At 67.2% G+C, this 51,881-nt stretch carries 49 protein-coding genes and 1 tRNA gene (1 of these 50 only partly in view); 21 read left to right on the forward strand and 29 right to left on the reverse strand.

The features are described 5' to 3' along the window. The 8 genes from ACT53M_RS10340 to ACT53M_RS10375 form a co-directional block, all read right to left on the reverse strand. Window positions 1-539 carry the 5' portion of a dicarboxylate/amino acid:cation symporter gene (locus ACT53M_RS10340; protein ID WP_476233157.1) on the reverse strand. The gene continues 721 nt to the left of window position 1, outside the view, so 539 of the gene's 1,260 nt are visible here — the first part of the coding sequence; its start codon is at window positions 537-539; the stop codon falls past the left edge of the window. A 133-nt stretch (window positions 540-672) separates the two neighbouring features. Next, the gene (locus ACT53M_RS10345; RefSeq protein ID WP_476233158.1) at window positions 673-1,155 is read right to left on the reverse strand and encodes a hypothetical protein; all 483 of its coding nucleotides are present in this window, start codon (window positions 1,153-1,155) and stop codon (window positions 673-675) included. A 26-nt stretch (window positions 1,156-1,181) separates the two neighbouring features. Further along, window positions 1,182-1,901: a site-2 protease family protein gene (locus ACT53M_RS10350; protein ID WP_476233159.1), complete on the reverse strand. Its 720-nt coding sequence runs from the start codon at window positions 1,899-1,901 to the stop codon at window positions 1,182-1,184. Beyond that, window positions 1,901-2,830, reverse strand: coding sequence for a DUF2167 domain-containing protein (locus ACT53M_RS10355; RefSeq protein WP_476233161.1), 930 nt, complete (start codon window positions 2,828-2,830; stop codon window positions 1,901-1,903). Before ACT53M_RS10355 ends, ACT53M_RS10350 begins: the two co-directional genes overlap by 1 nt. Before the next feature lie 114 nt (window positions 2,831-2,944). Beyond that, window positions 2,945-3,967, reverse strand: coding sequence for a DNA polymerase III subunit delta (holA, locus tag ACT53M_RS10360; RefSeq protein ID WP_476233162.1), 1,023 nt, complete (start codon window positions 3,965-3,967; stop codon window positions 2,945-2,947). Continuing rightward, window positions 3,964-4,479: an LPS assembly lipoprotein LptE gene (lptE, locus tag ACT53M_RS10365; protein WP_476233164.1), complete on the reverse strand. Its 516-nt coding sequence runs from the start codon at window positions 4,477-4,479 to the stop codon at window positions 3,964-3,966. The genes holA and lptE overlap by 4 nt, the downstream gene beginning before the upstream one ends. Next, entirely contained in the window at window positions 4,476-7,022 is a 2,547-nt protein-coding gene (gene leuS, locus ACT53M_RS10370) for a leucine--tRNA ligase (RefSeq protein ID WP_476233166.1), read from the reverse strand. The genes lptE and leuS overlap by 4 nt, the downstream gene beginning before the upstream one ends. A 13-nt stretch (window positions 7,023-7,035) precedes the next feature. Further along, on the reverse strand, window positions 7,036-7,473 hold the full coding sequence (locus ACT53M_RS10375) for a DUF3576 domain-containing protein (protein WP_476229294.1): 438 nt from the start codon (window positions 7,471-7,473) through the stop codon (window positions 7,036-7,038). 200 nt (window positions 7,474-7,673) lie between these two features. On the opposite strand from ACT53M_RS10375, the gene ACT53M_RS10380 reads away from it, so the two are divergent. After that, window positions 7,674-8,405 carry a hypothetical protein gene (locus tag ACT53M_RS10380; protein ID WP_476233167.1) on the forward strand — a complete coding sequence of 244 codons (732 nt, stop codon included), beginning with the start codon at window positions 7,674-7,676 and terminating at the stop codon, window positions 8,403-8,405. Here the strand turns inward: ACT53M_RS10380 and ACT53M_RS10385 are convergent. Then, window positions 8,402-8,887: a thiamine phosphate synthase gene (locus tag ACT53M_RS10385; RefSeq protein ID WP_476233169.1), complete on the reverse strand. Its 486-nt coding sequence runs from the start codon at window positions 8,885-8,887 to the stop codon at window positions 8,402-8,404. The two genes, ACT53M_RS10380 and ACT53M_RS10385, sit on opposite strands and share 4 nt — an antisense overlap. A gap of 61 nt (window positions 8,888-8,948) precedes the next feature. Here ACT53M_RS10385 and ACT53M_RS10390 point away from each other — a divergent pair, with 61 nt between their 5' ends. Both ACT53M_RS10390 and ACT53M_RS10395 read left to right on the forward strand, forming a co-directional pair. Beyond that, window positions 8,949-9,617, forward strand: coding sequence for a YggS family pyridoxal phosphate-dependent enzyme (locus ACT53M_RS10390; RefSeq protein ID WP_476233170.1), 669 nt, complete (start codon window positions 8,949-8,951; stop codon window positions 9,615-9,617). Further along, on the forward strand, window positions 9,614-10,282 hold the full coding sequence (locus ACT53M_RS10395) for an HAD family hydrolase (protein ID WP_476233172.1): 669 nt from the start codon (window positions 9,614-9,616) through the stop codon (window positions 10,280-10,282). The genes ACT53M_RS10390 and ACT53M_RS10395 overlap by 4 nt, the downstream gene beginning before the upstream one ends. Before the next feature lie 31 nt (window positions 10,283-10,313). Here ACT53M_RS10395 and ribA read toward each other — a convergent pair whose 3' ends face one another. From ribA to ACT53M_RS10415, 4 genes are all read right to left on the reverse strand, one after another. Next, a complete protein-coding gene (ribA, locus tag ACT53M_RS10400) occupies window positions 10,314-11,369 on the reverse strand; it encodes a GTP cyclohydrolase II (RefSeq protein ID WP_476233173.1) in 1,056 nt (351 codons plus the stop codon). Then, window positions 11,369-12,151, reverse strand: a complete 783-nt coding sequence (locus ACT53M_RS10405; protein WP_476229286.1) for an exodeoxyribonuclease III — start codon at window positions 12,149-12,151, stop codon at window positions 11,369-11,371. The genes ribA and ACT53M_RS10405 overlap by 1 nt, the downstream gene beginning before the upstream one ends. A 237-nt stretch (window positions 12,152-12,388) precedes the next feature. After that, complete coding sequence (locus ACT53M_RS10410) at window positions 12,389-12,952, reverse strand: LolA family protein (protein WP_476233250.1); 564 nt, start codon at window positions 12,950-12,952, stop codon at window positions 12,389-12,391. 133 nt (window positions 12,953-13,085) lie between these two features. Then, window positions 13,086-15,437 (reverse strand): FtsK/SpoIIIE family DNA translocase, encoded by a 2,352-nt coding sequence (locus ACT53M_RS10415; RefSeq protein WP_476233175.1) that lies wholly within the window; start codon window positions 15,435-15,437, stop codon window positions 13,086-13,088. Window positions 15,438-15,578: 141 nt separating this feature from the next. On the opposite strand from ACT53M_RS10415, the gene ACT53M_RS10420 reads away from it, so the two are divergent. Further along, window positions 15,579-16,796 (forward strand): UbiH/UbiF/VisC/COQ6 family ubiquinone biosynthesis hydroxylase, encoded by a 1,218-nt coding sequence (locus ACT53M_RS10420; protein WP_476233177.1) that lies wholly within the window; start codon window positions 15,579-15,581, stop codon window positions 16,794-16,796. Window positions 16,797-16,893: 97 nt separating this feature from the next. Next, on the forward strand, window positions 16,894-18,345 hold the full coding sequence (locus ACT53M_RS10425) for a helicase HerA domain-containing protein (RefSeq protein ID WP_476233178.1): 1,452 nt from the start codon (window positions 16,894-16,896) through the stop codon (window positions 18,343-18,345). A gap of 3 nt (window positions 18,346-18,348) precedes the next feature. Here the strand turns inward: ACT53M_RS10425 and ACT53M_RS10430 are convergent, their stop codons facing one another. Then, window positions 18,349-19,020 carry a phosphatase PAP2 family protein gene (locus ACT53M_RS10430; RefSeq protein ID WP_476233180.1) on the reverse strand — a complete coding sequence of 224 codons (672 nt, stop codon included), beginning with the start codon at window positions 19,018-19,020 and terminating at the stop codon, window positions 18,349-18,351. A gap of 107 nt (window positions 19,021-19,127) precedes the next feature. Further along, window positions 19,128-19,201, reverse strand: a tRNA-Gln gene (locus ACT53M_RS10435). A gap of 178 nt (window positions 19,202-19,379) precedes the next feature. On the opposite strand from ACT53M_RS10435, the gene ACT53M_RS10440 reads away from it, so the two are divergent. From ACT53M_RS10440 to ACT53M_RS10450, 3 genes are read left to right on the forward strand one after another with little or no spacing between them, the layout of a single operon-like run. Next, the gene (locus tag ACT53M_RS10440; RefSeq protein ID WP_476233181.1) at window positions 19,380-20,417 is read left to right on the forward strand and encodes a Ppx/GppA phosphatase family protein; all 1,038 of its coding nucleotides are present in this window, start codon (window positions 19,380-19,382) and stop codon (window positions 20,415-20,417) included. Between the two features lie 10 nt (window positions 20,418-20,427). After that, complete coding sequence (locus ACT53M_RS10445) at window positions 20,428-21,123, forward strand: RlmE family RNA methyltransferase (protein WP_476233184.1); 696 nt, start codon at window positions 20,428-20,430, stop codon at window positions 21,121-21,123. 55 nt (window positions 21,124-21,178) lie between these two features. Next, complete coding sequence (locus ACT53M_RS10450) at window positions 21,179-21,460, forward strand: hypothetical protein (RefSeq protein ID WP_476233185.1); 282 nt, start codon at window positions 21,179-21,181, stop codon at window positions 21,458-21,460. Between the two features lie 71 nt (window positions 21,461-21,531). On the opposite strand, the gene rpoZ is transcribed toward ACT53M_RS10450, so the two are convergent. Next, window positions 21,532-21,876: a DNA-directed RNA polymerase subunit omega gene (gene rpoZ, locus ACT53M_RS10455; protein WP_476229276.1), complete on the reverse strand. Its 345-nt coding sequence runs from the start codon at window positions 21,874-21,876 to the stop codon at window positions 21,532-21,534. A gap of 171 nt (window positions 21,877-22,047) precedes the next feature. Between rpoZ and ACT53M_RS10460 the strand changes: the two genes are divergently transcribed. Next, window positions 22,048-23,259 carry a phospholipase D-like domain-containing protein gene (locus ACT53M_RS10460; RefSeq protein ID WP_476233251.1) on the forward strand — a complete coding sequence of 404 codons (1,212 nt, stop codon included), beginning with the start codon at window positions 22,048-22,050 and terminating at the stop codon, window positions 23,257-23,259. Between the two features lie 34 nt (window positions 23,260-23,293). On the opposite strand, the gene ACT53M_RS10465 is transcribed toward ACT53M_RS10460, so the two are convergent. From ACT53M_RS10465 to ku, 8 genes are all read right to left on the reverse strand, one after another. Further along, on the reverse strand, window positions 23,294-24,187 hold the full coding sequence (locus tag ACT53M_RS10465; RefSeq protein ID WP_476233252.1) for a transglutaminase family protein: 894 nt from the start codon (window positions 24,185-24,187) through the stop codon (window positions 23,294-23,296). Next, window positions 24,187-26,667 carry a circularly permuted type 2 ATP-grasp protein gene (locus ACT53M_RS10470; protein WP_476233187.1) on the reverse strand — a complete coding sequence of 827 codons (2,481 nt, stop codon included), beginning with the start codon at window positions 26,665-26,667 and terminating at the stop codon, window positions 24,187-24,189. Before ACT53M_RS10470 ends, ACT53M_RS10465 begins: the two co-directional genes overlap by 1 nt. 78 nt (window positions 26,668-26,745) lie before the next feature. After that, complete coding sequence (locus ACT53M_RS10475; protein ID WP_476233188.1) at window positions 26,746-27,969, reverse strand: histidine-type phosphatase; 1,224 nt, start codon at window positions 27,967-27,969, stop codon at window positions 26,746-26,748. Between the two features lie 24 nt (window positions 27,970-27,993). Beyond that, window positions 27,994-30,777 carry a TonB-dependent receptor gene (locus ACT53M_RS10480; protein WP_476233189.1) on the reverse strand — a complete coding sequence of 928 codons (2,784 nt, stop codon included), beginning with the start codon at window positions 30,775-30,777 and terminating at the stop codon, window positions 27,994-27,996. Between the two features lie 89 nt (window positions 30,778-30,866). Further along, window positions 30,867-31,826: a FecR family protein gene (locus ACT53M_RS10485; protein ID WP_476233190.1), complete on the reverse strand. Its 960-nt coding sequence runs from the start codon at window positions 31,824-31,826 to the stop codon at window positions 30,867-30,869. After that, on the reverse strand, window positions 31,792-32,373 hold the full coding sequence (locus tag ACT53M_RS10490) for an RNA polymerase sigma factor (RefSeq protein WP_476233191.1): 582 nt from the start codon (window positions 32,371-32,373) through the stop codon (window positions 31,792-31,794). The genes ACT53M_RS10485 and ACT53M_RS10490 overlap by 35 nt, the downstream gene beginning before the upstream one ends. A 55-nt stretch (window positions 32,374-32,428) precedes the next feature. Further along, on the reverse strand, window positions 32,429-34,948 hold the full coding sequence (gene ligD, locus ACT53M_RS10495) for a DNA ligase D (protein WP_476233192.1): 2,520 nt from the start codon (window positions 34,946-34,948) through the stop codon (window positions 32,429-32,431). Then, a complete protein-coding gene (ku, locus tag ACT53M_RS10500; RefSeq protein WP_476233193.1) occupies window positions 34,941-35,801 on the reverse strand; it encodes a non-homologous end joining protein Ku in 861 nt (286 codons plus the stop codon). Before ku ends, ligD begins: the two co-directional genes overlap by 8 nt. Window positions 35,802-35,898: 97 nt before the next feature. On the opposite strand from ku, the gene pdxH reads away from it, so the two are divergent. From pdxH to ACT53M_RS10515, 3 genes are read left to right on the forward strand one after another with little or no spacing between them, the layout of a single operon-like run. Further along, window positions 35,899-36,477, forward strand: a complete 579-nt coding sequence (gene pdxH, locus ACT53M_RS10505; RefSeq protein ID WP_476233194.1) for a pyridoxamine 5'-phosphate oxidase — start codon at window positions 35,899-35,901, stop codon at window positions 36,475-36,477. Continuing rightward, complete coding sequence (locus tag ACT53M_RS10510) at window positions 36,474-37,406, forward strand: cation diffusion facilitator family transporter (protein ID WP_476233195.1); 933 nt, start codon at window positions 36,474-36,476, stop codon at window positions 37,404-37,406. Before pdxH ends, ACT53M_RS10510 begins: the two co-directional genes overlap by 4 nt. A gap of 55 nt (window positions 37,407-37,461) precedes the next feature. Further along, window positions 37,462-38,643: an MFS transporter gene (locus ACT53M_RS10515; RefSeq protein WP_476233197.1), complete on the forward strand. Its 1,182-nt coding sequence runs from the start codon at window positions 37,462-37,464 to the stop codon at window positions 38,641-38,643. A gap of 65 nt (window positions 38,644-38,708) precedes the next feature. On the opposite strand, the gene ACT53M_RS10520 is transcribed toward ACT53M_RS10515, so the two are convergent. Beyond that, window positions 38,709-38,954, reverse strand: coding sequence for a hypothetical protein (locus ACT53M_RS10520; protein WP_476233198.1), 246 nt, complete (start codon window positions 38,952-38,954; stop codon window positions 38,709-38,711). A gap of 276 nt (window positions 38,955-39,230) precedes the next feature. Between ACT53M_RS10520 and ACT53M_RS10525 the strand changes: the two genes are divergently transcribed. Then, window positions 39,231-40,136: a manganese catalase family protein gene (locus ACT53M_RS10525; protein WP_476233201.1), complete on the forward strand. Its 906-nt coding sequence runs from the start codon at window positions 39,231-39,233 to the stop codon at window positions 40,134-40,136. A gap of 49 nt (window positions 40,137-40,185) precedes the next feature. On the opposite strand, the gene ACT53M_RS10530 is transcribed toward ACT53M_RS10525, so the two are convergent. The 3 genes from ACT53M_RS10530 to ligK are packed head-to-tail and all read right to left on the reverse strand — an operon-like array spanning window position 40,186 to window position 42,804. Then, window positions 40,186-41,079, reverse strand: coding sequence for an amidohydrolase family protein (locus tag ACT53M_RS10530; protein WP_476233204.1), 894 nt, complete (start codon window positions 41,077-41,079; stop codon window positions 40,186-40,188). Next, entirely contained in the window at window positions 41,076-42,137 is a 1,062-nt protein-coding gene (locus tag ACT53M_RS10535) for a 4-oxalomesaconate tautomerase (RefSeq protein ID WP_476233205.1), read from the reverse strand. The genes ACT53M_RS10530 and ACT53M_RS10535 overlap by 4 nt, the downstream gene beginning before the upstream one ends. Beyond that, window positions 42,130-42,804 carry a 4-carboxy-4-hydroxy-2-oxoadipate aldolase/oxaloacetate decarboxylase gene (gene ligK / locus ACT53M_RS10540; protein ID WP_476233207.1) on the reverse strand — a complete coding sequence of 225 codons (675 nt, stop codon included), beginning with the start codon at window positions 42,802-42,804 and terminating at the stop codon, window positions 42,130-42,132. Before ligK ends, ACT53M_RS10535 begins: the two co-directional genes overlap by 8 nt. 102 nt (window positions 42,805-42,906) lie before the next feature. Between ligK and ACT53M_RS10545 the strand changes: the two genes are divergently transcribed. The 6 genes from ACT53M_RS10545 (at window position 42,907) to ACT53M_RS10570 (ending at window position 48,234) form a co-directional block, all read left to right on the forward strand. Further along, window positions 42,907-44,064: a LysR family transcriptional regulator gene (locus ACT53M_RS10545; protein WP_476233208.1), complete on the forward strand. Its 1,158-nt coding sequence runs from the start codon at window positions 42,907-42,909 to the stop codon at window positions 44,062-44,064. A gap of 63 nt (window positions 44,065-44,127) precedes the next feature. Beyond that, window positions 44,128-45,000 carry a DUF1932 domain-containing protein gene (locus ACT53M_RS10550; protein WP_476233210.1) on the forward strand — a complete coding sequence of 291 codons (873 nt, stop codon included), beginning with the start codon at window positions 44,128-44,130 and terminating at the stop codon, window positions 44,998-45,000. Then, window positions 44,997-46,022, forward strand: a complete 1,026-nt coding sequence (locus ACT53M_RS10555) for an amidohydrolase family protein (RefSeq protein ID WP_476233212.1) — start codon at window positions 44,997-44,999, stop codon at window positions 46,020-46,022. The genes ACT53M_RS10550 and ACT53M_RS10555 overlap by 4 nt, the downstream gene beginning before the upstream one ends. Next, on the forward strand, window positions 46,019-46,423 hold the full coding sequence (ligA, locus tag ACT53M_RS10560) for a protocatechuate 4,5-dioxygenase subunit alpha (RefSeq protein WP_476233214.1): 405 nt from the start codon (window positions 46,019-46,021) through the stop codon (window positions 46,421-46,423). Before ACT53M_RS10555 ends, ligA begins: the two co-directional genes overlap by 4 nt. Further along, on the forward strand, window positions 46,423-47,268 hold the full coding sequence (locus tag ACT53M_RS10565; RefSeq protein WP_476233216.1) for a class III extradiol dioxygenase subunit beta: 846 nt from the start codon (window positions 46,423-46,425) through the stop codon (window positions 47,266-47,268). The genes ligA and ACT53M_RS10565 overlap by 1 nt, the downstream gene beginning before the upstream one ends. Before the next feature lie 24 nt (window positions 47,269-47,292). Then, window positions 47,293-48,234 (forward strand): Gfo/Idh/MocA family oxidoreductase, encoded by a 942-nt coding sequence (locus tag ACT53M_RS10570; protein WP_476229251.1) that lies wholly within the window; start codon window positions 47,293-47,295, stop codon window positions 48,232-48,234. Window positions 48,235-48,347: 113 nt separating this feature from the next. On the opposite strand, the gene ACT53M_RS10575 is transcribed toward ACT53M_RS10570, so the two are convergent. Further along, window positions 48,348-49,250: a helix-turn-helix domain-containing protein gene (locus ACT53M_RS10575; RefSeq protein ID WP_476233218.1), complete on the reverse strand. Its 903-nt coding sequence runs from the start codon at window positions 49,248-49,250 to the stop codon at window positions 48,348-48,350. A gap of 115 nt (window positions 49,251-49,365) precedes the next feature. Between ACT53M_RS10575 and pobA the strand changes: the two genes are divergently transcribed. Together pobA and ACT53M_RS10585 are read left to right on the forward strand one after the other, a co-directional pair. Beyond that, window positions 49,366-50,535 (forward strand): 4-hydroxybenzoate 3-monooxygenase, encoded by a 1,170-nt coding sequence (gene pobA / locus ACT53M_RS10580; protein ID WP_476233219.1) that lies wholly within the window; start codon window positions 49,366-49,368, stop codon window positions 50,533-50,535. 2 nt (window positions 50,536-50,537) lie between these two features. Continuing rightward, window positions 50,538-51,548 carry an aldo/keto reductase gene (locus tag ACT53M_RS10585; protein ID WP_476233220.1) on the forward strand — a complete coding sequence of 337 codons (1,011 nt, stop codon included), beginning with the start codon at window positions 50,538-50,540 and terminating at the stop codon, window positions 51,546-51,548. Window positions 51,549-51,881 lie beyond the last annotated feature (333 nt).

A 51,881-nucleotide genomic window follows, 5' to 3' on the forward strand; every position in this document is an offset into this window, starting at 1 on the left:
CGCAGCATCCCCGGGCGGCCATCGGCTTGCGGCGGCAATTTGGCGAGCGCGGCGCCAAGCAACATCCCGAACAGCACTAGCGGCAGCATCTGCCCGCTCGCGGCGGCGGCAACGGGATTTTCGGGGAGGAACGCCAGCAAAATTTCCCCGGTTTTCGGGAGCACGGGCGCGGCGGGCGTCGAATCGATATCGACCAGGCCCGCAAGCGGGTGCGGCCCCAGCGGGAAAAGCCACAGGACCAGCTCGACGGCGGTGATTGCGGCGAGCACACCCAGCGCCAGCATCGGCGCGAACACCGCGAAGCTCAGGCCGATCAGCCGTCCACCCTCGCCGTGGCGCACGGCATTGCAGACGCCGGTGACGACGAGTGAGAAGACCAGCGGCACCAGCGTCATCGTCAGCCCGCGCACCCACAACCGGCCGAGCGGTTGGACAGCGTCGATCCAGCCGCCGAGAAACGCCCCGGCCTGGGTGTTGGCGAGCAACCCCAGCACCAACCCGCTACCCAGCGCGGCAAGAAGCAGCCCGGTCTTGTTCATGCGGCGACCCTATCGATGTTTCAGGCAAGCAAGCGGCGAAAACGCACTGCAAACAGGCACCCGCAACGATAGTTGCACGAACACTGAAGCAAAGCCCGGAAGGCTTGGCAAGCGGCGGTGGTGGCCGCCCGGCCTAGAGCGACTGCACGCGCGAGAGCTTCCAGCCTTCCCACACGGCGATGGCGAGGAACAGAAGGTCCATTGCATCTGCTGCGCGGATCGCCAGCGCGATCGTCTCGCTGCTTCCCAGCGCAGTAAGTACTTCGAAGAAGGGGCGATCGGCAGCCTTGGCGAGGAAGGCGACATCGCACAGCACGGTGCCCAATGCCCACCCGAGGGCAGAACACAGCGCACCCAGCACGCCGAACTTCGGATCCACACCGCGACCCGCCTTGCGAACGGCATAGCCGACCAGCGCACCGATCACGATGGCAATCAGCCCCAATGCCATACCCGTCAGATACGTGAACAGCGCCCAGATCGCCGCGCCAACGATAGCCGCTGCCAGTCCTGCGGGGACGGCGAGGGCGAAGTGCTGCTGCGAACGCAACGCGCGGATCGCCTCGTCAGCCGACATTTCCACGGCGACTGCCGGTTCGATTGGTGTGTCCGTCACTCTATCCCCCTCATCTAAAACTATATTCAACCGCCTGCCGATTGAATCATCTGGTGCGTGCCGTCGGTCATCAGGGCGAGAATGGCTGCGAGCCCGAGATAGAACAGCCCATATTCGAGCTTCATCTGCGTGGGCACGGCATAATAGGCCTGATTCTCCGGCGCGGCGGGATCATAGTGCCAAGCCTGTTTGAGCGCCGGCAGGGCCAGAATCGCAATCACGAACAGCAACGGACTCGGCCGATACAGCATGAGCGCCAGCATCAGCGGCACGCCGACGAACCAGATGCGGGGCGACAGGATCGCCGTGATGCGTCCCCCGTCCAGCGGCGGAAGTGGTATGAGATTGAAAAAGTTAAGGAAAAATCCGCTATAGGCAATTGCGAGCAGCAACTGGCTTTCGGTTTCCCGTCCCCAGACATAGACTGCCAGGGCACCTGCCGTACCTACCAAGGGACCGGCCGCCGCCACATAGGCTTCGGTCTCGACGTCCATCGGCTGGTCCTTGAGTTCCACCCAGGCGCCGACGAACGGAATGAAGGTTGGGGCGCTTACCGGCAGGCCGCGCTGGCGGGCGGCAAGGAAATGACCCATTTCGTGCACGAACAGCAGGCCGACAAAGCCGGCCGCATAGCGCCAGCCGAACAGCATCGCGTAGGCGGCAAGCGACACGAGCATGGTGAGCGCCGTCCCGCCCACCTTTCCGAACTTGAGCGCACCGAAAATCAGCGCCAGCGCGCCACCCATCAGGCTTCGCCTTCGCTTTCGATTTCGTGCTCGCTTGCCTTGCCGCGGCCGAAGAAGCGCCGCACCAGGGCGACGATACCGGCCACAGCGAGCAGCCCCAGCTTCCACGCCTTGAGGAGGAAGGCTCCGGCCAAAGCGAGCAAGCCGAGCTTCTTCACCGCGACCACGCCGACCAGCGCGGCGAGGCCATAGGCAGCGACCTTGTCCGTGCTGCTGTCGAAGTCCTGATAGCGCTTGCCGGGGACATAATTAAGCGTGCCTAGCAGCCGACCGGCAACTGCCTTGTCGGCGGCGATCGCCTTGTCATCGGTGATCAGGTCGAGGCTGAAATAGCCGTCCCGACCCAGTGCATAGGTGTTGTAATTGATGGTCTGCGGCGCGTTTGCCGGGGTTCCGCGTTCGCGTAGCGCTAGTGACCAGACCAACCGGTGCGTGCCCGCGTCATAGCTGGGTTGTTGCACCCATCCGGCTACATCCAGCGCCGGTATGCCGCGGGCGAGGCGATTGGTATTGTCGGCTTCGGTGTTCTGTTTAAGGCTGTCGAGCAATGCGTCCGGCTGCCAATCCTTGGCATCACCGTCGCGGACATAGCCTTCCTTCACCCATAGCAGGTCGACCAGCCAGTTCGCGTCCTTTTCGCGGCTGACGATCAGCCCATAGCGCGCGGGCGTCTCGCTGTTGCCGATTGCGCGCATGACCCCGTTCGCTTCCTTGGCAGGAATGAAGACGTCACCGGGGCCGATATCCAGGGTCGCCTGGTCCAGCAGCTTTATCTTGGCTGGGCCGATCGTCGCTGCGGCTTTTGCCGCTTCCCATGCGACGTCGCTTTCGCTCTTCGCGGCAGGTGCGGGCGGCGCGTCGGCCCGGACAGGTGAAACAACAGCAGTGGCGGCAACGATCACCGCGAAAGGCAAGGCTGAGCGACGCACGCCGGAATTCCCCCTCCGGCTCCGTTCCCCCAACGGAGCGCTGATCGCACGCTAGGGCCCTCGCATCGCCGACGCAACCGCCCAGTCGCCGGTCGCCGAGACCGGGTTTTTTCCTTATCCCTTTGCCCGGGCTGCGGCGCGGGCGATGGCGACGCATTCGGCTTCGGCGAGCAGTTCGCCCACGCTGCCGGAATGCATCATCGCCCGTTCCGCCGCGCGCACCCGTTCGATGGCGCGGGCGATCTGGGGGGCGGACCAGCGGCGCAGCGCGCGGCCGGTGGCGGGGCGTTCCTTGAAGAATACGCGGTGCTTCTCCAGCACATCGTCGACGCTGGCGCCGCCGTCCATATCGGCGCGCAGATCGGCGAGCGTCATCAGCCTGCGGACGAGCTGGCGGAGCAGCGGAATCGCCGATCCGCCGCCTTCGGCCAGCCGCGCGAGCTCTTTGCCCACTTCGCTGACGCGACCGTCGAGCACGGCCTCGATCGCGCCGAACAGCTCGCCGTCGCCCAGATCGGCGCCGATCGCGTCGAGCGCCACGCTGTCGGCATCGCGCGGTGCGTCGGGCGCGGCATCGAGGAACAGCGCGAGCTTCTCGATCTCGCGGGTCAGAATCGCGCGGTCGCCGGCAGCCGCTGCCGCGAGCCGATGCGGCACGTCGCCCGTGAGGCGCAGGCCGTGTTCGCGCGCGATGGTGCTGGCAAGCTGGGCCGCGCCAGCGCCCTCGGGCACATAACAAGCAAAGGCAATGGCATTGGGCGCGGCGATCGCCGCCTTGACCAGCTTGCCCGTGGTCTTGAGGCCCGGTCCGATTGCCACCACCGGATTGCCCGCGCGCTCGGCGGCGAGCAGCAGCGTGACTGCCTCGGCGGCACCCTCCTCAATGCCCTGCACGCGAATATAGCGCGCCCCGCCGAACAGCGAGAGCGAGGCGGCCTCGTCCGCCAGCAGGCCAGGCTGATCGCGCAGCGCCTTCATGTCGATGTCGACCCGCTCGACATCGGGGCCGAGCGCCTTGCCCAGCCGGGCGGCAAGATCGGCGGCGCCGGCTTCATCGGGACCGTGCAGCAGATAGAGGCGAATATCGGGCTTGGGTGCTTCTACTGCGGCACGGATCTGGCCGGCATTGGCCTTCATGGCTTGGCGGCAGGCGCCTTGGCGCGAACATAGCGGGCGACGCGCGCGACGATCTGATCGGCGACAATGCCGGACAGCCGTTCGAGCGCGCTGCGCTCGGCGGCGATCGTCGCATATTCCGACCCCACCACGTCAAGGCCGGCATCCGAACCGGCGGTGGCGTCGAGCAGCACCTGTCCGTTGCTCAAATCGAGCAACTGGTAGCGCGCCCGCAGCGTCACCCGCTCGCGCGACACGGAGTCGTCGCTGCGCACGCCGAGGCCGGCGATCTTGTCTTCCAGCTTCACTTCGAGGCGATAGCGCGCAGAAGCGTCGCGATTGTCGAGCCTGTCCTTCAGCGCATTGGCGAGCAGCCAGCCGGTCTGCCCCTGAATCGGCGCGACTTCGACGGCGGCGAGCGTCGATTGCACCGCACCTGCGCTGCCCCCGCCATAGAGCGGCCGCAGACCGCAACCGGACAGGGCGAACGCGGTGAGCGCGGTGAGCGCGAGCAGGGCAGGGGCGATTTTCATGCGACGAGGTTCACCAGCCGATCGGGTACCACGATGATCTTGCGCGGCGTCTTGCCTTCCAACGCGCGAACGATCTTGTCGGATGCGAGTGCGGCGGCTTCTACAACATCCTTGGCAGCGCCCTTCGGCATCACCAGCGTGTCGCGCAGCTTGCCATTGACCTGCACGGCGATCGTCACTTCGTCATCGACCAGCAGCGCTGGATCGACCTCGGGCCATGCGGCATCAGCGATCATGCCGGTTTCGCCCATGGCCGCCCAGGCTTCCTCCGCGATATGCGGCACCATCGGCGCGACGATGCGGACCAGCATGCGGATCGCCGCGGTGCGCGAGGCGGAGGGCGTAGCCTTCTCGATGGCCGCAGTCAGCTCGTAAAGCTTGGCGACGGCCTTGTTGAAGGTCAGCGCCTCGATGTCCTCCGCCACGCCGGCGATGGTGCGGTGGAGCTTGCGGTCGAGATCCTTGTCCTCGCCCCCAGAGTCCTCGCCCTCTGCCGTCTCCAGCGCGTCGAACAGGCGCCACAGGCGGTTGACGAAGCGCCACGCGCCTTCGATGCCGCTTTCGCTCCATTCCAGGTCGCGCTCGGGCGGGCTGTCGGACAGCACGAACCAGCGGGTCGCGTCCGCGCCGTACTGGTCGACGATCTCGGTCGGGTCGACGGTGTTCTTCTTCGACTTCGACATCTTCTCGACGCGGCCGACGATCACCTCGGCACCGCTGTCGGTCAGATAGGCCGATCCGTCGGCGCGGAACGACACCTGGGCAGGCTCGAAATAGACCTTCCGCTCCAGCCCGTCATGCTCCTCCAGCTGATAGTAGCTGGCGTGCGTGACCATCCCTTGCGTGAACAGCCCGGCGAAGGGCTCGGCCACGTCGATGCGGCCGATATGGCGCAGCGCGCGGGTGAAGAAGCGCGCATAGAGCAGGTGCAGGATCGCATGCTCGACCCCGCCGATATACTGGCCGACCGGCAGCCATTGCTCGGCCACGGCCTTGTCGAACGGCTTGTCGCTCGGCTGGCTGGCGAAGCGCAGGAAATACCAGCTCGAATCGACGAAGGTGTCGAGCGTGTCCGTCTCGCGCCGGGCGGGCTTGCCGCATTTCGGGCAGTCGACATGCTTCCAGGTGGGATGGCGAACGAGCGGATTGCCGGGGATGTCGAACGTCACATCTTCGGGCAGCGTGACCGGCAACTGGTCCTTCGGCACGCCGACCGGGCCGCAATCGTCGCAATGGATGATCGGGATCGGGGTGCCCCAGTAACGCTGGCGGCTGACGCCCCAGTCGCGCAAGCGCCACACGGTGCTGCCGGTGCCCCAGCCGCCTTCCTCGGCACGGCGAATCACTTCGCGCTTGGCATCGGCCACATCGAGGCCGTCGAGGAAGTGCGAGTTCACCAGCGTGCCGGGGCCGGTATAGGCCTCGGTACCATCGAACTCCGGCGCGGTCTTGTCGCCTTCGGAAACGACGCGGCGGATCGGTAGCTGATATTTGCGCGCGAATTCGAAGTCGCGCTGGTCATGCGCCGGCACGCCGAACACGGCGCCGGTGCCATAATCCATCAGTACGAAGTTCGCGATGTAGACCGGAACTTGCCAAGCAGAATCAAAGGGATGCTGCGCGGTGAGGCCGGTGTTCCAGCCCAGCTTCTCCTGCGTCTCCAGTTCGGCCGCAGTGGTGCCGCCCTGCTTGCAGCGTTCGATGAACGCCTGCACTTCGGGATTGCCCGCAGCGAGCTGCTGCGCGACCGGATGGTCCGCCGCGATCGCGACGAAGCTCGCGCCGAAGATCGTGTCCGGCCGCGTGGTGTAGACGGTCAGCCCTTCGCCGTTGGACAACGCCCACGTGAACTGCAGGCCTTCCGATTTGCCGATCCAGTTTTCCTGCATCAGCTTCACCTTGTCCGGCCAATGCTCGAGGCCCTTCAGCCCTTCGAGCAGGTCGTCGGCGAAATCGGTGATTTTGAGGAACCACTGGTTGAGCTTGCGCCGCTCGACCAGCGCGCCCGAGCGCCAGCCGCGCCCGTCGATCACCTGCTCATTGGCGAGCACGGTCATGTCGACCGGGTCCCAGTTGACTGCGCTTTCCTTGCGATAGACCAGCCCGGCTTCGTAGAGGTCGAGGAACAGCGCCTGTTCCTGGCCGTAATAGTCGGGCTCGCAGGTGGCGATCTCGCGCGTCCAGTCTAGCGCGAAACCGAGGCGCTTGAGCTGCGCCTTCATCGTCGCGATGTTCTGGCGGGTCCAGCTACCTGGATGGACCTTCTTTTCCATCGCGGCATTTTCGGCCGGCATGCCGAAGGCGTCCCAGCCCATCGGATGCAGCACTTCCATGCCCTTCATCCGGCGGAAGCGCGCGAGCACGTCGCCCATCGTATAGTTGCGGACATGGCCCATATGGATGCGCCCCGAAGGATAGGGGAACATCTCGAGCACATAGGACTTCGGCTTGGGCGAATCGTCGCGGGCGGCGAAGGTGCGGTTTTCCTCCCACGCCTTCTGCCACGCCGCGTCCGCCTTCAAAGGATTGAAGCGAGACGCCATTCCGGGTTCCGGATTACTTGGTCGCGATGGCGGCGCGGCGCAGGTCGCGGGCTCGCGTCAGGATGATGTCTTCCAGCTTCTGGACCGTCGCGGCCTGGACCGGGGCGGCAACCCAGGCGCCGTTGCGGTTCACTTCGCGCAGCGCCGCGACGCGCAGCGCATCGGCGCGCAGATCCTGGTCGAGCACGGTGACGGTGACCTTCATCCGCTCGGTCTGGACGTTCGGGTTCACATACCAGTCGGTCACGATCACGCCGCCGTTCGAATCCGTTTGGAGCAGCGGCATGAAGCTCAGCGTGTCGAGGCTGGCGCGCCACAGATAGGCGTTGACGCCGATGGTCGTGACCTTGGAGGCTGCCAGGTCGGCCTGCGGACGCCCCTTGTGATGGCCACAGGCCGTGACCGAAACAGCGAGCGACCCCAGGATCGCGATGCGCAACAGGCGGTTCATTGACGTCAATTTCCTACCGGGCAAAGGATTAGCGGATTGCATCTATAGGCCGGGATGTGGCGGGAGCAAGGCGCGAAGCAGCAACGAGGCACCGCACCCAGCACCCGAATCTGTGTATCGCGTGCAACAGTCGCGGGAAATTTCTCTCACCAGTGGAACGTCGCTTTCGATTCGTGGTAGGCGCCCCAATGTAGAGAGGTATGCAAATGCGGTTTGGACGCTGGATGACGGGATTGGGATTGGGGGCGCTGTGCGTCGCCGGCCTCATCGTCGCGCCTGCGATCCAGGCCCAGGAACGAGACCGCAATGCTAAGGCGGCCGTTCGTCCGGTGTTGCTCGGCATCCGTGCCGCGACCACCTTCACCCCGGCTGCGGCCGATCCCAAGCTGGCGGCGGTGCTTGCACGCAGCGGCCTTGCCGATACGGGCTTCCGCTTCACCCCCGCCGATTCGCGGGTGGTGGGCAATCGTTCGGTAACGGTGGCGGTGCGCGCACGTTCGACGCGAGTGGCGCAGAATGCCGTGCACCTGCCGGGTGCCGCTTCGCCGACGGTCAATCTGGCGCCCATCGCCTATAATCTGGGCGTTTCGGTCGGCTGGAAGCGCTTTGCTGTTTCGGGTGACGTGACGCATGTCGACCTGGTCAACCAGCCGGGCAGCCGCGACCACAGCGAAGTCGGCGTGAGCTATCGTGGCAAGCGCCTGACCGGCCAGATCCAGTTCAGCAACGATCGCCCGCTCGCCGGTACGCCGGTGCTGATCGGCGACAAGCCCAGCTACTCGTTCGATCTGAACGGCTCCTATGCCCTGTCGCGCAACCTCGATGTGACGGCGGGCGTGCGCTACAAGAGCGAGCGCGATCGCCTGCCGCAGATGACCGACACGCGCCGCGACAGCCAGGCGATCTACGTGGGTACCGCCTTCCGCTTCTAACCGGCCCAGGCGTCGATTGCCGCCCAGCCATGCATGCCGAAGCCTGTCAGCGAGGCGGCGCGGCGCGCATCCATACCGCCCAGCGCGATCACCGGTATCGCCAATCCGCGAATCAGCAGGCCGAATCGTACCCGTCCCAGCGCCGGGGCGCCGGGATGCGAGTGCGTGGCAAAGACGGGCGAGACGAACAGCGCGTGTGCGCCGGCGCGAATCCCGGCAATCGCCTCGCGCCGCGAATGGGCGGGGAAGGTAACGCGCCCGCGCCCGCGCCGGCCGTGCACACCTTGCTCCCCGCGGCCCAACGGTTCGGTGCCGGCGCGCAGCAAAAGCAGCTGCCGCCGCCGCGCCACGCGTGCCACTGCCGCGAACAGTGCCCGTCTTTCGGCGGGTGGAAGCGTATAATGGCGGAAGATCACGCCGCTTCCCCGCGGTAAGCGCTCCAGCGCGGTCCAAAGCGCGTCGCCCAGCCGCTCGTCGGTCATCAGCCATTGTCGGGGCAAAGGGGGGTGGCGGCGCGGCATGGCGCCTCCTATAGCGCGCGCCATGCTCCCAGACGATGCCCGCCAGCGGCTTGACGCGGTGACCACCGCAATCGGCCGCGCCGCCAAGCTTGCCGACCGCAAACCGGCCGATGTGACGCTGATCGCCGTATCCAAGATGCACGATGCCGCGACGATCCGGCCACTTATCGACGCGGGCCAGCGCGTGTTCGGCGAAAATCGCGTGCAGGAAGCGCAGGCGAAATGGCCGGAGTTGCGCGAGACGACTTCTGGAATCGCGCTGCATCTGGTCGGCCAGTTGCAATCGAACAAGGCCGAAGAAGCGGTCGCGCTGTTCGACGCGATCCATTCGGTCGACCGGCTCTCGCTGGTCACCGCGCTCGCCCGCGCGATGGACAAGGCCGGGCGGCGCCCCGACTGTTTCGTGCAGGTCAATATCGGCGATGAGCCGCAAAAGGGCGGCTGTCCGGTTGCCGAACTGCCGGGGCTGCTCGCCGAGGCACGGGCGGCCGCTTTGCCGATCGCGGGCCTGATGTGCGTGCCGCCCGCCGATCTGGAGCCTGCGCCCTATTTCGCGCTGCTCGCCAAGCTGGCGCGCGACCATGGGCTGGCGGGACTCAGCATGGGCATGTCGGGTGATTACGAGACGGCGGTGATGCTGGGCGCCACCCATGTCCGCGTCGGCACCGCACTGTTCGGAGCGCGCGGATGAAGGTCCGGTTCGACGCGATCATCTTCGATTTCGACGGGGTGCTGCTGGAGAGCGAATATGCCGGCAACAAGCAGGTTGCCGACTATCTGACCAGCATCGGCCACCCGACCACGCCCGAACATTCGATGGCGCATTTCATGGGGCTGGCGGGCGCCGATTTCCTCGCCGCGATCGAGCGCTGGATCGGCCGTACGCTGCCCGACGATTTCCACACCGCGCGCGCGGAGGAAGATGCGCGGGCGCTGGACGAGGGATTGCCGGCGGTGGCGGGGGCAATCCGCTTTCTGGAGAACCTGCCCGCCGATCTGCCCCGCGCAGTCGCCTCCTCGAGCAAGACGCACTGGATCGACACGCATCTCCGCCATCTCGGCGTGCGCGACTTGTTCGGCGACAAGATATTCAGCGGCCGCGAACATGTGACGCGCGGCAAGCCGGCGCCGGACCTCTACCTCCACGCCGCCGCAGCGCTGGGCGTGCCGATCGAGCGGTGCGTGATCCTGGAGGATTCGCCGGTGGGCGTGACGGGTGCGGTAGCCTCGGGCGCGACGGTGATCGGCCTGTGCGCAGGCCTGCACTGCGCCGCCGACCATGGCGAGCGACTGCGGACGCTGGGGGTGCAGCACATCGCCCATGATTTCGACGAGGTTGCCCGGCTGATCGCGTGATCGTGCCCCTGCCTTCGCAGGAGCACTGCGACTAGAATTCGTGCCCCGTCCGATCGCGCTTGGTCGCCAGATACCGCGCGTTGTGCGGGTTCGCCGGCAGCACGTGCGGCACGCGCTCCAGTACGTCGACTCCTGCAGACCGCAGCGTCTCCACCTTTTGCGGGTTATTGGTGAGCAGCAGGATGCGCGGCTGGCCGAGCAGGGTCAGCATCCGCGCCGCTACCCGGAAATTGCGCGCGTCGACTGCGAAGCCGAGTCGGGTGTTGGCGTCGACGGTATCGAAGCCCTGATCCTGCAGCGCATAGGCGCGCAGCTTGTTGATCAGGCCGATGCCGCGCCCTTCCTGGCGCAGGTACAGCAGGATGCCCCAGCCGCTCTTGGAAATCTCCGCGATCGCTGCCTTGAGCTGCGGCCCGCAATCGCATTTGAGGCTGCCCAGCATGTCGCCGGTCAGGCATTCGCTGTGCAGCCGGACCAGCGGCGGTTGCCCGTTCGGCTGGCCGATCAGCAGCGCGATATGTTCGCCCGGCATCTCGTCGGTGCGGAAGGCGACGATTTCGGCATCCTCGGCCGCTTCGACCGGTAGCCGTGCGCGGCCGACGATGCGCAGCCGGTCGGCATCCTCATGCGCGTCGATGTCGGCGAGCGTGATCGCGTCGTCGCTATCGCCTTCGAGCACGAAGAAGGCCGGCAGCAGACCGGCAATGCGCGCCAGCCGCAGCGCTGCCTCCGCCGCATCCGGTTGCGTGACCGGAACCGCGCGGAAAGGGCCCTTGAGCGGCGTGGCAAGATCGAATTGCGGGTCGGCGAGCGCGGTCGCGGTATCGAAATCGAGCCAGGGCGCGCGCTCGACCAGCACCGGCGCATCCGGCGTGGCGGCATCGCGCTGATTGGCGAGCTTGAGCGTCACCGCGCGGCCGGCCGATAGCAGGACCGGCGCGGTGCAGGCAGGATCGAATGCCGCCAGCCGCTCGGCATCGCCGGTCTCGATCGCCAGCAGGCGCAGCGTGCCGCTCGCGCCGCGGAGGGCGATCGGCCAGCCCCGGCGCAGCGCATCCACGGCTTCGGCGGCGGCGCGGGCGCCCATTAAAAGTCGAACTCCGTCACGATCGGCACATGGTCCGAGGGCTTGAGCCACGACCGGCACGGCTCGCACACCTTGTGTGCGGTGGCCTGTTCGGCAACCGCCGGGCTGGCCCACATATGATCGAGCCGCCGGCCGCGATCGGACGCGGCCCAGTCCTTGGCGCGATAGCTCCACCAGGTGAAGCAGCGCTCCGGCGCGGGCACGAAGCGGCGACCGAGATCGACCCAGCCATGCGCAGCCTGGAGGCGCCCCAGCGCTTCGACTTCGATCGGCGTATGGCTGACGACATCGAGCAACTGCTTGTGGCTCCACACATCGCACTCGAGCGGGGCGATGTTGAAATCGCCGGTCAGAATCGTCGGCACGTCGAGCTGGGCCGACCATTGGGTCATGCGCTCGACGAAATCGAGCTTCTGGCCGAATTTCGGGTTCACCTCCCGGTCGGGCACATCCCCGCCGGCAGGGACATAGACATTTTCCAGCCGCACACCGTTCGGCAGCCGAACGCCGACATGCCGGGCTTCCTGATTCGCCTGCCAGTCGAGCCGGTCGTCCTCGCTCACCGGCACGCGCGAAAGGATCGCGACGCCATGGTGCATCCGCTGGCCGTGCTTGATGATGTGGTTATATCCCAGTGCGCGGAACGACGCATCGGGGAAGTCGCCGTCGATGACCTTGGTTTCTTGCAGGCACAATATGTCGGGCGATTCCTCACGCAGGAATTGCTCGACGATGCCGATGCGGAAGCGGACGGAGTTGATGTTCCAGGAGGCGATCTTCACGCGCGCCGATGTAGCAATTTCGCGGCGAAGTACCAGTATATCATGCGTGGCCGTGCCAAAAGGAAAGGCCCCCGCTCCGGGGGCAATGGAGCGAGGGCCGACCTGGCGTTCGTCACGCAGGCAGGATGTGGAGCAATCCCGGGCAACAGGGGGAAAAATCCCGGGCGATCCCCACAACCGCCAATGTTGGATAAGCGATTGAACCTGTCGCGCGGATGAACGAGCGACAATTTCGGCTCAGTGTCCCCGCGGTCCCTGCTGGCGCGGGTCGTTCCAGCGGAACGTGCCGTCGGACACGGCACCGTTATAGCGCTGGTTCGACAGGCGGATGGTCGTCCGGTTGTTCTGCGAATCGAGCGCCACCCAGCCTTGCAGGCGCAGGCCGGCGGGGGCTGCGGCGTCCTTCTGGAACACCAGGGTAATCCGGCCATATTCGGGGTGTTTGGGGTCGTGTACCTCCACCGAAAGCACGCGCGGGTCGGCCGTGGGCTTCAGCGTGGCGAAGGCGCCGATGTCGCGGTTCGGGTCGAGCAGCACGCCCAGCGGCGAATTGCCGATCGGCCAGCGCTGCACCTGCCGCACCTGATAATCGATGAAATAGAGGCTGCGGCCATCGGCGACGATCAGCTGCGGCACACCCTGTTCATACTGGAAGCGAATCTTGCCCGGCCGCTTCAGCGTCATCGTGCCGGCCACCACCCGCCCATTGCGGTCTTCCTGGGTGAAATCGGCGGTCATCGTCGTCACCGCCTTCAGATGTTGCTGCACCGTGCCGAGTTCGCCGGCGGGCGCCGCCGCCATCACCAAGGGAGCAGCGAGAAGCGAGAGGGCCAGGGGGCGCGAAAACACGTATCAATTCTCCGATTGGTCGAAGCAGGGCTAGCGGGGACGGCTTGAATGCGCCGTGAACCCCGTTTCGGGCGTTTCGATCCCCCTAGAGCGGCCGCCCGTCGGTATCCATCAGCACTTCGCGGCGGCCGACATGGTCGGGTTTCGACACCAGCCCTTCACGCTCCATCCGCTCGATCAGGCGGGCGGCCGAGTTATAGCCGACGCGCAGCTGGCGTTGCAGCCACGAGGTCGACGCTTTCTGGCTTTCCGCCACCAGCTGAAGCGCGCGACGATAGGTCTGTTCCTCGGGGCTGTCCTCCCCGTCGGGCTCGCCGTCGAGCCTGAAGCCGCCATCCTCGGGCTCTTCGGTGACGGCGGAGATATAGTCGGGCGCGCCCTGCGAGCGCCAGAAATCGGCGATCGCTTGCACTTCGTCGTCGCTCACGAACGGGCCGTGGACGCGGGTGATGCCCTTGCCGCCCGACATATAGAGCATGTCGCCCTTGCCCAGCAGCTGCTCGGCGCCCTGCTCGCCCAGAATGGTGCGCGAATCGATCTTCGAGGTGACGTGGAAGCTGATTCGCGTCGGCAGGTTCGCCTTGATCACGCCGGTGATGACGTCGACCGAGGGGCGCTGCGTCGCCATGATCAGGTGGATGCCGGCCGCGCGTGCCTTTTGTGCCAGCCGCTGGATCAGGAATTCGACTTCCTTGCCCGCCGTCATCATCAGGTCGGCCAGCTCGTCGACGATGACGACGATCAGCGGCAGCGGCTGCAGGTCGAGCGTTTCCTCCTCATAGATCGGCTTGCCGGTTTCCGGGTCATAGCCGACCTGCACCTTGCGGCCGAGCGACTGGCCCTTGGCCTTGGCGGCGCGAACCTTGTCGTTGAAGCTGGCAAGGCTGCGCACGTTGATGGACGCCATCATGCGATAGCGGTCCTCCATCTGCTCGACCGCCCATTTGAGCGCGCGCACCGCCTTGGGCGGATCGGTGACCACATCGGCCAGCAGATGGGGGATGTCCTTGTACATGCTGAGTTCCAGCATCTTCGGATCGATCATGATCAGCCGGCACTGCTCGGGCGTCAGCCGGTAGAGCAGCGACAGGATCATGCAGTTGAGCCCGACTGATTTACCCGAACCGGTCGTACCGGCGACGAGAAGATGCGGCATCGGCGCCAGATCGGCGATCACCGGCTCGCCGGCGATGTTCTTGCCGAGCACCAGGGGCAGGGTGGCGCCCTGTTCCTCGAACTGCTGGCTGCCGATCAGCTCGTGCAGGTTGACGCCCTCGCGGGTGACGTTCGGCAGCTCGATGCCGATCACGGTACGACCCGGAATGGTGGCGACGCGCGCCGAAATCGCGCTCATGTTGCGGGCGATGTCGTCGGCGAGCTGGATCACGCGGCTGGCCTTGATGCCGCTGGCAGGTTCCAGCTCGTACATCGTCACCACCGGGCCGGGGCGCACCTCGACAATTTCGCCACGAACGTGGAAATCGTCGAGCACGCTTTCGAGCAGCCGCGCATTGCGCTCCAGCGCGGCCTTGTCGATGGCGTTGCCCTTGTTCGCCGGCGGGGCCTTCAACAGGTCGAGCGGTGGCAGCTGGTAGCTGTCCTTGAAGTCGAGCGAGGTCTGCACCGGCGGCTTGCGCGGTGCGGGCGAGGGGGCCGTGCTGCGGTCGGCGATGACCGGACCCGGGCGATTGTCCGGCACCACCTGCCGGCGCGGTTCGCGGACCGGCTGGGGCGCATCGGCGTCGCCCTCGGTATCGAACGGCACCGTATCCGCCAGGCGCGGGCGCGGGCCGGCCAGCAAAGGGGTACGACCGGGGCCGCTGAGCAGCGGCGGCAGCCGAAGCAGGGCGGCCGGCACGCGCAGTTCCAGCCGGTGCCACCAGAGCCAGAGGCCGCCCAGCGCCAGCACCAGTCCGGCGCCGCGCCCTGCCCAGAAGGAAATGTCCGGGCTGCCCGCCAGCGCGACCAGCCAGTCGACGCCGCCCGCAATCGCCAGCCCGGCGAGGCCGCCCATGCCGCCTGGCAGGCGCCAGGCGATCGGCAGCGACCAGTCGAAATGAAGCAGCCCCAGGCCGATGGCGACGAGCAGCGCGGCAATCGCGGCGCTGCCCAGCATCCGGCGCCAGCCCCGGATCGATTCGCCGGCCCATAGCCGGAGGCCGACGATCGCGCCCACCGGCAGCAACAGCAGGATCGGCAGGCCGAGCGCCGAATAGAGCAGGTCGGCGATCCAGGCGCCCGGGCTGCCCAGCAGGTTGCGCGCAGGCCCCGCGGCCGCCGTGTTCAACGCGGGGTCTTCCGAATGATAGCTGGCCAGCGCCAGGAACAGCGCCAGCGTCGCCAGCAGCAGGAGCGTGCCGGTGATCAGCGCGCCGCTGCGGCGGGCGCCCGCTTTCATCGTGTCGCGCCAATGCGGCGCCTGTGCGCGGGACGCCATCGTCCAGCCTCCAAATATGTCCGGAAAAACCGGCGGAATCATCGCCCTTCGGGACTCCGGCGTCAAGGCGTACCGCGTTTGTACCTCGCTTCCCCTCTTGCCGGCTGGCACGCGCGCCCGAACATGCTAGGGCTTTTTGCCATGGACCAGGCGGACATTCTCATCCTTGGCGGCGGGCTGGTCGGCAGCGCGCTGGCCGTGGCACTCGATGCGCACGGCATCACCAGCATTGTGATCGACCCGGCGGACCCGGAGACGATTCTGGCCGCAGCGTTCGACGGCCGCGCTTCGGCGATTGCCAGCGCGCCGATGCGGATGTTCGAGGCTATCGGGGTCGCACCGCGTCTTGCCGGCAAGGGGTGCCCGATCGAGGGCATCCGCGTGTCCGATGGACTGGCGCCGGGCAAGCTCGACTTCGCGCCCGATGCCGATGATGGCGCACTCGGCCATATGTTCGAAAATCGCGTGCTGCGCACCGCGCTCTACGAAGCGGCGGTCGCGGCGCCCAAGGCCGACATGCGGATGCGGACGCGCGCGGTTTCGGTGGTGCGCTATGCCCAGGGCGTCGTGGCGACGCTCGATTCGGGCGCAACGGTGCGGGCGCAGTTGCTGGTCGCGGCCGAAGGACGCAACTCGCCGACGCGCGAAGCCGCAGGGCTCAAGGTCGCGCGCTGGACCTATGACCATGCGGCGATGATCGCGACGCTGGGGCACGAGCGGTCGCACGAGAACATCGCCTACGAAATCTTCTATCCCGAAGGGCCGTTTGCGATCCTGCCGTTGCTCGACGATGCCCATGGCCACCGCTCGGCGGTGGTGTGGACGGTAAACGCGCGCGATGCGGCGGCGATGCACAAGATTTCCGACCGCGCCTATCTGGCCGAGGCGGAAAAGAAGATGGGCGGCTTCCTCGGCAAGCTCGGGCCGCTGTCGTCGCGCTCTTCCTATCCGCTCGGCTTCCACCACGCCGCCTGGATCACCGGCGAGCGGCTGGCGCTGGTCGGCGATGCAGCGCACGGTATCCATCCGATTGCCGGGCAGGGCGTGAATGTCGGCTTCCGCGACGTGGCGACGCTGGTCGAGGTGCTGGTCGACGGCAAGAGGCTGGGGCTGGACCTGGGCGATCCCGAATTGCTCGCCCGCTATCAGCGCTGGCGCGGGCTAGACACCTTCATGGTGGCGCTGGCAACCGATGGATTGACGCGATTGTTCGGCATTCCGGGCAAGCTGCCTAACGCAGTGCGCCGGTTCGGCCTGTCGGCGGTCGACCGGCTGCCGCCGCTCAAGCGCTGGTTCATGGGTGAAGCGCGCGGCGAAAGCGGGGATGTGCCGAAGCTGCTGCAGGGCTTCACCGCCTGAACCCTGGGGTGGTATCGGGCAGCGTTTATCGCTCGCCCACAGCTTTTCGTACCGCCACCCTTGCCGCTGCCCCCCTTGATCCGGCAAAGCGGGCGCGATGACCGTCAGCGTGGACATGGGCGTCGACGGCACGGGCAGCCCCGTGCCGGTCGATCTGGAGGAGCTGCTTGCCACCCGATTGCTCGTGCAGGGCAATTCGGGCTCGGGCAAATCGCACCTGCTGCGGCGTCTGCTCGAACAGTCGGCCGGCCATGTGCAGCAGGTGGTGATCGACCCGGAGGGCGATTTTGTCACCTTGTCCGACCGGTACGGCCATCTTGCGATCGAGGCGGTCGACCATAGCGAGCGTGACGTGGCGCGCTTTGCCGGGCGCATCCGCGAGCATCGCGCCTCGGTCGTCCTCAGCCTGGAGGGGCTGGAGGCCGAAGGGCAGATGCGCTGCGCCGCTACCTTCCTCAACGGCCTGTTCGATGCGCCGCGCGACCATTGGTATCCGGCGCTTGTGGTGGTCGACGAGGCGCAACTCTTCGCCCCCGCCGGCGGCGGCGAAGTGGCGGAGGAGGTGCGCCGCGCCTCGCTCTCGGCGATGACCAACCTGATGTGCCGCGGCCGCAAGCGCGGGCTGGCCGGGGTGATCGCGACACAGCGGCTGGCCAAGCTGGCCAAGAATGTAGCGGCGGAAGCGTCGAATTTCCTGATGGGGCGCACCTTTCTAGATATCGACATGCAGCGCGCGGCCGACCTGCTCGGCATGGAGCGGCGCCAGGCGGAAAGCATCCGTGACCTGCAGCGCGGCCATTTCCTGGGTCTCGGTCCGGCGATCACGCGGCGGCCGGTGGCGATCCGCATCGGATCGGTGGAAACCAGCGCGCGCAGCTCGTCACCGAAGCTGACGCCGCTGCCTCAGGCGCCGACCGAGGAGATCAAGGATCTGCTGCTCGCGCCTGCAGAGCCAGAATGGGTACCGCCTGCGCCGCCCCCCGCGCCGGTGCAGGCGCAGTCCGAAACGCTGCTCGAGGCGCTGGTGCGCACGGCGCCCGCCGCCAACCCCGCCGAGCCGGAGCGCGATCCCGAGGAAGTGGCCGGCATTATCGCCGACGTGCTGCGCGCGATCGTCGAGGACGAGCAATCCGCGCTGCGCTCGCCGGCAGTGCTCTACCAGGATTTTCAGGTGCGCTGCCGGATGGTGGGGCTGACCCGCCCGCCGCTCGACCTGTCGAACTTTGTCCGTCGGCTGTCGGCGGCGCGGGCCGGCATCCATGGCGACCCGGACGACGACTGGGCGCAGGCGCTGGAGGCAGCCCGGGCGCTGCCCGACGACATGCTGGGGCCGTTTCTGCTGGTGGCGCGCGCGGCACGCGAAGGACTGCCCTGCCCGAGCGATACCGAGATCGCGACCAGCTATGGCACCGGCTCGCTCGGGCGCGTGCGGCGGCTGATGCAATATATCGAGAGCAAGGGCCTGTTCGTGACGCGGGTGGATCTGGCGGGCAAACGCTCGATCACCATCCCCCGGCTGGGCTGGACGACGCAGGCCTCGGAAGGCTGAGTATCAGCGGCGGCGGTGCAGGCGCGCGTTGATCGCGAACACCGCCAGCGCCCATAGCGCCCCGAAGCACCAGCCGGCGAGCACGTCTGACGGCCAGTGTACGCCCAGATAGACGCGGCTGCAGCCGATCAGCAGCACCAGCAGCGTCGCAAAGCCCAGCAGATAGGCGCGCGCCCAGCGGCTCGGCTGGGTCTGGGCGAGCATTACCGCAAGGGTCAGGTAGACGGCGGTGGCGATCATCGCATGGCCACTGGGAAAGCTGGCGTTCGACACCTGCGCAAGATGCGGCACCACCTCTGGCCGGGGCCGGTGCAGGATCAGCTTCAGCAGCGCGTTGAGCAGTGAGGCGCCGATAAGCGATCCGGCCAGCAGCGCTGCTTCGGCGCGGCGGGCAAAGGCGAACAGGACCAGGATCGTCGCCGTGCCGAACAGCCAGAGCAGGGTGTAGCCACCGAGCGCGCTGAGGTCGATCATCGACTGGAGCAGCCAGCGCGGCCCGACCGGCGTGCCCGGCGCACCGGGCTGGCGCAGTGCCAGCAGGATGGCGCTGTCGAGCGGAAAGCCGCGGGCAAAGCCCAGCGCGAGGTGCAGCGCGATGCCGGCGAGCGATAGCGCCAGCAAGGCCAGCGCGGGCCATAGCCAGCGGGTGCCCGATGTAGGGAAATCGCGCGCCATGTCGCTCCTCTTGCAATCCGTGCTTGCCCTAACGGGCGGGAGCGGCAGGTGACACTGCGAGACGGTGCGAGGGAAGCGGGACGATTGCGGGAAATGTAGAAAGCGATTGGATGCCCCGTGAGGATTCGAACCTCAATTGACGGAGTCAGAGTCCGTAGTCTTACCTTTAGACGACGGGGCACCGATCAGGCCGCGCCAGATAGGGCGAAGGCGCAGCGGTGTCAACGCCGCATTGGCCGCTCGCCTTGCGCGTGCCGTTTCGCTGCGCTAGCGTTGCATCCAAGCACCGGTCGGGCCGTTTTTGGTCCGTGACGGAAGAACATAAGTGAGTTGAAACCATGGGGGATGGCTCCGCCAGAATGCCCCGCGGGCGGCGCGCCGGGGAGGCCCGTAGTGCCCCGCCACCCGCCGGCAAGCGCCCGGCTTCGCGTTTCCCGGACGCGCGGCATTACGCCGCGCTCGATCTGGGCACCAATAATTGCCGGTTGCTGATCGCCCGGCCGCAGGGCGCGGGCTTTGCCGTAGTTGATGCCTTTTCGCGCATCGTCCGGCTGGGCGAGGGACTGGCGACCACCGGCCGCCTGTCCGATGCCGCGATCGACCGCACGCTCGCGGCGCTGCGCATCTGCGCCGACAAGCTCAAGCGCCGCAATGTGGCGCTGGCGCGGTCGGTGGCGACCCAGGCCTGCCGCCAGGCGGAAAATGGCGCGGCCTTCATCCAGCGCGTCTATCGCGAGACCGGCATCGCACTCGATATCATCACGGCGGAGGAAGAGGCGCGGCTGGCCGTGCTCGGCTGCCATGCGCTGCTGGAGCCGGGCGACGGCCCTGCGCTGGTGTTCGACATCGGCGGCGGCTCGACCGAGCTGGTGCTGGTCGATTCGCAGGCGCCGACGCCGCACATCCTCGATTGGCACAGCGCGCCCTGGGGCGTGGTGTCGTTGACCGAAGCGGTCGGCCATGGCCGTGCGGGGGATGCCGCGGCGCGCGCCGCCAGCTATGCCGCGATGCGCGAACGGGTGCGCGACAGCTTTGCGCCCTTCGTCGCGCGGCTCCGCGCGCCCAAGGGCACGCCGCGGCTGCTCGGCACCAGCGGTACTGTGACGACGCTCGCCAGCGTGCACCTCGGCCTCAACGCTTATGACCGCTCGGTGGTGGACGGGCTGATCGTGCCGACGGCGGCGATGCGCAGTGTCAGCAGTCGCATCGCTGCGATGGCGCTGAAGGAACGCGCGCAGGTGCCGTGCATCGGCAACGAACGCGCCGACCTGGTGGTCGCGGGCTGCGCGATTCTGGAGACGATCCTTGACATCTGGCCCGCCGAACGGCTGGGCATTGCCGATCGCGGCATCCGCGAAGGTATTTTGCGGCGGCTGATCGGCGGCACCGGATTGTGAGGGATTTTCTATGAGCAGGGGCGGCGGTCGCGGCCATGTCCGCGTGCGCACGGCGCGGGGGCGCACGGCACAATCCACGCGCTGGCTGGAACGCCAGCTCAACGACCCCTATGTCAAGCGCGCCAAGGCAGAGGGCTATCGCAGCCGCGCGGCGTACAAGCTGACCGAGCTCGACGAGAAGTTCGATTTCCTGAAGGGCGCGAAGCGCGTTGTCGATCTGGGCGTGGCGCCGGGCGGCTGGACCCAGGTGGTGCGGCGGCGGCTGCCCAAGGCGGCGGTGGTCGGCATCGACCTGCTACCGGTCGACCCGATCGAGGGTGCGACGCTGCTCCAGATGGACTTCATGGACGATGCCGCGCCCGACCGGCTGATCGAGGCGCTGGGCGGCGCGCCGGACCTGATCCTGTCGGACATGGCCGCAAACACGGTCGGCCACCCGCAGACCGACGCCCTGCGGACGATGGCGCTGGTCGAAACCGCGCTCGACTTCGCAGTGCGCACACTGGAACCCGGTGGCGATTTCGTCGCCAAGGTGTTCGCCGGCGGTGCCGATTCGGCGCTGGTGGCGGAGATGAAGCGCAACTTCGCCACGGTGAAGCACGCCAAGCCGCCCGCCAGCCGCAAGGGCTCTGTGGAATGGTATGTCGTGGCGCAGGGATTCAAGGGGCGGAGCGAAGTTTCGGCGGCGGAAGCGCCACAGGACTGAGGCTCTTGCGCGGGCAATTCGTATCCCCATGTCCCGCGGGAAAGGGGATTGCGCGATGGTCAGCACCTCGAACGAAGGCATTCTTACCGAATATCTGGTGAAATATGGCGCGATCCGGCTCAGCCCGAAGGACCGCTCCGCCGATCTGCTCGAAACGCTGTATATCAGCGAATGCTATCGCGCCGGACAGGATCTGATGGCGGCGCGGGCAGCCTATGATGATTCGGTCTGGCTGGGCGTGACGCCGGAGGAACTGGATGCTCGTCTCGATTCGCTCGGCGCGTTCATGGCAGAGCTGGCGAAGGCGCGAACCCGGCTTTGGGGCGCGGCACAGTAATTTCTCCCGCCCCGCCAACAAAAAGGGCCGGCGTTTCCGCCAGCCCCTTGTGAACCCGATGCGTCCGGCGATCAGCCGTCGTAATCGCCGCCCAGATTCTGGTTGCGCGGCGGTGCTGCTGCGGTCAGGCGAAGCGCCTCGGCCTGGGCTGCGATCGAACCGATTTCGTCCGGTGCTTCCTCATCGTCGATGCGGACGCGCTGCAGGCTGGACACTACCGCTTCTTCCAGATGATCCGGGCGGATCGTCTCTTCGGCGATTTCGCGCAGGGCGACTACCGGGTTTTTGTCGCGGTCGCGATCGAGCGTCAGCTCGGCGCCGCCCGAAATCTGCCGCGCGCGCTGGGCGGCGAACAACACCAGGTCGAACCGGTTGGAGACCTTGTCTACGCAATCCTCGACTGTGACGCGCGCCATCTACGCTTCCTTGGAGTAATAGTGTCCGGAAAGACCGGCCAGTTAGGCGGCGAGTCCCGAAATGTCAAGGAAAGCGGCAGCCCCGCCACCACCGAACCCTATCGTCGCTCGATCGTTGAGCCCGCGTATCAGCAGGAGACGCGACGCGCGATGGCCGCCTATGCCGAAACCATGCCGCTTGCCGAAGGCGGCGCCGCCCGTCATCACAGGGCCATGCCGCCGCTTTCCCAGCCCAATTTCACGGTCGACGGCAATCGCCTGACGCTGCTGCCCGAGGGGCCGGAGCGGATGGCGGCGCTGCTCGACCTGATCGCCGGCGCCGAGCGGACGCTGCGCGTGCTCTATTATATTTACGTGGACGATGCGGCCGGGGCGGCGGTGCGCGATGCGCTGATCGCGGCGGCGCGGCGCGGGGTGCAGGTGCACCTGATCGTCGACGGGCTGGGCAGCGAGCATGCCGCGGCTCGGGCCTTTTTTGATCCGCTGCGTGCGGCCGGCGTCGAGATGTGCCGCTTCGTGCCGCGCTGGGGGCGGCGCTATCTGCTGCGCAACCACCAGAAGCTGGCACTGGCCGATGAGGCGCGGGTCATCATCGGCGGGTTCAATATCGAGGACAGCTATTTCGGCACCGCCGCCGAACAGGCCTGGCGCGATCTTGGGCTGCTGGTGGAGGGACCGGCGGCGGCGCGGCTGGTCGGCTATTTCGATGCGCTGGCGGGCTGGGCAAAGCGCCCGCGCGCCTCGCTGCGGTCGCTGGGGCGTACGCTGCGCACCTGGAGCGAGCCCGACGGCACCACGCGCTGGTTGCTCGGCGGACCGATGCGGCGGCTGTCGCCCTGGGCGCGGGTGGTGAAGCGCGATATGGACCGGGCAGCGCTGCTCGACATTATCGCTGCCTATTTCGCACCCAGTCCCGCCATGCTGCGCCGGCTGGACCGCGCCGGTGAGCGCGGGCGGGTGCGACTGGTGCTGCCGTCGAAGATGGATCATGGCGCGGCGGTATGGGCGGCGCGCTTCACCTATGCCGGGCTGCTCCGCAAGGGCGTGCAGATCAACGAATATCAGCCGACCAAGCTGCACACCAAATTGTTCGTGATCGACGATGTCGTGCATATCGGCTCGGCCAATTTCGACATTCGCAGCATGTTCCTGAACCTGGAGCTGATGCTGCGCATCGCCGATCCGGCCTTTGCCGCGCATGTCCGCGCCTATGTCGATGGCGAAGTGGCACATTCCGAGCGGATCACCCCCGAGCTCTACCGAGCGCGCACCAGCTGGTGGACGCGGGTGAAGCAGTTCGGTGCGTATTTCGTAATGGCGGTGCTCGACTATAACGTCACGCGGCGGCTGAACTTCGGGGCAAGGCGCGGTCGGAAGCGGTAGGTTCCAATCCTTCTTTGGCGGGGAAGATCAGCGTTTATGCCGGCACCGCCAGCTCCAGCGGGGCGACGTCGACCGAGACGTGCATGTCCTGTGCGCCCGATCCCAGTACGATGCCGTCGATCGGCGCGATGTCGGCATAGTCGCGGCCGATCGCCACGACGACATGGTCCTCCGCCATCCAGATGCCGTTGGTGGGATCGACGCCGACCCAGCCCATCTCTGGCCCGCACCAAAGCAGCACCCACGCATGGGTGGCATCCGCCCCCACCAGCCGCGGCTGGCCCGGTGGCGGCAGCGTGCGCAGATAGCCCGAGACATAGGCGGCGGGCAGCCCGGCCGCGCGCAGGCCGGAGAGCATGATCTGGGCAAAATCCTGGCAGACGCCGCCGCGCTTGGCGAAGGCCTCGTGCGGGGGCGTATCGACCAGCGTGGCGGTCGGATCGAAGGCGAATTCGCGCTGGATGCGCTGGGCTAGCGCGATGCCCGCCTCGAGGATGCCGCGCGCAGGATCGAGTTCCTGCCGGCACCAGGCGGCAATCTCGCGGTCGAGCGGAATCAGCGGCGACGGAAACAGATAGGCGGCCGGCCCCGCCGGGGTGGGATCACGGCTTTCGCGCGCCCAGGCGGCAACCTCGGCCAGTGTCGGGTCGCTGGCCGAGGGAAGGGGAATCGGCCGGTCGACGCGGATGCGCGCGCGGCTTTCGATCGTCAGGCTGCTCGCATCCTGCTCGACCACCAGCCGCATCACATTGGCCAGCCCCGCCTCGGCGCGCGCCGGAAAGGTGCGGCCGTGCGGTGCGATCGACAGCGCATAGTCCTCGATCATCTGCCCGGACCAGAGTATCGGTTTCAGCCGCAAGTTGCAGCGCGCGAAGGCGACCGGCCGGGCATAATCGAACCGGGTCACGTGGCGGATCTGGTAGAGCATCATGCCAGCACCAGCCCCGTCTGGCGCAGCGGCTCGGCCCCGTGGAGGAAGTAACGGCGGCCGATCGCCTCCGACAGCGTCCATAGTCGCGACTGGAGATCGGCAAGCCAGGTGTCGTCGACGCCGGTTGCCTTGCTCGTGACCAGCGTGGCGGCGATGCCGCGCGCCTGTTCCTGCTGCGGTTCGGCAAGGCCGTCGTCGGACAGCACCGGCAGCGCGTTGAGATGCGCCGAAATCGCCGCCGCCTGAAAGGCGATGCCGCGCGGATTGCCGGGATCGAGCGCGAGCAGGTCGAGCACGGGAACGCGCGCCATGCCGGTCAGATAGCGCTGGCGATAACTGATCTGGCTATCGGCAAGGTCGAGCAGCGTCGACAGGTCATCGGCAGTCGCTGCGGGACCGCCCAGCGCGCGCAGGAAGCTGAGGGTCGCCAGTGCGCGTTCGATACGACGGCCGAGATCGTGGAAGCGCCAGGCATCGGTACGGCCCATATGTTCGCCTGCCTGCCCCGCCAGCGCCGAATAGCGCCGCTGCAGCGATCCGGCGCGATCGAGCAGGACGCCGCGATCGGGGAACGGCGCATCGAGCAGTCGGATCATGTCGGCCGAAAGCCGGTCGCGCGACACGGCGCCGATCATCCGCGCCTGCCGGTTGATCGCCCGCACGCTCTGCACGCCGTCAGTCGATTCGAGCGCGGTGCGGGCAAGCTGGGTCAGGTCGTGTCGCTTCAGCGCGCGGGGTGCCGGGGCCGCGCCGGCGGCGACCACCAGGCCCGCCAGCCGCGCCACTGTGTCGGGCGCCAGCGCGGCCCCGGTATCGGCGCTGATCGAATGGCCGAGCAGCACGCGCAGCACCGACAGCAGGGCCTCGCCGCGCTCGAGATAGCGGCCAAGCCAGAACATGTTGTCGGCCACCCGGCTGGGCAGCGTGCCGGGGTTGCGGCGCAGCTGCGTCGAATCGCCCGAGGGGAGCAGCGACACCGGCGCCACCGGCTCGGGCCCGTGGATGCAGACATCGGCCGACCAGCTGCCTTCGCCCATCACGGCGGCGCGGGTGTCGGGATGCTCGCCGATCCGCGCGAAGCCCCCGGGCAGCACCGCCCAGCCGCCCTTGGCGTCGCGGGCGGCAAAGACGCGGACGGTGAAGGGGCGGGGCACCAGCCGGTCCTCAGCGACGAAGGGCATGGTCGAAAGCTGGACGACTTCCTGCCCGACATAATCCTGCGGCCGGCGCGCCATATCCTCCGCCAGCGTGGCGCGCGCCTCGGCGTCGAGATGCGCGCCCAGCACCGCCTTGCCGTCGGGAAGCCCCAACGGCGCCGCGCCGAACGCCGGCGCGACCAGCAACTGGTCGAGGCGGGCGAGCACTTCCGCCGCCTCGCTCGGCTGGCCGCACCACCAGGTGGCGATGTTGGGGAGTGCGAGCGGCGCCCCGGTCAACACTTCGCTCAGGCGCGGCAGGAAGGCGGCAAAGGCGGGCGATTCGAGCAGCCCGGCACCGGGCGCATTGGCGATCACGACATTGCCGGCGACCATCGCGTCGATCAGCCCGGGGACGCCGATTCCCGAATGCGAATCGAGCGCCAGCGGATCGAGCAGGCGCGGATCCAGCCGGTGCCACAGCGCATCAATCCGCTTCAGCCCGGCGATGGTGCGGACATAGAGCCTGTCGTCGAGCACCGCGAGGTCGGCACCCTCGACCATCAGAAAGCCGAGATAGCGGGCCAGATGCGCCTGTTCGGCATAGCTGGGGTTGAAGCGGCCCGGCGTCAGCAGCGCCATGCGCGGCTCGGCGCGGCGGCAGGCGGCGGCCAGCCCGTCGCGGAACGCCGCAAAGAAAGGGGCGTGGCGTTCGATGTTGAGCCTGCCCTGCAGCTCGCCGAGCGTGCGGGCCATCGCCAGTCGGTTTTCCAGCGCATAGCCGGCGCCGGCGGGCGCGCGAAGGTGGTCGGCGAGAACGCGCCATGTCCCTTCCGGCCCGCGGCACAGATCGAAGGCGACGAAATGCAGGTGATGCTCGCCTGGTGGCGTCAAATGGGTCAGCGGGCGCAGGAAGAACGGGCTGCCGGTCAGCAGTGCGGCGGGCACATGCCCGTCCGCGACCAGCTGGGCAGGCCCGTACAGGTCGCGCAGCAGCGCTTCCATCAGCTCGGCACGCTGGACGATGCCGACCTCGATTCCGCGCCATTCGGCCTGACCGATCAGCAGCGGTACGGGGGAGAGCGGCCAGGGGCGCTCCTCGCCTTCCTCGCCGATCCGGTAGCCGGTGCCGATGTCCTCGGCATGGCGATGCGCGCGTTCGCGGGCGATCGTCAGCCCGTCACCGGACAGTGCGGCGAGTTCTTCGAACAGCGCCGTCCAGGCCTCGCACTGGCTGGTTGCGAGCATGTCGCCCGCCGGGGCCTGGCCGCAATAGTCGGCAACCCATCGATCGGCGATGACGCCGGCGTCGAACAATCCTGCCTCGGCGCGGCTGGCCACGAACGCTTCCCCTGTTTCCGCCCGCGTTGATGGGCGAAACCATGCTGCCTTGCAACACGCGAGATGTGCGGAGGCGCGTCAGCCGAGCAGCGCGAGCGCCTCGTCGAGCGTGCACAGCCCCTCAACGCCGCGCGCCTTGCAGCCGGGAATCGGCAGCACGCGGTCATAGGGGCCGGCCATGTCGAGCGGGGCGGCGCTCCGCAGCTGTTCCAGTGTCTGCGCGCGGTAGCGGACACGGACATAGGTGGCGCCGGCCTTGTCGCGCAGCCGCTCGAGGATCAGCGCGCCGCCCGGGGCAGGATCGTCGGCGGCGAAGCCCGGCACTTGCCAGTGCACGTCGAGCAGGCCACCGAGATTGGCCACTTGCGTGTCGTGACCGGAAATCAGCGTGACCCGCGGCCCCTGATCGCCCAGGCCCATGCGGACGATGGGGGCGAGGCCGGCGAAATTGGCGGCGGCGACAGGGCGGGGCCGGGCAAGCAGCCGGAACTCCAGCGCATGGAGCGCCGACAGGCGCGTGACGTCGGCAGCGGTCGCACGGCCCCAGCCGACCTGCTGCATCGGTTTCCCCTCGGCATATTCGAGCAGCAGCACCTGGGCCGCGGTCGAGCCGCGATCGAGCGCGCCCGACAATTTGGGGCGCTTGTCCGGGCGTGCCGGTACCAACCCGGTCGGCGTGGCGGAGATGCCGCAGCCGCTGCGCGCGACGCCGCACAAGATGGCGTCGAGCCGGGCGAGCAGCGGACGGTTCTGCGCATCGAGCGTCGCGGTGCCGCCGGGGCCCACCGCTTCCGCCACGGCGGCATCCGCCGCTGCCGGATCGAGCGGCGCCTTGCCCGATTCGATCGCGGAGAATCGGGCGTCGGGCTCGTCCTGCGGACGATGGTCGATCGCCGGCATGCAGCCGGGCAGTGCTGCCCCCGCCCATGCCTTGGCGGTTTCGATCGTGCGCTGGTCGCTGTCCGCGACGATCCGCAGCATGTCTGCCGTGGGACAGGCCTGCGCCGGCAGCAGGCCGAGGCGGCGCCAGTTGCTGCCGTCGACGCTACCCAGCCGCGCCACCGCCTGCGCGCCGTGCGGCGTCAGCCAGCCGGGCTGAACCGGCCAGTCGGGCCAGCGCTCGGGGGTGACTTCCACCGGCATGGCCGGCGCTTTGGTCGGCGGCCGGACGCCGTGGCGCATCACCACCACGACGCGGTCGACCACCAGCGGATCGGACGGGGCCCTGGCGGACTGTGCCGCCGCGCTGCCAGCGCCGGCCAGCAGCGCTACTGCCGCCAGCCCCAGTCCGATCCTGCGCATAGTCTCTCCTTACTTGTCGTTGGTTCAGAAGTGGATCTGCACGCCGCCGCGCAGCTGCTGGCCATAATGTTCGCGTTCGATCAGCAGATTCTTCGACCCGATATAGCGGCGCCACGGGGCGTCGTTGAGGTTGATCGCATCGCCGAACAGCGTGAACTGCGGCGTGACCTGGTAGCTCAGATGCACGTCGAGCTGGCCGTTGCCGTCGGTATATTGATCGGTCGCGGCACTGCCGCCCAGCGTGTCCATATAGGACGAGCGATAATTGAATGCCACGCGCGCGCTAAGGCCATATTTCTCGAAGAAGATCTGCGCGTTGCCGACATTCTTCGACTGGAAGGCGAGCGGGATATCGCCGGCGCGAACCGCGCTCGCGCTGGCATGGCCCCAGACATGGGTGAAGTTGGCCGACACGCCGAAGCCGCTGAGCAGCCCGGGCAGGAAGGTAAACTGCACCTGCACATTGCCTTCAACGCCGGTCAGCGTCTCGGAATCGGCGTTCACCAGCTGGGTGACGTTCGCTACCGGATAGGTGATACCCGCCGCCGTGAAGTTGGTCTGACGCGAGCCGCTGCTGTAGATCGGGTTGTCGATGTCCTTGTGGAACACGCCGGCCGACAGGATTGCGCCCGGCGCCGGATAATATTCCACCGTCGCATCGTAATTCACTGCGCGATACGGCTTCAGACCCGGATTGCCGAGCGAGATCGCTGCGGCGGCGGGGTCGCTGGTGTCGACGACAACATAGGGCGCCAGATTCGAATAGTTCGGCCGGCCGATCGAGGTCGTCACTGCGCCGCGCAGCAGCAGATTGTGGCCCAGATCCAGCTTGGCGTTCACGCCCGGGAAGAAGTCCGTGTAGCTGTTGTGGCCGAAGCTGTTATAGCCATCGTTGACGGTGGAATTGGCGTTGACGACCTTCGCCTTCACATCGTCTTCGGTATGTTCGACGCGCACGCCCGGCAGGACAGTGAGGCCGCCGAATTTCAGCGACGCCATCACATAGCCGGCCGTGATCTTTTCATGCACGTCCGAATCGTTCGACAGCGTGTCGCTGATCGTCGAGCTGGTGTTCAGCTTCGCAACCGACGGGTTGGCGTTGAAATAGGCCAGCGCGTTGTCATAGTTGATCCGCTCGCCGAACGCGAACATGCCGTCATAGAAGCTGGTGTTGCGGATGCTCGCGACGGTGCTGTCCAGCGTCCATTTGGTGGTGCCGGTGCCGTAATTCTGCTTGTTCTGGTCGTTGAACTTGTCGCGGCTCAGATATTTGGCGCCGACCTTGATGCTCGAATCGTCGCCGATCGCAATGGGATGGCTGTAATCGACGCGGCCCTGCCACAGTTCTTCATAGGTGAAGCGCCGGTCGAAATTGACCTTGCTGAAGGTGAACAGCGAGGGCGTGGTGAACGCCGCCGTGGCCGGCGTCAGCGTATAGGGGTAGGTCGAGGGGTCGTAATTGACCGTCAGCCCGCCCTTGGCCGTGGTGAAGGTGAATTCGCTGCGCAGCGGATCGCGCTTTTCGGCGCGGGTCCAGTTGCCCGACATTTCCAGCGTGCCGCCGGCGATGTCGCGGAATTCGCCGCCCAGCGTGACCGACTTGGTGTTGTCGTCCTCGTTGCGGTTGCGCACCAGGATGGTGCCGGTCGCCTTGTAGGGCGCCGTGAAGGTAGTGAGCGCCAGCCGGTTCTGGTCGCGGATCTCGTGATCCTTGAACTGCGAATAGCTGGAACGCAGGTACAGCTTCACCGTGTCGCTCGGGTGCCAGTCGAGATTGCCGACCACGCCCAGCCGGGTGCGGGTAAGGTTATAGTCGCGCAGGCCGTTGCCGTCCGGAACGCCTGCGGCATTCCAGTTGCTCGAGCCCTGATAGTTCTCGCTGCGGATCGGTCGTTCCGAATAATTGACCGAGAGGACCGCGCCGAACTGCTGCTCCTTGCCGAAGCGGCCGCCAACCGTGCCGTCGAGTTCGTACGGCACCTTGTGGTTGAGCGAGTACCAGCCCTGCGCAGCGCGCGCGTCGAGGAAGAAGGGCTTCGCGCTATCGAATGCGGTGCGGGTGCGGATCGCCACTTCACCGGCAATGGCGTTGGCGTCCTGGCTCGGCAGCAGCGACTTGGTGATGGCAACCGACTGGATCATCGCCGAGGGAAGATCGTCCAGCTTCACCTGGCGGCTGCCGGGCTCGGGCGCCGGCAGCGTCTGGCCGTTCAGCGTGACGTTGAGCAGCGCGGGGTCGATACCGCGCACGATGGCGTAGCGGCCCTCGCCCTGATCGTTGGCGACCGACAGGCCGGGCAGGCGCTTGATCGCTTCGGCGACATTCTGGTCGGGCAGCTTGCCCACATCATTGGCGTGCAGCGTCTCGATCACATTGTCGGCGCTGCGCTTTTCCGCCACCGCCTCACGCTGCGAGGCGCGAAAGCCGGTCACGACCACTTCCTGCGGCGCGTCCTGGGGCTTTGCCTCGGTGGCTTCGTTGCGCGATGATTCGGCGGGACGGTCCTGGGCGACGATGACATAGCTGTTCGGCCCGGCGGCGCGCGCCACCAGCCCGGTACGCGCCAGCATCTGGTTCAGCGCATCGGCCACGCGCAGCTTGCCCGACACGGCATTGGTGCGGCGCCCGCCGCCCACGCTGCCGGCAACGATGATCTGCACGCCGCCCTGATGCGCGAACAGCCGCACCGCGCCGGTCACTTCCTGCGCCGGAATGTTGAAATGCTGCACCTGGGCCAGCGCAGGCTGCGCCAGCGTGGTCATCGCCACGACAGCCGTCGCGCCAAGCCAGCGATTTTTCCGTCCCATGATATTCCACCCCCAAAGCGCCGGAATGGCGCGGTCCTCGATCGCTCGACGAGGGCGGCGGGGTTTTCCTTACGGCCGATTCATCTTTTTTAGTGCCGGGCAATAACGATCCCGTCGTCGCCGATCCGCGCGGAGGCGGCGGTACCCATTGCGGCGGCCTGGGCGAAGCCGGCGGGATCGTCGATGCGGAACACGCCGTAGAGCTTCTCGCCGGCCAGTCCCGCGCCCGCCAGCGTGATCTGCAGCCGGTTGTGGCGGTTGAGTTCGGCCACGGCCTCTCCCAGCGTCTCGCCGTCCAGTTCCAGCCGGCCATTGGTCCAGCCTAGTGCGCGGTCGATTGCGGTGGCGTCGATCTGTTCCACCGGCGCTGCGGCCGTCTTCGCACTGGCATCGATGGCGAAATGCGCGCGCTGGCCGGCGGCGAGGCGGGTCGTGCGTCCGCCGCTGCGCACCTCGACCATCCCCTGCGACACCAGCACATCGACAGTGCCCGCATCGCGGTCGGTCGCGACCTGAAAGACGGTGCCGAGATCGGTGATGGTCACATCGCCCACGATGACGCGAAAGGGCGCCGCGGCATCGTGCCGCACGCGGAACAGCGCCTTGCCGTCTTCCAGCGTCACTTCCCGTCGGGCATTGTCGACCTTCGCCACCAGCGCGCTGCGCGCGTCGACCGCCAGCGACGATCCGTCGTGCAGCGCGACCGAGCGTACCTCGCCGATATCGGTATGGATGCGCTGGCCGCCGGGCAGCAGCAGCGCCGCCGCTGCCAGCGATGCCGCCAGCGCAGCCCCGCCGCCGATGGCCCAGCGGGGCCAGTGCCGGGGCCGCCGTTCCTCCGCTTCCGCCGCCGCCGGCGCTTGCGGCACGGCGCCGCCCAGCATTACCAGCGTGGCCTGTGCGCGCAGCAGGGCGCCGCGGTGCGACGGGTCCGCAGCCAGCCATTGTTCAAGGCCGGGGTGGCGGGAAGCGGGCGCTGCGTCGATGCGGGCTGCCCAGGCGGCAGCCTCGTCTTCAAGCCGGGATGCGGTAGTGCCGCGGTTCGCCAACGCCCTTTTCGTCCTTCTCGATCCGTTCCGTCCGCAGCGCACGCTGGATCGTCCGGAGTGCCTTTTGCACGTCGTTTTCGACGACGCTTTCACTTACCCCGAGCCGCTGCGCAATCTCTCTTTGCGGCAACCCCTCGATACGTTTGAGCGTGAAGATGGTGCGGCAGCGTTCGGGCAGATCGGCCAGCAGCCGCTCGACCAGCCGAATCTGCTCGCGCGCCGCCACGGCGGCCTCCACGCCCAGTTCTTCTGCCTCGACGAACAGATGGGCACTTTCCGTAACCGCCTCGAAGCGAATAATTTGTGCGCGGCGCAGCTGGTCGCGCCACAGATTCTTCACCAGCTGCATGAAATAGGCGCCCGGCCGGTCGACATGCGTTACGCTTTCCAGCGCGGCGAGCCGGCAATAGCCTTCCTGAATCAGGTCGTCGGCATCGGCATCGGACACGCCCGCGCGGCGCAGCGCGGCGCGGACATAGGGCTCCTGCGGCACGACATGGGCCGCCACCCAGCGGATGATTTCGGGCGAAGCTGCAAGCACCGACATGCCTTTCCGGACCCGTCGGCTAGGCGATGGATGCGTAAAGCTCGTGACAGCGGCGTTACAGATCCGGCAACATTTGGTCGGCCTCGCCCCAGCCGCGGAGTGCGCGGCCGGCGGCGCGGTCGAGCAACGTGGCGGCGTCGCGGATCGAAAAGGCACGCGGGCTCTCGATGTCGCGCAGCTCAGTCCAGGTGACGGGCGCCGCCACCGGCGCCCCTTCGCGGGCGCGGGCGACATAGGGCAGCACCGCCGTCGCGCCGCGCTGGTTGCGCAGATAGTCGATGAAGATGCGTCCCTTGCGGCTGGCCTTCTTGAGGTTGGCAGTGAACCGCTCGGGCTCGGCCTGGGCGAGTGCGCGGGCAAAGCGCTCGGCAAAGCTGCGCACCGCCGGCCATTCGGCGCGCGGCACCAGCGGCACGATCACATGCACCCCCTTGCCGCCCGAAAGCATCGGCCAGCTGGTCAGCCCCATCTCGGCCAACTGGTCCTTCAGATGCTCGGCCGCCTTCTTGACCGCGGCGAAGTCGAGCCCTTCGTCGGGATCGAGGTCGAACACCATGCGGTCGGGCTTTTCGATGTCGACTACGCGCGCGCCCCAGCCATGAAACTCGATCGTGCCCATCTGGACGCAGGCGAGCATGCCGTCGACATCCGACACGTAAAGATAGGGTTCGACCGACCCGTCCTTTTCGCGGACGTCGACATGGTGGACCTGTTCGCCAAAGCTGCTCGCGTCGTGCTTCTGGAAAAAACATTGCCGCGCGCGCCCTTGCGGACAGCGGACTAGACTGACGGGCCGGTCGGCCAGCCAGGGCAGGGCGATGGGCGCTACCGCAGCGTAATAATCGGCCAGGTCGCCCTTGGTCAGGTTCGATTCGGGGAAGATTACCCGGCTGCGGTTGCTGATCTTGATGGTGGAGGCAGCGGCTTCGGGCAGTTTGGCGGGCATCTCCGCCACTACGGCGCTGGCGGGCTTGTCCTCGCGCAGGCCCAGAAAGCTTGCATGGCGGACCACCTTTTCCGCGGTGAATTCGGCAAAGGCGATTTCCGCGACCAGTTCGGGCTTCACCCAATGCGCGCCGCGTGCTTCGGCGCGGGGCACCTTCGCTGTAGGGGTATCGGTGGCAAGCGCATCCATCCGTTCGCGCAGCGCCAGCAGCGTCTCGGTGCTGAAGCCGGTGCCGACCTTGCCGGCATAGACCAGCCCCTCCGGTCCGTTCAGTCCCAGCAGCAGCGACTTGAACCCGCGGCCTCTGGCGCTGGAGGCGGTCCAGCCCAGGATCACGAATTCCTGTCGCTGGGTGCATTTGGTTTTCAGCCAGGCTTTGGTGCGGGCGCCGCGATAGGGCGCATCGGCGCGCTTCGACACGACGCCCTCCAGCCCTTCGCGGCACATGGCGTCGAACAGCTTTTCGCCATTACCGACGACATGATCCGAATAGCGGATCGGATCGTCCGCGCCGTCGAGCAGCGCGCGGAGCCGCTCCTTGCGCTCGATCTGGGGCAGCGCCGTCAGATCCTCGCCGCCTTCCGAGAGAAGGTCGAAGGCGAAACAGGTCAGCCCGTCGCCGCCGGCTGACAGCGCCGCCTGGAGGGCCGAGAAATCGGGCTTGCCGTTCTGCATCGCGACGATCTCGCCATCGATCAGCGCACTTGGCGGTAGGGTGGCGGCGGCTTCGGCGATGCCGGGAAACCGGTCGGTCCAGTCGAGTCCGGAGCGCGTATAGATACGCGCGCGCCCTGCGCCGGTGGCGATCAGCGCGCGATAACCGTCATATTTGATTTCGTGGAGCCACTGGTTGTCGGCGGGGACGCTGTCGACCAGCGTGGCGAGTTGGGGCTGGTGAAACGGCGGGGCCTTCGATCCTTTCGCACCGCCTCGCGCCTTCGCTCCCCTCCCGCTTGCGGGAGGGGCTGGGGGAGGGACTGATGTGGAAGAAGCGCTGCTCGGTTCCAGCCCCTCCCCCGACCCCTCCCGCAAGCGGGAGGGGAGTGCAGGCGGCCTTCCCTCCGCAATTTCCTGCATCGTCCGGCCGGTCTGCACGCTGGTCAGCCCGTTTTCCACCAGCGCATCGGTAGCCCCGGCAAAATCGTCGTCGAGCTTGCGCAGCAGCCAGTTCTCGACCTTTTCCTTGCCGCGCGGCTTCAGCCTGATCAGCAGCCATTCGCCCTGCATCCGTTGGCCATGCAGCACGAAATGGAGATGGCCTTTTTCCAGATCCTTCGCGCTTTTGCCCGCAACCGGCGCCCAGCTTCCGGTGTCCCACAGCATCACCGTGCCGCCGCCATATTGGCCCTGGGGGATCGTCCCTTCGAAATCGGCATAGGATAAAGGGTGGTCCTCGGTGCGCACCGCCAGCCGCTTTTCGGCCGGGTCCAGACTGGGGCCGCGCGTTACGGCCCAGCTTTTCAGCACGCCGTCCACCTCCAGCCGAAAGTCCCAGTGCAGCCGGGTCGCATCATGCTTCTGCACGAGAAAGCGGCTGCCGCCGCCCTTCGCCACCGTGCCCACGGGTTCGGCGGTCTTCGCGAAATCGCGCCTGGCGTTGTAGCGGGCGAGGCGGTCGGTTTCAGGCACGTTTCTTCGCCGGTCTCTTCGCCTGCACCTTTTTCGCTGCCGGTCCGGCCTTTAGTGCCGCCGCACTGTCCGATCCCAGCGACTTCTTCAGCGCCGCCATCAGGTCGACCACATTCGATCCGCGGCTTTCGCCCTTGTCCGGGTCTTCCAGTATCTTCGCGCCCTTGGCCTTTTTCTTCCGCTCGATCAGATCGCGCAGCGCGTCGACATAGCGGTCATGGAAACTCTGCGGATTGAATTTGCCCGCCTTTTTCTCGATCAACGTCTGGGCGAGTTCGAGCAGCTCGCTGTCGGGCTCGCTGTCCGGAATATCGCGGAAATAGCCCTGCGCTTTCTGCACCTCATCGGCGTAGCGCAGCGTTTCGAGGATCATGCCGCGCCCGCAGGGTTTCAGGCTTACGACATATTCGCGGCCGCGCATCGCAAGCTGGCCCAGCCCCACCTTGCGCGCGCGCCGCAGCGCCTCGCGCAGCACGATGAACGCTTCTTCCGCCAGGTCGTCGGCGGGCACCACGAAATAGGGGCGCTCATAATAGAGCACGTCGATCGCGTCGGCGTCGACGAACTGGGTGAGCTCGAGCGTCTTCTTCGATTCGAGCTTCACTGCATCGATTTCGTCCTGTTCGAGCAGGACATATTCGCCCTTCTCCACCTCATAACCCTTGACGATCTCGTCGGGTTCGACCGCGCCGATGCCGGGGGCGACCTTCTCATAGTGGATCCGCTGGCCGCTTGGTTCGTGGATCTGGTGGAACGCGATCTGCGCGCCGGACTTGGTGGCGGTGTAGATCTCGACGGGAATCGAAACCAGCGCCAGCCGTATCTGTCCCTGCCAATAGGCGCGCGCGGCCATGCGGATGTCTCCTCGTTGCAGGCCCGATTCAATTCGCCAAGGGTCGCGCTTGTTCCGCCCATCGCAACGGCGGCAATTTGGCTGTAGAGGCACACCCATGAGCACCGACCCCTTCGCGCTGTTCCACGACTGGTATGTCGAGGCGCGCGCCACCGAACCCAACGATTCCAATGCGATGGCGCTGGCCACGGCGGACTCGCAGGGCAAGCCCTCGGTGCGGATGGTGCTGCTGAAGGGCTATGACGAGCGCGGCTTCGTCTTCTACACCAACCGCGAGAGCCGCAAGGCCGGCGACCTTGCCGCCAACCCGCAGGTCGCCTTGCTGTTCCACTGGAAGTCGCTGCGCCGCCAGATCCGCATCGAAGGGCCGATCGGCTTTGTCAGCGACGCCGAGTCCGACGCCTATTTCGCCAGCCGCAGCCGCGATTCGCAGCTCGGCGCCTGGGCATCGGACCAGTCGCGTCCGCTCGATGCCCGCGCGACGTTCGAGGCACGTTACGAGCAAGTGCGCGCCCGGTTCGAGGGGCAGCCGGTGCCGCGCCCGCCGCATTGGGGCGGCTATCGCGTAACGCCCGAGCGTATCGAATTCTGGCTGGACCGCGAACATCGCCTGCACGAGCGCCGCGTCTTCACCCGCCTGGGTGAGGGCTGGCAGGAAGGCATGCTCTTCCCGTGAGCAACCTTGCCCGTCGCGCCGCGATCGCCAGTGTCAGCAGCGCCCTCTTCCTCGGCGCGATCAAGGGGTATGCCGCCGTCAAGACCGGTTCGGTCGCGGTGCTGGCGAGCCTGGCGGATTCGGGGCTAGACCTGATCGCCTCGCTGGTCACGCTGGGCGGCGTGCACTGGGCGGCACAGCCGGCGGATGACGAACATCGCTTCGGCCATGGCAAGGCGGAGGCGCTGGCGGCGCTGTTCCAGGTGGCGATCATCGCGATTTCCGGCTTCGCTATCCTGCTGCGCGCGATCCAGCGGCTGGTGCAAAGCGAGACGAGCGCGCACCCCGCCGATGGCATCGCCGTGTCGGTGATCGCGATCGTCGTGACGCTGGCGCTTACCCGCTATCAGCGCTCGGTGATCCGCCGCACCAATTCGATCGCGATCACCACCGACAGCATCCATTACAGCTCGGACCTCTATCTCAACGCGGCGGTGATCGGCGCGCTGGTGTGCGAAAGCTATCTCGGCCTCGCGGGGGCCGATCCGCTGTTCGGCATCGCGATTGCTCTGTGGCTGCTGTGGGGCGCGTGGCGTGCCTCGGTCGCGGCGATCGACCAGCTGATGGACCGGGAATGGCCCGAGGAGCAGCGCCGCCGCTTCGTCGAGATCGCCGCTACCCATCCCGAACTGAAGAGCCTGCACGACCTGCGCACCCGCACCAGCGGGCACCGCGATTTCGTGCAGTTCCATGTCAGCATGCGGCCGACCATGACGATCGCCGAAGCGCATGACGTGGTCGAACGGCTCGAGGCGGCGCTGGGAGAGGCGTTTCCGGGGACCGAAATCCTGATTCATGTCGATCCGGACGGCCATGTCGACGACCCCGACAATCACCGGGCGGAAGCGAATCTGCTAGAGGAAAGCGCCCCCCAAACCGTCGCACCGTAACAATAGGGCGTGACACCCCCTATCTTTGGCGCATCGTTGCTGAGGAGACGCACGCTTGCACGCCCCCGCTGCACCTGCCGCCACGCCGTTCCGGCTGGGTCGCGGCCTTACGCTGGCCATGGCCGCCGCTGCCGGCATCGCCGTCGCCAATATCTATTACAACCAGCCGCTGCTCGGCATCATCGAGCGCGATCTGCCCGGCGCGGCCACCGGGCTGGTGCCGACCGCCACGCAGCTGGGCTATGCCGCCGGGCTGTTCCTGCTCGTGCCGCTGGGCGACCTGCACGAGCGCAAGCGGCTGATCGTACTGCAATTCCTGATACTCGCCGCCGCGCTGGTGGCGGCTGCGCTGGCGCCGGGTGCCGGGATGCTGATCGCCGCGTCGCTGCTCGTGGGGGCCGCCGCGAGCGTCGCGCAGCAGGTGGTGCCGCTGGCCGCCCATCTCGCCGATCCCGACCGGCGCGGGGCGACGGTCGGCACGGTGATGGCGGGGCTTCTCTGTGGCATTCTGCTCAGTCGCACGCTGTCGGGCTTTGTCGGCACCCATGCCGGCTGGCGGGCGATGTTCTGGCTGGGTGTGCCGCTCGCGCTTGGCACGGCGGCGCTGATGGCGTGGCGCCTGCCGCGCAGCCATCCGGAGGCGCAGATCGGCTATGGCGCGTTGCTCCGCTCGCTCGGGCATCTCTGGCGCGCCTTCGGGGAATTGCGGCTGGCCGCGATCACCCAGGCCTTGCTGTTCGCAGGGTTCAGCGCTTTCTGGACGATCCTGGCGCTGTACCTCCAGTCGCCGCGGTTCGGACTGGGCGCCGATGTCGCCGGACTGTTCGGGGTGGTCGGCGCCGCCGGCATCCTTGCGGCGCCGATCGCCGGGCGCGTGGCCGACCGGCGCGGGCCGCATCGGGTGGTGCTGTTCGGTACGCTGCTCGCCGCGGGGAGCTGGTCGATCTTCGGCCTGTGGGGCAATATCGCCGGCCTGCTGATCGGCGTGATCCTGCTCGATTTCGCGGTGCAGAGCGCGCTCGTTTCGAACCAGCACATCGTCTACGCACTCCGGCCCGAGGCGCGGGCGCGGATCAACACCGTGCTGATGGGATCGATGTTTCTGGGCGGCGCCGCCGGATCGGCTGCGGCCACGCTCGTTTGGGGAGCGGCCGGTTGGGCCGGCGTCGCGTCGTTGGGAGGCGGCTGTTCGGCCCTTGCCGCGCTGTTGCAGCTATGGGGTCACGCAAAACGCTGAGGTCCGGCGGCGGGGAACGGCCCATCTGCCCCGCTGGTTGGAAGCTGCGGAGAGGAGCGCCGGTATCAGTCCTCGTCCTGCGTGGTGGCGTTCGGGTTGGGGCCGCCATGATAGTCGATATGCGACTGCCCGCCATGGCCCATGAAATGACCTGGCCCTTCCTTGCGTGCCTTGTCCGGATAGGGGTTGGGATAGGCACCGCCCTCACTCTCTCCGGCGCTGCGGCCATGGCTATCTGCGTCGGATACACCATCGGGCGCGCCCTTCTTGCCGTCGCCGCCGGCGGCCTGCATCTTCTCCGTCTCGGCCATGCCAAACTCCTGTATTTGCTGTTCTTAGTCCTGCGAGGTGAACGAAGCGCGGCGTGGCTCCGTTCCGCACCGATACCGGGTCATCGACGCGGCCGAAGGGTGCCGGTCGCAACATCCATGTTGAGGATCGCGGAACGAGCGGCGTTCCTGCGCGAGTCGCGGCCGCACAATCACCTGCATTACCGACGAAAAGAAATCATCACCGCCGGCACTCTGAAACAACCAAGTAATTCAGCCGCTTAACCCTGAACAACCGGCAAATCAGGAGATGGCGCGATGTTCATGCACAACAAGCGGCTGCAATATACCGTGCGGGTGGCGGAGCCGAACCCGGCGCTCGGTTCGCTGATGCTCGAGCAGTTTGGCGGCCCCGATGGCGAACTGGCGGCGGCGATGCGCTATTTCACGCAAGGGCTGGCCGAGGACGATCCGGGCCGCAAGGACATGCTGCTCGACATTGCCACCGAGGAACTGAGTCATCTGGAAGTGATCGGCTCGATCGTCGCGATGCTCAACAAGGGCGTGAAGGGGCATTTGAGCGAAGGCGATCTGGAGGAGGCCGATCTCTACCTGTCGCTCAACCAGGGCGGTAACAGCCATACCCAGGCGCTGCTCTATGGTGGCGGCCCCTCGCTCACCAACTCTTCGGGCGTGCCATGGACCGCTGCCTATATCGACAGCCGCGGCGATCCCACCTGCGACCTGCGTTCGAACATCGCCGCGGAGAGCCGGGCAAAGATCGTCTATGAGCGCCTCATCAACATCACCGACGATCCCGGCATCAAGGATGCGCTGGGTTTCCTGATGACACGGGAGATTGCGCACCAGAAGTCGTTCGAAAAGGCGCTCTATTCGATCGAGGATAATTTCCCGCCGGGCAAGCTGCCGGGGATGCCGCAATATGCCAGCACCTATGTGAACACGTCGCAGGGCGAAGGCGATATGCGCGGGCCATGGAACGAAGGCGAGGAATGGGAGCGGATCGACGATCTGACCGAAACGCTGCCCGCCGATGGCGGCGACGGCACCCCCAGTGTCGAGCTGAGCGGCGCCGACCGCATGGCGCTTACACAGCTTGCGGACCGTACCAAGTCCGATCCGTCGGCCAATCCGACGACCGGTGCCGATCTTGGCGCGGGCCCGGGTGCGGGAAAGACCAAGCAGCTTTCCGAAAGCCTCTGATTCGTCGCGTGCCCGGTCGGTTGAGCCCGGCCGGGCGCTGGGCGGCGCCTCAGGCGGAAAAAGCCGGCACTGCCTCTTCGGGCCAATAGAGCCGCATGGGATTGGCGACGAGCAGCTTGTGCTGCAGTTCTGCCGTCGGGGCGATGCGCGGGATCATGTCGACCAGCGCGCCGTCGTCGGGGATTGCATCCTGCATGTTCGGGTGCGGCCAGTCGGTGCCCCACAGCACGCGGTCCGGATAGTCGGCGACCAGCGGCGCGACGGCGGCGGCAAAGTCGTCCCAGGGCGGGCCCTTGGCGTCGAGCCGGTCGGGGCAGGTGACTTTCGTCCAGATATCGTCGCGGCTGTCGAGCAGCGCGCGGAACGCCCGCATGTCCGGCCCCTCCGGCCCCTGCGCCACGTCCGGCCGGCCCATATGGTCGATCACCAGCAGCGTCGGGATCGCGTCGAGGAAGGGACGCAGCTCGGCGAGGATGTCGGCCTCGAAATAGACCACCACATGCCAGCCGAGCGGCTGGATGCGGCGGGCAACTTCGAGGAACTTGTCCTTCGGCGCGTCGTCGACCAGGCGCTTGAGGAAGTTGAAGCGCACGCCGCGCATCCCGCCTTTGTGCAGCGCTTCCAGCTCGGCATCGCTGATCGCGGGGTCGACCACCGCGACGCCGCGCGCCTTGCCGTTCGATTTCGCGATACCGTTCAGCGTCGCGGCATTGTCGGTGCCGTGGCAGCTCGCCTGGACGATGACGTTGCGGGCAAACCCCAGCTTGTCCCGGAGCGCGAAGAGTATTTCCGGCCCGGCATCCTCGGGCAGATACTTGGCCTTGGCGCTGAACGGGAATTCGGCCATCGGGCCGAAGACATGGCAGTGCGCATCGACCGCGCCCGGCGGCGGGGTGAAGCGGGGTGTGCTGGGATCGGCGTGCCAGCTCGTGATGCGGCTCATGCGAAAACCTCTCCGTCCATCAGCTTGCGCGCAGTGCGCAGCATCGCCGCGCTGGTGACAGCGCCATTTTCATCAAGTTCCATCACGCAGGTCGTCTCGCCGGTCGGGTGCTCCACCGACAGCGTCTTGCGCCTTCCTTTCGGAATGGCCGCGACTTCGGCCGCGGGCGATCCGGGGAGCAGGCAGGCCGTCGCGACGCTCACCGCGCCGAGCACGCCGATAGAAGCGTGCGCGCGATGCGGGATGAAGCTGCGCACCGTCACAGCGCCGCCGTTCCGGGGTGGCGCGACGAGCATCATCTTGGGCACGGACTTTTCGCGCACATCGCCCAGGTTCATCCGCTCGCCAACCGCCAGCCGGATCGCCTCGATACGCGCCTTGAGCGCGGTGTCGGCGTCCAGCGTATCGCGATCCTCATAGCCGGTGATGCCGACGTCCGCCGCCTTCATCACCACGCACGGCATGCCGTTGTCGATCAGCGTGACGGGCACGCCCTCGACCATATCGACGGCGTTGCCGGTGGGGAGCAGCGCGCCGCAGGAGGAGCCGGCGGTGTCGCGGAATTCGAGCGGAATTGGCGCGGCGGTCCCCGGTACACCGTCGATCCGCGCATCGCCCGCATAGGTGACTTGGCCGCCGGGGGTCTGCACCGTGGCGACGGCGCGCTGGCCCGTGTTGACCAGATATACGCGGACGCGCGTCTCGCCGTCCTGCGCCGCGACCAGTCCGCGTTCGATCGCGAAGGGGCCGATGCCGGCAAGAATGTTGCCGCAATTCTGCGCGTCGGAGACGATGGCCTGATCGACGAACACCTGCAGGAACAGATAGTCGACATCGGCGCCTTCGCGAGTCGACTTGGCGACCACCGCCACCTTGCAGGTCAGCGGATCGGCGCCGCCCATGCCGTCAATCTGGCGCGGATCGGGCGAGCCCATGATGCGCAGCAGAAAGGCGTCGCGCGCGGCGGTGTCCTCGGGCAGATCCTCGGCAAGGAAGAACGCACCCTTCGATGTGCCGCCGCGCATCCACATCACACGGGCGGAGCTCGGCTCAGACATATTTCAGCCCCATCTCGGCAAGCTTCGGGCGCATATTATAGATGTCGAGGCCGAGTTCCCCCGCCGCCAGCCGCTTGCGCTTGGCTTCCTCGGCTGCCTCGCGCGCCTGCGCCTTTTCGAGCACGGCGGCGGCATCGGCGCGAGGCACCACGCAGACGCCGTCGTCATCCGCGACGATCACGTCGCCCGGGTTCACCAGCGCATTGGCGCACACCACCGGGACATTGACCGAGCCGAGCGTCGCCTTGATCGTGCCTTGCGCATGCACTGCCTTGGGCCAGACCGGGAAGCCCATCGCCGTCAGGTCGCGCACGTCGCGCACGCCAGCATCGATGATCAGCCCCCGGCAGCCGCGCGCCTGCGCCGAGGTGGCGAGCAGGTCGCCGAAATAACCGTCGGTGCACGGGCTGGTCGGCGCCAGCACCAGGATGTCGCCATCGCGTAACTGCTCGATCGCGACATGGACCATCCAGTTGTCGCCCGGCGGGGCGGAGATGGTGACGGCGCTGCCGGCGATCCGCGCGCCGGCATAGATGGGCCGCATGTGCGGGGCGAGCAGGCCGGTCCGGCCCTGCGCTTCGTGCACGGTGGCGACGCCGGCATGGGCGAGGCCGTCGATCACCGCAGGATCGGCGCGTTCGATATTCTGGACGACGATGCCCGACATGGCAGCTCCTCTGTGCAATTTTGCCCGTCGAGGTGCGCGCGCGCATGCCGGCCGGCCAATCGGAAGGATGGCAAGGCCATTAGTTTTTGCTAATCCTGCGCCGTGCAGGTCGACCAGCTCAATATCCGCCACCTCGCCGCTATGGCTGCTGCGGTGCGGCTGGGCAGCGTCAGCCGCGCGGCCGATGCGGTCCACCTCACTCAGCCGGCGGTAACGCAGGGAATCGCGAAGCTGGAGGGGCAGCTGGGCCTTGCCCTGTTCGAGCGGCGCGCCACCGGCATCGAGCCGACCCCCGCCGCCTTGCGGCTGGTGCCGCGCGTCGAGGCGGCGCTGCGGCTGATCGGCAGCAACCGGGTGACCGCGGCACAACTCCGCGCGTTCGTCGCGCTGGCGCAACAGGGCAGCTATCCGGCGGCGGCACAGGTCGCCGGGTTGACGGTGTCGTCGCTCCACCGCGCGGTCGGCGATCTTGGGCTCGCGCTGGGGCAGCGGCTGGTCGACCGGCGCGGGCGCGGGCTGGTGTTGACGCATCAGGGTGCGCAGATGGCGCGGCGGCTGCGGTTGGCGCTGGCCGAACTGCGCGCCGGGGTGGAGGATCTGGGCGAGCTGCTCGGCCGCACCTCCGGCCGAATCTCGATCGGCGCGATGCCGCTCTGCCGCGCCCGGCTGCTGCCGCACGCGATCCATAGCTTTCGCCAGGCGCACGCCGGCATCGACATATTGATCCACGAAGGCGCGCATGGCGAGCTGGTCGGCCCCTTGCGCGATGGTGAAATCGACCTGATGATCGGCGCGCTGCGCGATCCCGACACGCTCGGCGCTGATCTGGTGCAGCTGCGGCTGTTCGACGACCGGCCGACCATCTTCGGGCGGACGGGCCACCCGCTGGCGGCGGAGACAGACCGGCTCGCGGCGTTGCATCGCTATGGCTGGATCGTTCCACCGGAGGGCACGCCGCTGCGGACCCTGTGGCGCAACCTGTTCGATGCTATCGGCGGGCCGCTGCCGCCGGTGCCGATCGAATGCGGGTCGGTCATCACCATTCGCGAACTGCTCCAGGCGGGGGACGAGCTGACCCTGCTCTCGGTCGACCAGCTTTCGGTAGAGCTGGCGGCCGGCATTGTCGTCGATCTGGGGCCGGCGTCCGGCGCAGTGACGCGTACCATCGGCGTCACCCATCGCGCCGACTGGCGACCGACGCGCGCCCAGTCGGGGTTCCTGCAGGTGCTGCAGGCCTCGGCGACGCAGCTCTATACGTAAAAACTTATAGCGGCCGGGCGGATTCGATTGGCCGCGCCCTCCCGGCCGCGCCATGTCGCACCCATGCAAGACAGGATCGCCCTGATTGGCTTTGGAGAGGCTGGATCGACCTTCGCCCGCGCAGGCGGATGGGAAGCGGCATGCGTGTTCGATCGCAAGACGGACATCGCCGACAGTCGGGCGGCGATGCGCGAGCGTTATGCGGAGGCCGGCCTCACCGGCGCCGCGACGCTGGCCGAGGCGCTGGCCGGCCGCTCGCTGGTCCTGTCGCTCGTCACCGCCGACCAGGCGCTCGCCGCGGCAGAAGCTGCCGCCCCGCATCTCGCGGTTGGCGCGCTCTATTGCGACGGCAACAGCGTAGCGTCGCAGACCAAGCAGGCCGCCGCCCGCGCGGTGGAGGCGGCGGGCGCCCATTATATCGACCTCGCCATCCTCGCGCCCGTCGATCCCGCCCGGCTCGCCGTACCGCTCCTGCTCAGCGGCGCACGCGCCGAAGCCGCCGCGACGGCGCTGGCCCAGCTGGGCTTCCAGAATATCAGCATCGCCGGCGATGCCGTCGGCCGCGCCTCGTCGATCAAGATGATCCGATCGGTAATGGTGAAGGGCATCGAGGCGCTGACCGCCGAATGCGTGCTCGCGGCCGAAGCCGCGGGCGTACGCGACGAAGTGCTCGCCTCGCTCGACGCCAGCGAGCGCCCGCGCCCCTGGGAGGCGCGCGCGGACTATAATTTCGACCGCATGATGATCCACGGGCTGCGCCGCGCGGCCGAGATGGAGGAAGTGGTCAAGACGCTGGAGGCGCTGGGCACCGGCGCCGCCATGACCCGCGGCACCGTGATCCGCCAGCGCGCGATCGGCACGCTCGGGCTCGGCACTCCGCCCGAGGGCCTCGCGCCCAAGCTCGCCGCGATCGAGGAGAGGATGCAATCCCAATGACGATGATCATCGACTGCCACGGTCATTACACCGTGCTCCCCAAGGGGCATGATGCCTGGCGCGAGGCGCAGAAGGCTGCCTTCAAGGCGGGCGAAACGCCGCCGCCCTATCCCGAGATAAGCGACGACGAGATTCGCGAGACGATCGAGGCGAACCAGTTGCGCCTCATCAAGGAACGCGGCGCCGACCTGACGATCTTCTCGCCCCGCGCTTCGGCCATGGCGCCGCATATCGGCGACGAGACGGTCGCGAAGGAATGGGCGCGGCGCTGCAACGACCTGATCGGTCGCGTCGTCGACCTGTTCCCCGAAACCTTTGTCGGCGTGTGCATGCTGCCGCAGAGCCCCAAGGCCGATATGCAGGGCTCGATCGAGGAGCTGGCGCGCTGCGTCACCGAGCTTGGCTTCATCGGCTGCAACCTCAATCCCGATCCGGGCGGCGGCCATTTTACCCATCCGCCGCTCACCGACCGCTACTGGTACCCCTTCTACGAGAAGATGGTCGAGCTGGACGTGCCGGCGATGATCCACGTCTCGGGCAGCTGCAACCCGGCGATGCACGCGACCGGCGGCTATTACATCGCCGCCGACACGGTGGCGTTCATGCAACTGCTCGAAGGCGATCTGTTCAAGGACTTCCCGACGCTGCGCTTCATCATTCCGCATGGCGGCGGCGCGGTGCCCTATCATTGGGGGCGCTATCGCGGGCTGGCGGACATGCTGAAAAAGCCGTCGCTCGACACGCATCTGATGCACAACATCTTCTTCGATACCTGCGTCTATCACCAGCCGGGCATCAACCTGCTGGCCGATGTGATCGACAACAAGAACATCCTGTTCGGCTCCGAAATGGTCGGTGCGGTGCGCGGCATCGATCCCACCACCGGCCATTATTTCGACGATACCAAGCGCTATGTCGACGCGCTGGATATCAGCGATGCCGAACGCCACGCGATCTTCGAGGGCAATGCCCGCCGCGTCTTCCCGCGGCTCGACGCCAAGCTGAAAGCGAGGGGGCTATGACCACCGACATCCACGAATATCTGGCCGAGCTGGAGGATATTCCCGGCACCCGCGTCTACACGGCGGCACGGGCGCGGCGCGGTTACTGGATGAACCAGTTCGCGATGAGCCTGATGACAGCGGAAAACCGCGAGCGCTTCAAGGCCGACGAGCGCGCCTATCTCGACGCATGGCCGCTCAGCGAGGAACAGAAGCAGGCGCTGCTCGACCGCGATTACAATCGCTGCCTCGATCTGGGCGGCAACATCTATTTCCTCGCCAAGCTCTTCTCGACCGACGGCTTCAGCTTTCTGCAGGCGGTGGGCACCATGACGGGGATGAGCCCGCAGGACTATCAGGCGATGATGATCGCCGGCGGCCGTTCGCCGGAGGGCGTCCGCTCGATCCGGGAGAAACGCTGATGGCCCGCATTACCGCCGGCGTGGCGACCAGCCACGTTCCCGCCGTGGGGGCGGCGATCGACCTCGGCAAGACCGCGGAGCCTTATTGGCAGCCGGTGTTCGCTGGCTATGACTGGTCCAAGCAGTGGATCGCGGGCGAGAAGCCCGACGTGGTGATCCTGGTCTATAACGACCATGCCTCGGCGTTCGACATGCGGGTGATCCCCACCTTCGCGATCGGTTGTGCCGAGCGCTACGGCATCTGCGACGAGGGTTGGGGGCCGCGCCCGGTGCCCGACGTGATCGGCCATCCCGATCTTGCCTGGCACATCGCGCAGAGCTGCATCCTCGACGAGTTCGACATGACGATCGTCAACGACATGCAGGTCGATCACGGCCTTACCGTGCCGATGAGCCTGATGTTCGGCCAGCCCGAGGCATGGCCGGTGCAGGTCGTGCCGCTGGCGGTCAACGTCGTCACCTATCCGCCGCCCTCGGGCAATCGCTGCTGGCTGCTCGGCGAGGCGATCGCGCGGGCCGTGGCAAGCTATCCCGAGGACCTCAACGTGCAGGTCTGGGGCACCGGCGGCATGAGCCACCAGCTCCAGGGTCCGCGCGCCGGGCTGATCAACGCCGCATGGGACAATCGCTTCCTCGATCTGATGAGCGGTCCCAATGGCGACGCACTGCGCGCCATCCCGCATATCGAATATCTGCGCGAGACCGGCTCCGAAGGGATCGAGATGGTGATGTGGCTGATCATGCGCGGCGCGCTGGGGCGCGACGTGCGGGCGCTGCACCGCCATTACCATGTTCCCGCTTCCAACACTGCGGTCGGGCATCTCGTGCTCGAACCCGTCCGCTGATCCAGACTTTCTAGGGAGAACATCATGCGTATTGCCCTGGCCGGCGCCGGCGCGTTCGGCGAAAAGCATCTCGACGGCTTGCAGAAGATTGACGGGGTGGAGATCACCTCGATCATCAGCCGCACCGCCGAACAGGCCGCCGCCGTCGCAGCGAAGTACGGCGCCAAGCACCACTCGACCGAACTGGCCGACGCGCTGGCCCGCGACGATGTCGACGCGGTAATCCTCTGCACCCCCACCCAGATGCATGCGCAGCAGGCGATCGCCTGCATGGATGCCGGCAAGCATGTCCAGGTCGAGATCCCCCTGGCGGACAGCTGGGCGGATTCGCAGGCGGTGCTCGCGAAGCAGCAGGAGACCGGGCTGGTCTGCATGGTCGGCCACACCCGCCGCTTCAACCCGAGCCACCAATGGGTCCATAACCGCATCACCGCAGGGGAGCTCGCCGTCCAGCAGATGGACGTGCAGACCTATTTCTTCCGCCGCAAGAACATCAACGCCAAGGGCCAGCCGCGCAGCTGGACCGACCATCTGCTGTGGCACCACGCCGCGCACACGGTGGACCTGTTCGCCTATCAGGCTGGCAAGATCGTGCAGGCGCATGCGGTGCAGGGGCCGATCCACCCCGAACTCGGCATCGCGATGGACATGTCGATCCAGCTGAAGAGCGAGAGCGGGGCGATCTGCACCCTGTCGCTCAGCTTCAACAATGACGGGCCGCTCGGCACCTTCTTCCGCTATATCTGCGACAACGGCACCTATATCGCCCGCTACGACGATCTGGTGAACGGCAAGGAAGAGCCGATCGACGTGAGCAAGGTCGATGTGTCGATGAACGGCATCGAACTGCAGGACCGCGAGTTCATCGCGGCCATTCGGGAGGGCCGCGATCCGAACAGCTCGGTGGCGAAGGTGTTCGACTGCTACCGCGTGCTCGGCGAGCTGGAGAGCCAGCTGGCGGGGTGAGGCCGCGGAAGGCGTCACCCTCACCCTTCCGCCGCTTCGCGGCTCCCTCCCTCTCCCAAAGGGAGAGGGAGCGCTCACCCCTCTCCCTTTGGGAGAGGGAGGGGCCCATCGCGTCAGCGATGGGAGGGTGAGGGTGGCCGTGATTTGCCCGCTCCCGCCCGAAACGCCCGCGGCGACACCCCCACATGCCGCGTGAAGAAGCGGGAGAAATAGGCGGGGTCTTCGAACCCCACCGCATCGGCAATCTGCCCCACCGACAGTCCCGAATAGAGCAGTAGCCGCCGTGCCTCGAGCAGCGCGCGGCCGTCGAGCATCGCCGTCGGGCTCGTCCCTGCCACCCGCGAACAGACGAGCCGCAACGCGGTAACGCTTACGCCCAGCGCTCGGGCATGAAGGCTCACCGGCTCGCGAAGGCGGAAGCGATCCTCGATCCGCGCGCGCAGCCGGGCGACAATTTCCGCCTCGCGTCGGCTACCTGATCCGGCCGCCGTTGCCGGCCGGGCATGACGCAGGCTGCGCACCAGGATCGCGAGCAACGCCGCTTCCACCGCCGCGCGCTGGCCAGGGGCGGCCCAGTTCAGCTCGCGCTGCACCTCCGACAGCAAGGTGGCGACCGTATTGCCATCTTCCCCCGTCAGCGCCAACGCGCGCGGGCGACGGAACAGCGCCTCCAGCGCAGCGTCGCGCATCGCCAGCTGGGCAAAATAGACGTCGGCAATCGTGCAGACCCAGCCGCGCGATTCGCGGTGCCAGCTAAAGCCATGGACAATCCCTGCCGGCACCAGCAGCAGCGCCGGCGCATCGAACGCGACCGTTTCCGCCTCCGCCGTCATCGAGCCGCCGCCTTCGGCGATCAGGATCACATGGTGGAGGTCGCGGTGGAGGTGCGGGCGGATCGTCCATTCGCTGGGGCGCGAGCGATCGTCGAGGCTCTCGACATGGACAAAGCCTTCGGTGACGCCGCGCTGCGGCTCGCCATAGAGGTAAAAGGCGGGGACGGGGCTGCGCTCGCGCATCGGACAAGCGTGGCACGAGCGGGCGGATCGTCCAAGTAAAAGGTTGACCCATCCCTCACGGCGCGCGTGCCGCTGCGCCAGCATGCTGCGCAACAACGTGGATTGGAGAGGCGATATGCGGACTCAGGTTGCGATCATCGGTGCGGGGCCGGCTGGGCTGTTGCTCGGCCATTTGCTGCGGGCCGAAGGGATCGCGGTGGTGGTGGTCGAGCGCGCCACGCCCGATTATGTGCTCGCCCGGATCCGCGCCGGCGTGCTCGAACGCACCGCGACGATGCTGATGGAGCGCGTCGGCGTCGCCGACCGCATGCGCCGCGAGGGCCTGCCGCATGACGGCTTCGCGCTCGCCGACGGTGACCGGCTGATCCGCATTCCGGTGACCGAGCTCACCGGCCATCATGTGCTGGTCTATGGCCAGACTGAGCTGACCCGCGACCTGATGGACGCCGCGCCGGAACGCGGGCTGGAGGTGATCTATGCGGCCGCCGATGTCGCGCTGCACGATGTCGACGGCGATGCGCCCTACCTCACCTATACGAAGGACGGTCGTGCCGAGCGGATCGACGCCGACTTTATCTGCGGGTGCGACGGCTTCCACGGCCCCTCGCGCAAGGCGATCCCGGCCAGCGTCGGCACCGCGTTCGAGAAGGTCTATCCGTTCGGCTGGCTCGGCATCCTCGCCGATGTGCCGCCCTGCGATCATGAGCTGATCTACGCTAATCACGATCGCGGCTTCGCGCTCGCCTCGATGCGTTCGGCGACGCGCAGCCGCTATTACATCCAGGTGCCGCTCGACGAGAAGCTCGAGGACTGGCCCGACGACCGGCTGTGGGACGAGCTGGCGGTGCGGCTCGGGCCGGAGGCGGCGGCGAACCTGACGCGCGGGCCGGCGATCGAGAAGTCGATCGCGCCGCTGCGCTCCTTCGTGTTCGAGCCGATGCGGCATGGCCGGCTGCTGCTCGCCGGCGACAGCGCGCATATCGTGCCGCCCACCGGCGCCAAGGGGCTGAACCTTGCCGCTTCCGACGTACATTATCTGTCGGAGGCGCTGGTCCGCTACTTCAAGGCGCAGGACGGCGACGCGATCGGCGGATATTCGCAGCGCGCGCTCGCCCGGGTCTGGAAATCCGAGCGCTTCTCGTGGCAACTGACCAAACTGATGCATCGTTTCCCGGACAGCGATGCGTTCGATCGCCGGATGCAGCTGGCCGACCTGGACTATATCGCCACGTCGCGCGCGGCCCAGACGACGATCGCCGAAAACTATGTAGGATTGCCGCTCTGACCATGCCGATGCTCCCCACCCGCCAGATTGGCCCCTTCACCGTCTCGGCGATCGGGCTCGGTTGCATGAACCTCAGCCACGCCTATCTGCCGCGCCCCGACGCGGCAGCGGCGGAACGGCTGCTGCTCCATGCGCTGGATTCGGGCGTGACCTTCCTCGACACGGCTGCGCTCTACGGCTTCGGCGCGAACGAGGAGCTGCTGGGGCGGACGGTGATGCATCGCCGCGGCGAATTCACGCTGGCGAGCAAATGCGTGCTGGCGGAAATCGACGGCAAGCGCGGGCTGAACGGCTCGCCCGAGGCGATCGCCCGGGTGCTCGAGGATTCGCTGCGCAGGCTGCGCGTCGATCATATCGACCTCTATTATCTCCATCGGCTCGATCCCAACGTGCCGATCGAGGACTCGGTCGGCGCGCTCGCCCGTGCGGTGGAAGCGGGCAAGATCGGGGCGATCGGTCTGTCGGAAATGTCGGCAGCGACGCTGCGGCGGGCGCATGCAGCGCATCCGATCGCGGCGATGCAAACCGAATATTCGCCCTGGACGCGCAATCCCGAAATCGCGGTGCTCGATGCCTGTGCCGAGCTGGGGACGGGCTTTGTTGCCTTTTCGCCGGTCGGGCGCGGGATGCTGGCGGGAAGCGTGGGGCCGGAGGGCGTGCCGCAGGGCGACTTGCGCGCGGGGATGCCGCGCTTCCAGGGCGAGAATTTGACCCGCAATTTGGAACTGGCCGCCCGCTTCCGCGAGCTTGCCGAGGATGCCGGCTGCACCATGGCACAGCTCTGCATCACCTGGCTGCTCTCCCGCCGCGAGTTCGTGGTGCCGATTCCCGGCACGACGCGGGTCGAGCATCTCGATGAGCTGCTCGGTATGTTCGAGCGCGCGGTTTCGGCCGACTTGCTGGGGCGAATTGACGCGCTGATGCCCCCGAATGCAGCCGTCGGTCCGCGCTACGCGCGCGAAGCGCAGGCACAGGTGGATACCGAGGTGTGGGACAACGAGTCGCTCGCTTGAGGCAGATGTCGCGCCCCCCGCTTCCCGCACGGGGGGAGGGGGCAGATCATCCCTCTTTTGCTGTTAGCGATGACGGGGGCCGCATATACGCGCATCATCTGCTCGGCACGACCGGCATCGCAGGCGTGGATGACTTCGAATAGGGTGCGGTGCTGCCATTGGCGCCGCGATACACGCCGTCCGGACTTCCCAGTCGAAGCCATTGCGACTCCTCCATGGGCTAGGGTCAGGGCCCATTGATGTGAGAGGCGCGATGTGATTCATATGTGGACGCCCCCTTGGCAAGGGCATTTTGTCGAGACGGTTTTGATCGGTTGCTTTCATATGTCCGGC

The sequence above is a fragment of the Sphingomonas sp. DMC6 genome, from assembly GCF_056314225.1.

Bases quoted from the DNA above. Each gene is read 5' to 3' on its own strand.
- pdxH (WP_476233194.1), top strand. From the start codon at position 35,899: ATGAGCACCGACCCCTTCGCGCTGTTCCACGACTGGTATGTCGAGGCG.
- ACT53M_RS10480 (WP_476233189.1), bottom strand. From the start codon at position 30,777: ATGGGACGGAAAAATCGCTGGCTTGGCGCGACGGCTGTCGTGGCGATG.
- ACT53M_RS10380 (WP_476233167.1), top strand. From the start codon at position 7,674: ATGCAAATGCGGTTTGGACGCTGGATGACGGGATTGGGATTGGGGGCG.
- ACT53M_RS10375 (WP_476229294.1), bottom strand. From the start codon at position 7,473: ATGAACCGCCTGTTGCGCATCGCGATCCTGGGGTCGCTCGCTGTTTCG.
- ACT53M_RS10525 (WP_476233201.1), top strand. From the start codon at position 39,231: ATGTTCATGCACAACAAGCGGCTGCAATATACCGTGCGGGTGGCGGAG.
- pobA (WP_476233219.1), top strand. From the start codon at position 49,366: ATGCGGACTCAGGTTGCGATCATCGGTGCGGGGCCGGCTGGGCTGTTG.
- ligK (WP_476233207.1), bottom strand. From the start codon at position 42,804: ATGTCGGGCATCGTCGTCCAGAATATCGAACGCGCCGATCCTGCGGTG.
- ACT53M_RS10425 (WP_476233178.1), top strand. From the start codon at position 16,894: ATGACCGTCAGCGTGGACATGGGCGTCGACGGCACGGGCAGCCCCGTG.
- ACT53M_RS10420 (WP_476233177.1), top strand. From the start codon at position 15,579: ATGGACCAGGCGGACATTCTCATCCTTGGCGGCGGGCTGGTCGGCAGC.
- ACT53M_RS10390 (WP_476233170.1), top strand. From the start codon at position 8,949: ATGCTCCCAGACGATGCCCGCCAGCGGCTTGACGCGGTGACCACCGCA.
- ACT53M_RS10410 (WP_476233250.1), bottom strand. From the start codon at position 12,952: ATGGCGGCGGCGCCCGCCGGCGAACTCGGCACGGTGCAGCAACATCTG.
- ACT53M_RS10570 (WP_476229251.1), top strand. From the start codon at position 47,293: ATGCGTATTGCCCTGGCCGGCGCCGGCGCGTTCGGCGAAAAGCATCTC.
- ACT53M_RS10535 (WP_476233205.1), bottom strand. From the start codon at position 42,137: ATGTCTGAGCCGAGCTCCGCCCGTGTGATGTGGATGCGCGGCGGCACA.
- ACT53M_RS10395 (WP_476233172.1), top strand. From the start codon at position 9,614: ATGAAGGTCCGGTTCGACGCGATCATCTTCGATTTCGACGGGGTGCTG.
- leuS (WP_476233166.1), bottom strand. From the start codon at position 7,022: ATGGCGTCTCGCTTCAATCCTTTGAAGGCGGACGCGGCGTGGCAGAAG.
- ligA (WP_476233214.1), top strand. From the start codon at position 46,019: ATGACCACCGACATCCACGAATATCTGGCCGAGCTGGAGGATATTCCC.
- ACT53M_RS10550 (WP_476233210.1), top strand. From the start codon at position 44,128: ATGCAAGACAGGATCGCCCTGATTGGCTTTGGAGAGGCTGGATCGACC.
- ACT53M_RS10520 (WP_476233198.1), bottom strand. From the start codon at position 38,954: ATGGCCGAGACGGAGAAGATGCAGGCCGCCGGCGGCGACGGCAAGAAG.
- ACT53M_RS10385 (WP_476233169.1), bottom strand. From the start codon at position 8,887: ATGACCGACGAGCGGCTGGGCGACGCGCTTTGGACCGCGCTGGAGCGC.
- ACT53M_RS10450 (WP_476233185.1), top strand. From the start codon at position 21,179: ATGGTCAGCACCTCGAACGAAGGCATTCTTACCGAATATCTGGTGAAA.
- ACT53M_RS10475 (WP_476233188.1), bottom strand. From the start codon at position 27,969: ATGCGCAGGATCGGACTGGGGCTGGCGGCAGTAGCGCTGCTGGCCGGC.
- ACT53M_RS10565 (WP_476233216.1), top strand. From the start codon at position 46,423: ATGGCCCGCATTACCGCCGGCGTGGCGACCAGCCACGTTCCCGCCGTG.
- ACT53M_RS10465 (WP_476233252.1), bottom strand. From the start codon at position 24,187: ATGCTCTACCAGATCCGCCACGTGACCCGGTTCGATTATGCCCGGCCG.
- ribA (WP_476233173.1), bottom strand. From the start codon at position 11,369: ATGGGCGCCCGCGCCGCCGCCGAAGCCGTGGATGCGCTGCGCCGGGGC.
- ACT53M_RS10415 (WP_476233175.1), bottom strand. From the start codon at position 15,437: ATGGCGTCCCGCGCACAGGCGCCGCATTGGCGCGACACGATGAAAGCG.
- ACT53M_RS10445 (WP_476233184.1), top strand. From the start codon at position 20,428: ATGAGCAGGGGCGGCGGTCGCGGCCATGTCCGCGTGCGCACGGCGCGG.
- ACT53M_RS10530 (WP_476233204.1), bottom strand. From the start codon at position 41,079: ATGAGCCGCATCACGAGCTGGCACGCCGATCCCAGCACACCCCGCTTC.
- ACT53M_RS10575 (WP_476233218.1), bottom strand. From the start codon at position 49,250: ATGCGCGAGCGCAGCCCCGTCCCCGCCTTTTACCTCTATGGCGAGCCG.
- ACT53M_RS10490 (WP_476233191.1), bottom strand. From the start codon at position 32,373: ATGTCGGTGCTTGCAGCTTCGCCCGAAATCATCCGCTGGGTGGCGGCC.
- ACT53M_RS10350 (WP_476233159.1), bottom strand. From the start codon at position 1,901: ATGGGTGGCGCGCTGGCGCTGATTTTCGGTGCGCTCAAGTTCGGAAAG.
- ku (WP_476233193.1), bottom strand. From the start codon at position 35,801: ATGGCCGCGCGCGCCTATTGGCAGGGACAGATACGGCTGGCGCTGGTT.
- ACT53M_RS10440 (WP_476233181.1), top strand. From the start codon at position 19,380: ATGCCCCGCGGGCGGCGCGCCGGGGAGGCCCGTAGTGCCCCGCCACCC.
- rpoZ (WP_476229276.1), bottom strand. From the start codon at position 21,876: ATGGCGCGCGTCACAGTCGAGGATTGCGTAGACAAGGTCTCCAACCGG.
- ACT53M_RS10555 (WP_476233212.1), top strand. From the start codon at position 44,997: ATGACGATGATCATCGACTGCCACGGTCATTACACCGTGCTCCCCAAG.
- ACT53M_RS10460 (WP_476233251.1), top strand. From the start codon at position 22,048: ATGCCGCTTGCCGAAGGCGGCGCCGCCCGTCATCACAGGGCCATGCCG.
- ACT53M_RS10585 (WP_476233220.1), top strand. From the start codon at position 50,538: ATGCCGATGCTCCCCACCCGCCAGATTGGCCCCTTCACCGTCTCGGCG.
- lptE (WP_476233164.1), bottom strand. From the start codon at position 4,479: ATGAAAATCGCCCCTGCCCTGCTCGCGCTCACCGCGCTCACCGCGTTC.
- ACT53M_RS10430 (WP_476233180.1), bottom strand. From the start codon at position 19,020: ATGGCGCGCGATTTCCCTACATCGGGCACCCGCTGGCTATGGCCCGCG.
- holA (WP_476233162.1), bottom strand. From the start codon at position 3,967: ATGAAGGCCAATGCCGGCCAGATCCGTGCCGCAGTAGAAGCACCCAAG.